The 55115-nt window shown below is 59.6% G+C and carries 52 protein-coding genes and 4 tRNA genes; 39 read left to right on the forward strand and 17 right to left on the reverse strand.

Annotated elements, in window-relative coordinates:
* Positions 1-239 precede the first annotated feature (239 nt).
* From ACNFCI_RS14200 to ACNFCI_RS14210, 3 genes are read left to right on the forward strand one after another with little or no spacing between them, the layout of a single operon-like run.
* On the forward strand, positions 240-899 hold the full coding sequence (locus tag ACNFCI_RS14200) for a paraquat-inducible protein A (RefSeq protein WP_368829389.1): 660 nt from the start codon (positions 240-242) through the stop codon (positions 897-899).
* Positions 886-1509 carry a paraquat-inducible protein A gene (locus ACNFCI_RS14205; RefSeq protein ID WP_324818724.1) on the forward strand — a complete coding sequence of 208 codons (624 nt, stop codon included), beginning with the start codon at positions 886-888 and terminating at the stop codon, positions 1507-1509. The genes ACNFCI_RS14200 and ACNFCI_RS14205 overlap by 14 nt, the downstream gene beginning before the upstream one ends.
* Positions 1502-3802: a PqiB family protein gene (locus ACNFCI_RS14210; protein WP_084857006.1), complete on the forward strand. Its 2301-nt coding sequence runs from the start codon at positions 1502-1504 to the stop codon at positions 3800-3802. The genes ACNFCI_RS14205 and ACNFCI_RS14210 overlap by 8 nt, the downstream gene beginning before the upstream one ends.
* 129 nt (positions 3803-3931) lie before the next feature.
* Here the strand turns inward: ACNFCI_RS14210 and rpsT are convergent, their stop codons facing one another.
* A complete protein-coding gene (rpsT, locus tag ACNFCI_RS14215; protein ID WP_023382471.1) occupies positions 3932-4210 on the reverse strand; it encodes a 30S ribosomal protein S20 in 279 nt (92 codons plus the stop codon).
* 251 nt (positions 4211-4461) lie between these two features.
* Between rpsT and murJ the strand changes: the two genes are divergently transcribed.
* The 6 genes from murJ to ispH all read left to right on the forward strand — a co-directional run bounded on the left by murJ (position 4462) and on the right by ispH (position 11797).
* Positions 4462-6000 carry a murein biosynthesis integral membrane protein MurJ gene (gene murJ / locus ACNFCI_RS14220; protein ID WP_324818729.1) on the forward strand — a complete coding sequence of 513 codons (1539 nt, stop codon included), beginning with the start codon at positions 4462-4464 and terminating at the stop codon, positions 5998-6000.
* 118 nt (positions 6001-6118) lie between these two features.
* Positions 6119-7069, forward strand: coding sequence for a bifunctional riboflavin kinase/FAD synthetase (gene ribF, locus ACNFCI_RS14225; RefSeq protein ID WP_368829388.1), 951 nt, complete (start codon positions 6119-6121; stop codon positions 7067-7069).
* A complete protein-coding gene (gene ileS, locus ACNFCI_RS14230) occupies positions 7066-9897 on the forward strand; it encodes an isoleucine--tRNA ligase (RefSeq protein WP_084857011.1) in 2832 nt (943 codons plus the stop codon). Before ribF ends, ileS begins: the two co-directional genes overlap by 4 nt.
* A complete protein-coding gene (gene lspA / locus ACNFCI_RS14235) occupies positions 9890-10405 on the forward strand; it encodes a signal peptidase II (protein WP_084857012.1) in 516 nt (171 codons plus the stop codon). The genes ileS and lspA overlap by 8 nt, the downstream gene beginning before the upstream one ends.
* Positions 10398-10835 (forward strand): FKBP-type peptidyl-prolyl cis-trans isomerase, encoded by a 438-nt coding sequence (gene fkpB / locus ACNFCI_RS14240; protein ID WP_084857014.1) that lies wholly within the window; start codon positions 10398-10400, stop codon positions 10833-10835. Before lspA ends, fkpB begins: the two co-directional genes overlap by 8 nt.
* A 14-nt stretch (positions 10836-10849) precedes the next feature.
* A complete protein-coding gene (gene ispH, locus ACNFCI_RS14245; RefSeq protein WP_084857016.1) occupies positions 10850-11797 on the forward strand; it encodes a 4-hydroxy-3-methylbut-2-enyl diphosphate reductase in 948 nt (315 codons plus the stop codon).
* Here the strand turns inward: ispH and ACNFCI_RS14250 are convergent, their stop codons facing one another.
* Positions 11798-12289, reverse strand: a complete 492-nt coding sequence (locus ACNFCI_RS14250) for a GspH/FimT family pseudopilin (protein ID WP_368829387.1) — start codon at positions 12287-12289, stop codon at positions 11798-11800.
* 107 nt (positions 12290-12396) lie between these two features.
* Between ACNFCI_RS14250 and ACNFCI_RS14255 the strand changes: the two genes are divergently transcribed.
* The 5 genes from ACNFCI_RS14255 to thiO are packed head-to-tail and all read left to right on the forward strand — an operon-like array spanning position 12397 to position 15421.
* Positions 12397-12744, forward strand: coding sequence for a type IV pilus modification PilV family protein (locus tag ACNFCI_RS14255; RefSeq protein WP_416768023.1), 348 nt, complete (start codon positions 12397-12399; stop codon positions 12742-12744).
* The gene (locus ACNFCI_RS14260; protein ID WP_368829386.1) at positions 12741-13406 is read left to right on the forward strand and encodes a PilW family protein; all 666 of its coding nucleotides are present in this window, start codon (positions 12741-12743) and stop codon (positions 13404-13406) included. Before ACNFCI_RS14255 ends, ACNFCI_RS14260 begins: the two co-directional genes overlap by 4 nt.
* Positions 13403-13885 (forward strand): hypothetical protein, encoded by a 483-nt coding sequence (locus ACNFCI_RS14265; RefSeq protein WP_084857019.1) that lies wholly within the window; start codon positions 13403-13405, stop codon positions 13883-13885. Before ACNFCI_RS14260 ends, ACNFCI_RS14265 begins: the two co-directional genes overlap by 4 nt.
* A gap of 1 nt (position 13886) precedes the next feature.
* Entirely contained in the window at positions 13887-14285 is a 399-nt protein-coding gene (locus tag ACNFCI_RS14270) for a type IV pilin protein (RefSeq protein ID WP_416768024.1), read from the forward strand.
* Positions 14286-14320: 35 nt separating this feature from the next.
* The gene (gene thiO, locus ACNFCI_RS14275) at positions 14321-15421 is read left to right on the forward strand and encodes a glycine oxidase ThiO (protein ID WP_416768025.1); all 1101 of its coding nucleotides are present in this window, start codon (positions 14321-14323) and stop codon (positions 15419-15421) included.
* A gap of 62 nt (positions 15422-15483) precedes the next feature.
* On the opposite strand, the gene ACNFCI_RS14280 is transcribed toward thiO, so the two are convergent.
* Entirely contained in the window at positions 15484-15714 is a 231-nt protein-coding gene (locus tag ACNFCI_RS14280; protein ID WP_084857024.1) for a PP0621 family protein, read from the reverse strand.
* A 94-nt stretch (positions 15715-15808) separates the two neighbouring features.
* On the reverse strand, positions 15809-16828 hold the full coding sequence (locus ACNFCI_RS14285) for an outer membrane protein assembly factor BamD (protein WP_084857026.1): 1020 nt from the start codon (positions 16826-16828) through the stop codon (positions 15809-15811).
* A gap of 148 nt (positions 16829-16976) precedes the next feature.
* On the opposite strand from ACNFCI_RS14285, the gene rluD reads away from it, so the two are divergent.
* The 6 genes from rluD (at position 16977) to ACNFCI_RS14315 (ending at position 22101) form a co-directional block, all read left to right on the forward strand.
* Positions 16977-17939 carry a 23S rRNA pseudouridine(1911/1915/1917) synthase RluD gene (rluD, locus tag ACNFCI_RS14290; RefSeq protein ID WP_196144454.1) on the forward strand — a complete coding sequence of 321 codons (963 nt, stop codon included), beginning with the start codon at positions 16977-16979 and terminating at the stop codon, positions 17937-17939.
* Positions 17936-18673, forward strand: coding sequence for a peptidoglycan editing factor PgeF (pgeF, locus tag ACNFCI_RS14295; RefSeq protein ID WP_416768026.1), 738 nt, complete (start codon positions 17936-17938; stop codon positions 18671-18673). Before rluD ends, pgeF begins: the two co-directional genes overlap by 4 nt.
* 256 nt (positions 18674-18929) lie before the next feature.
* Complete coding sequence (gene clpB / locus ACNFCI_RS14300) at positions 18930-21494, forward strand: ATP-dependent chaperone ClpB (RefSeq protein WP_084857031.1); 2565 nt, start codon at positions 18930-18932, stop codon at positions 21492-21494.
* A 368-nt stretch (positions 21495-21862) separates the two neighbouring features.
* Positions 21863-21938 (forward strand) — tRNA-Asn (locus ACNFCI_RS14305).
* A gap of 4 nt (positions 21939-21942) precedes the next feature.
* Positions 21943-22019: transfer RNA gene (locus ACNFCI_RS14310), tRNA-Pro, on the forward strand.
* Between the two features lie 6 nt (positions 22020-22025).
* Positions 22026-22101 (forward strand) — tRNA-Lys (locus ACNFCI_RS14315).
* 178 nt (positions 22102-22279) lie between these two features.
* On the opposite strand, the gene ACNFCI_RS14320 is transcribed toward ACNFCI_RS14315, so the two are convergent.
* The 3 genes from ACNFCI_RS14320 to ACNFCI_RS14330 all read right to left on the reverse strand — a co-directional run bounded on the left by ACNFCI_RS14320 (position 22280) and on the right by ACNFCI_RS14330 (position 24595).
* Positions 22280-23575 carry an NAD(P)/FAD-dependent oxidoreductase gene (locus tag ACNFCI_RS14320; RefSeq protein ID WP_084857033.1) on the reverse strand — a complete coding sequence of 432 codons (1296 nt, stop codon included), beginning with the start codon at positions 23573-23575 and terminating at the stop codon, positions 22280-22282.
* A gap of 84 nt (positions 23576-23659) precedes the next feature.
* A complete protein-coding gene (locus ACNFCI_RS14325; RefSeq protein WP_084857035.1) occupies positions 23660-23833 on the reverse strand; it encodes a DUF3094 family protein in 174 nt (57 codons plus the stop codon).
* Positions 23834-23965: 132 nt separating this feature from the next.
* Complete coding sequence (locus ACNFCI_RS14330) at positions 23966-24595, reverse strand: DUF1780 domain-containing protein (protein WP_084857037.1); 630 nt, start codon at positions 24593-24595, stop codon at positions 23966-23968.
* A 141-nt stretch (positions 24596-24736) separates the two neighbouring features.
* Between ACNFCI_RS14330 and ACNFCI_RS14335 the strand changes: the two genes are divergently transcribed.
* The 5 genes from ACNFCI_RS14335 (at position 24737) to ACNFCI_RS14355 (ending at position 28879) form a co-directional block, all read left to right on the forward strand.
* Positions 24737-25417: an energy-coupling factor ABC transporter permease gene (locus ACNFCI_RS14335; protein WP_368829381.1), complete on the forward strand. Its 681-nt coding sequence runs from the start codon at positions 24737-24739 to the stop codon at positions 25415-25417.
* Between the two features lie 404 nt (positions 25418-25821).
* Complete coding sequence (locus ACNFCI_RS14340; protein ID WP_224457928.1) at positions 25822-26310, forward strand: Hcp family type VI secretion system effector; 489 nt, start codon at positions 25822-25824, stop codon at positions 26308-26310.
* A gap of 9 nt (positions 26311-26319) precedes the next feature.
* Positions 26320-27294 carry a hypothetical protein gene (locus ACNFCI_RS14345; RefSeq protein ID WP_368829380.1) on the forward strand — a complete coding sequence of 325 codons (975 nt, stop codon included), beginning with the start codon at positions 26320-26322 and terminating at the stop codon, positions 27292-27294.
* Positions 27295-27782: 488 nt separating this feature from the next.
* The gene (locus ACNFCI_RS14350; RefSeq protein WP_368829379.1) at positions 27783-28148 is read left to right on the forward strand and encodes a hypothetical protein; all 366 of its coding nucleotides are present in this window, start codon (positions 27783-27785) and stop codon (positions 28146-28148) included.
* A 374-nt stretch (positions 28149-28522) separates the two neighbouring features.
* Positions 28523-28879: a hypothetical protein gene (locus ACNFCI_RS14355; protein ID WP_368829378.1), complete on the forward strand. Its 357-nt coding sequence runs from the start codon at positions 28523-28525 to the stop codon at positions 28877-28879.
* A 224-nt stretch (positions 28880-29103) separates the two neighbouring features.
* Here ACNFCI_RS14355 and yacG read toward each other — a convergent pair whose 3' ends face one another.
* From yacG to ACNFCI_RS14375, 4 genes are read right to left on the reverse strand one after another with little or no spacing between them, the layout of a single operon-like run.
* Positions 29104-29304 (reverse strand): DNA gyrase inhibitor YacG, encoded by a 201-nt coding sequence (yacG, locus tag ACNFCI_RS14360; protein WP_084857049.1) that lies wholly within the window; start codon positions 29302-29304, stop codon positions 29104-29106.
* Positions 29301-29924 (reverse strand): dephospho-CoA kinase, encoded by a 624-nt coding sequence (gene coaE, locus ACNFCI_RS14365; RefSeq protein WP_368829377.1) that lies wholly within the window; start codon positions 29922-29924, stop codon positions 29301-29303. Before coaE ends, yacG begins: the two co-directional genes overlap by 4 nt.
* Complete coding sequence (locus ACNFCI_RS14370) at positions 29924-30790, reverse strand: A24 family peptidase (RefSeq protein WP_368829376.1); 867 nt, start codon at positions 30788-30790, stop codon at positions 29924-29926. Before ACNFCI_RS14370 ends, coaE begins: the two co-directional genes overlap by 1 nt.
* 1 nt (position 30791) lies before the next feature.
* Complete coding sequence (locus tag ACNFCI_RS14375; RefSeq protein ID WP_368829375.1) at positions 30792-32000, reverse strand: type II secretion system F family protein; 1209 nt, start codon at positions 31998-32000, stop codon at positions 30792-30794.
* A gap of 220 nt (positions 32001-32220) precedes the next feature.
* Here ACNFCI_RS14375 and ACNFCI_RS14380 point away from each other — a divergent pair, with 220 nt between their 5' ends.
* From ACNFCI_RS14380 to trfA, 6 genes are all read left to right on the forward strand, one after another.
* Positions 32221-32631 carry a pilin gene (locus ACNFCI_RS14380; RefSeq protein WP_084857057.1) on the forward strand — a complete coding sequence of 137 codons (411 nt, stop codon included), beginning with the start codon at positions 32221-32223 and terminating at the stop codon, positions 32629-32631.
* Between the two features lie 82 nt (positions 32632-32713).
* Positions 32714-32789, forward strand: a tRNA-Thr gene (locus tag ACNFCI_RS14385).
* 165 nt (positions 32790-32954) lie between these two features.
* Positions 32955-34172: a tyrosine-type recombinase/integrase gene (locus tag ACNFCI_RS14390; protein ID WP_200929067.1), complete on the forward strand. Its 1218-nt coding sequence runs from the start codon at positions 32955-32957 to the stop codon at positions 34170-34172.
* Positions 34169-34915 carry a hypothetical protein gene (locus ACNFCI_RS14395; protein ID WP_216891712.1) on the forward strand — a complete coding sequence of 249 codons (747 nt, stop codon included), beginning with the start codon at positions 34169-34171 and terminating at the stop codon, positions 34913-34915. The genes ACNFCI_RS14390 and ACNFCI_RS14395 overlap by 4 nt, the downstream gene beginning before the upstream one ends.
* Positions 34916-35032: 117 nt before the next feature.
* A complete protein-coding gene (locus tag ACNFCI_RS14400; RefSeq protein ID WP_081502512.1) occupies positions 35033-35236 on the forward strand; it encodes a helix-turn-helix transcriptional regulator in 204 nt (67 codons plus the stop codon).
* Between the two features lie 2 nt (positions 35237-35238).
* Positions 35239-36144, forward strand: coding sequence for a plasmid replication initiator TrfA (gene trfA, locus ACNFCI_RS14405; protein WP_200929069.1), 906 nt, complete (start codon positions 35239-35241; stop codon positions 36142-36144).
* 410 nt (positions 36145-36554) lie between these two features.
* On the opposite strand, the gene ACNFCI_RS14410 is transcribed toward trfA, so the two are convergent.
* From ACNFCI_RS14410 to ACNFCI_RS14420, 3 genes are read right to left on the reverse strand one after another with little or no spacing between them, the layout of a single operon-like run.
* Positions 36555-37019, reverse strand: coding sequence for a hypothetical protein (locus tag ACNFCI_RS14410; protein ID WP_200929070.1), 465 nt, complete (start codon positions 37017-37019; stop codon positions 36555-36557).
* Positions 37016-37942, reverse strand: a complete 927-nt coding sequence (locus ACNFCI_RS14415) for a site-specific integrase (RefSeq protein ID WP_261242053.1) — start codon at positions 37940-37942, stop codon at positions 37016-37018. Before ACNFCI_RS14415 ends, ACNFCI_RS14410 begins: the two co-directional genes overlap by 4 nt.
* On the reverse strand, positions 37935-38177 hold the full coding sequence (locus tag ACNFCI_RS14420; protein WP_008091975.1) for a hypothetical protein: 243 nt from the start codon (positions 38175-38177) through the stop codon (positions 37935-37937). The genes ACNFCI_RS14415 and ACNFCI_RS14420 overlap by 8 nt, the downstream gene beginning before the upstream one ends.
* A gap of 951 nt (positions 38178-39128) precedes the next feature.
* On the opposite strand from ACNFCI_RS14420, the gene ACNFCI_RS14425 reads away from it, so the two are divergent.
* From ACNFCI_RS14425 to ACNFCI_RS14435, 3 genes are all read left to right on the forward strand, one after another.
* The gene (locus ACNFCI_RS14425; RefSeq protein WP_216891714.1) at positions 39129-40985 is read left to right on the forward strand and encodes a hypothetical protein; all 1857 of its coding nucleotides are present in this window, start codon (positions 39129-39131) and stop codon (positions 40983-40985) included.
* A gap of 934 nt (positions 40986-41919) precedes the next feature.
* The gene (locus ACNFCI_RS14430; RefSeq protein ID WP_200929071.1) at positions 41920-42438 is read left to right on the forward strand and encodes a hypothetical protein; all 519 of its coding nucleotides are present in this window, start codon (positions 41920-41922) and stop codon (positions 42436-42438) included.
* Positions 42439-42669: 231 nt separating this feature from the next.
* Positions 42670-43662, forward strand: a complete 993-nt coding sequence (locus ACNFCI_RS14435) for an HNH endonuclease (protein ID WP_200929072.1) — start codon at positions 42670-42672, stop codon at positions 43660-43662.
* Positions 43663-43826: 164 nt separating this feature from the next.
* Here the strand turns inward: ACNFCI_RS14435 and ACNFCI_RS14440 are convergent, their stop codons facing one another.
* On the reverse strand, positions 43827-44465 hold the full coding sequence (locus ACNFCI_RS14440) for a hypothetical protein (RefSeq protein WP_200929073.1): 639 nt from the start codon (positions 44463-44465) through the stop codon (positions 43827-43829).
* Positions 44466-44933: 468 nt separating this feature from the next.
* On the opposite strand from ACNFCI_RS14440, the gene ACNFCI_RS14445 reads away from it, so the two are divergent.
* The 4 genes from ACNFCI_RS14445 (at position 44934) to ACNFCI_RS14460 (ending at position 49565) form a co-directional block, all read left to right on the forward strand.
* Positions 44934-46052 (forward strand): hypothetical protein, encoded by a 1119-nt coding sequence (locus ACNFCI_RS14445; protein WP_416768027.1) that lies wholly within the window; start codon positions 44934-44936, stop codon positions 46050-46052.
* A gap of 1447 nt (positions 46053-47499) precedes the next feature.
* Positions 47500-47727: a hypothetical protein gene (locus ACNFCI_RS14450; protein ID WP_368829374.1), complete on the forward strand. Its 228-nt coding sequence runs from the start codon at positions 47500-47502 to the stop codon at positions 47725-47727.
* Positions 47728-48031: 304 nt separating this feature from the next.
* Complete coding sequence (locus ACNFCI_RS14455; protein ID WP_324818847.1) at positions 48032-49099, forward strand: helix-turn-helix domain-containing protein; 1068 nt, start codon at positions 48032-48034, stop codon at positions 49097-49099.
* Positions 49080-49565, forward strand: coding sequence for a PIN domain-containing protein (locus ACNFCI_RS14460; RefSeq protein ID WP_368829373.1), 486 nt, complete (start codon positions 49080-49082; stop codon positions 49563-49565). Before ACNFCI_RS14455 ends, ACNFCI_RS14460 begins: the two co-directional genes overlap by 20 nt.
* Before the next feature lie 63 nt (positions 49566-49628).
* On the opposite strand, the gene ACNFCI_RS14465 is transcribed toward ACNFCI_RS14460, so the two are convergent.
* Positions 49629-51185, reverse strand: a complete 1557-nt coding sequence (locus ACNFCI_RS14465; RefSeq protein ID WP_368829372.1) for a methylenetetrahydrofolate reductase C-terminal domain-containing protein — start codon at positions 51183-51185, stop codon at positions 49629-49631.
* A 262-nt stretch (positions 51186-51447) separates the two neighbouring features.
* On the opposite strand from ACNFCI_RS14465, the gene metE reads away from it, so the two are divergent.
* Positions 51448-53754, forward strand: a complete 2307-nt coding sequence (metE, locus tag ACNFCI_RS14470; protein ID WP_368829371.1) for a 5-methyltetrahydropteroyltriglutamate--homocysteine S-methyltransferase — start codon at positions 51448-51450, stop codon at positions 53752-53754.
* A gap of 70 nt (positions 53755-53824) precedes the next feature.
* On the opposite strand, the gene ACNFCI_RS14475 is transcribed toward metE, so the two are convergent.
* A complete protein-coding gene (locus ACNFCI_RS14475; protein ID WP_368829393.1) occupies positions 53825-55003 on the reverse strand; it encodes an acetyl-CoA C-acetyltransferase in 1179 nt (392 codons plus the stop codon).
* Positions 55004-55115: the final 112 nt, after the last annotated feature.

Raw genomic sequence — 55115 nt, forward strand, 5'->3', positions numbered from 1 at the left:
ACGATGCATCGCCGATGGTAGTGTGGGGCTTCCCCATGTGAGAGTAGGTCATCGTCAAGATTCATTTCGCAAAACCCCTATCTGCGCGAGCAGGTAGGGGTTTTGTCTTTCCGGTCACCGGAGCTGTGGGAGCGGTATAAGGGCTGCGCCTACATAAGGTGGGTTACCGTTATGGCTATCTCCCACAATTCGAGTCAGAACACTAGAATAGAGCCCATTCCTCCATTCAGACGTCTGATATGCCCAACCCCCCCGACTCCGAAGCGCTGGCTCAGTTGCCGCTGGAAAAGCTCGTTGCCTGCCATGAGTGCGACCTGCTGATGCGCAAGCCAACGTTGCAGAATGACGAAAAGGCGCATTGCCCCCGGTGCGGTTACGAGCTCTATGCTCACCGCCATAACGTGGTCAACCGCAGCCTGGCCCTGGTGATCACTGCACTGTTGCTTTATGTGCCCGCCAACTTCCTGCCCATCATGCAGCTGCACCTGCTTGGCCAGACCTCCGACGACACTGTCTGGAGCGGTGTGCTGGGCCTGTACAACTCGCAAATGCGTGGTGTTTCCGTGGTGGTGTTCCTGTGCAGCATGGCGATTCCGTTGCTCAAGCTGCTCTGCCAGTTGCTGGTATTGCTGAGCATCCGCCTGGATATCGGGCGCAGCCATGGCCTGCTCTTCTATCGTGTCTATCACCACCTGCGTGATTGGGGCATGCTCGAGGTGTATTTCATGGGGGTTCTGGTTGCGATCGTCAAACTGGTCGACCTGGCTGAACTAACCATAGGGCTTGGCCTGTTCTGTTTCATCAGCCTGTTGCTGGTTCAGGTGTGGCTGGAAGTCGTGATGTCGCCACACCAGATCTGGAGTGCACTGTCGGGGGAGGATGAGCATGCGAGCGCTTGATGCAGGCATCCTGGTCTGCAATGAATGCCATGAACTCAACCGCCAGGAACCTGGTAGTGATTCGCAGACCTGCACCCGCTGCGGGGCGATCGTGCATGCGCGTCGGCCTAACAGCATCGTGCGTACGTGGGCGTTGCTCATTACGGCGACCATTCTCTACATCCCTGCCAACGTCTTGCCGATCATGACGGTGAGTGCGTTGGGGCAGGGCAGCCCGGACACAATCATGTCCGGCGTCATCACCCTGCTCAAGCACGGCATGCTGCCCATTGCTGCCGTAGTGTTCATCGCCAGTATCCTGGTGCCGACGTTCAAGTTGGTCGGTATCGGGCTGCTGCTTTATTCGGTGCAGCGGCACCAGCCCCTGTCGGCCCGGCAGAGGATATTGATGTACCGCTTCATCGAATTCATCGGGCGCTGGTCCATGCTGGATATTTTCGTCATTGCCATCCTGGTGGCAGTGGTGAATTTCGGCCGCATCGCCAGCGTCGAAGCCAACCTGGGCGCCGTCGCTTTCGCCTCTGTGGTGATCTTGACGATGCTCGCTGCTTTAACTTTCGATCCCCGACTGATCTGGGATAACACGGAGTCGGATGACGACCATGAGTGACATGCCTACGGCTAAAACCCGACCAGCCTCGAACTGGTCGGCCATCTGGATCCTGCCGCTGATCGCATTGATGATCGGCGGTTGGCTGGCCTGGCAGGCCTATCGTGATTCGGGGGTGGATATCCAGGTGCGTTTCCTGTCCGGTGAAGGCATCGTCGCCAACAAGACCGAAGTCATCTACAAAGGCATGTCGGTCGGCAAGGTGAAGACCTTGGTGCTCGATGCGGAGGGCAGTAACACCGGTGTCATCGCCACCATCGAAATGAACAAGGCCGCCGAGCCGCACCTGACCACTGGTACGCGCTTCTGGCTGGTCAAGCCCAGCGTCAGCCTGGCGGGCATCTCCGGTCTGGAAACCCTGGTATCCGGCAACTACATCGCCGTCAGCCCTGGTGAGGGTGAGAAGACCAAGCGCTTCACGGCCTTGTCGGAGGCGCCACCGCTGTCTGACACCGAGCCGGGCCTGCACCTGACCCTCAAGGCGGATCGCCTGGGGTCGCTCAACCGCGACAGTCCTGTCTTCTACAAGCAGATCAAAGTCGGCCGGGTGAAGAGCTACCGCCTCTCCGAAGACCAGGATACCGTTGAGATCAAAATCTTCATCGAACCTGCCTACGCCAACCTGGTGCGCAAGCACACGCGTTTCTGGAATGCCAGCGGCATCAGCATCGATGCCGACCTGTCGGGCGTGAAGCTGCGCAGCGAGTCCCTGGCCAGCATCGTGGCCGGTGGCATCGCCTTCGCGACCCCCGAGCACCGCCAGGACAGCCCGCCGACCGATCCGACCCTGCCGTTCCGCCTGTACGAAGACTTCGACGCGGCCCAGGCCGGCATTCGGATCAAGGTCAAGCTGGCGGACTACGAGGGGCTGCAGGCCGGTCGTACGCCGGTCATGTACAAAGGTATTCAGGTCGGCTCGCTCAAGACCATGAAGATCGCCGATGATCTGAGCAGCGCCACGGCCGAGTTGACCCTGGACCCGCTGGCCGAAGACTACCTCGTCGAAGGCACGCAGTTCTGGGTGGTCAAACCGTCCATTTCGCTGGCGGGTATCACTGGCCTGGAAGCCCTGGTCAAAGGTAACTACATTGCCATCCGCCCGGGCGAGAAGGGCGCCAAGCCCCTGCGTGAGTTCGAGGCGCGTGCCAAGGCACCGCCGCTGGACCTCAAGGCGCCGGGCCTGCACATGGTGTTGTTCGCCGAAAACCTCGGCTCGCTCGAAGTCGGCAGCCCGGTGATGTATCGCCAGGTCAAGGTCGGTAGCGTGCAGAGCTACCAGTTCGCCCGCAACAGCAAGCGGATCCTGATCGGCGTGCATATCGAGAAGGAATACGCCAATCTGGTCAACGGCTCGTCACGGTTCTGGAACGCCAGCGGCATCACCCTCTCTGGTGACCTGTCAGGGATCAAGGTCAAGAGTGAGTCGTTGCAGACGCTTATGGCCGGTGGTATTGCCTTCGACACGCCGAAGCCGGATGTGCCCCTCAAGCGCCACATTCCACGTTTCCGCCTTCACGAGAACCAGGAAGCCGCCGACCGTGCCGGTACCCTGATCACCATTCGCGTCGATCGCGCCGATGGCCTCAAGCCGGGTACGGCGATTCGCTTCCGCGGCCTGGATGTGGGCAGCGTCGAGAGTGTCGACCTGACCGCTGACCTGCAGGCCGTGCTGCTGCGGGCGCGCATCACCCAGGCGCAGGCGCGCATCGCCCGTGCCGGCACCCAGTTCTGGGTGGTCAAGCCTGCCTTCGGCCTGGTACGTACCGAAAACCTCGACACCCTGGTGGGAGGGCAATATCTGGAAGTCTTGCCAGCCATCAAGGACAAGGGGCCCCAGCATGACTTCATCGCCTTGCCCGAAGCCCCCGAGGTGGCCGGCCCGGTGGTCGGGCTGCCGCTGACCCTCAGTGCGCCCCGGCGTGGTTCGATCAAGCCAGGCGTACCGGTGACCTATCGCGAGGTCACAGTCGGCAAGGTCACTGGCTTCGAGTTGGGGCAAACGGCAGACCGTGTGCTGATCCACATCCTCATTGAGCCTCGTTATGCGGCCCTGGTGCGCGGCGGCAGCCGTTTCTGGAACAGCAGTGGCTTCGGCTTCGACTGGGGCCTGTTCAAGGGTGCCACGGTGCGTACCGAGTCGCTGGAGACGTTGATCGATGGCGGTATCGCCTTCGCCACGCCGGAAGGCGAGCAGATGGGCAACCCGGCCCGGCCGCAGCAGACCTTCGCCTTGTTCGACAAGCCCGAGGATGAGTGGCTGAAATGGGCGCCGAAGATCCAGGTCGGCAAGTAAGCGTAGAGGGCCGCTATGCGGCCCTTTTTACTGGACGGCTTTTCCTGTGTAGGAGCGGGCGTGAATGCGCCCCAAATCGCAGGCAATAAAAAACCGACCCTAGGGTCGGTTTTTCGACAAGCGCGTCGCTTAGGCAGCTGCAGCTTCTTTCAGTGCCTTGATGTGGCCATTCAGACGGCCTTTGTGGCGAGCAGCCTTGTTCTTGTGGATGATGCCCTTGTCGGCCATACGGTCGATTACAGGCACAGCCAGGATGTAGGCGGCTTGCGCTTTTTCGGCGTCTTTTGCGTCGATGGCCTTGACTACATTCTTGATGTAGGTGCGGACCATGGAACGCAGGCTGGCGTTGTGGCTGCGACGCTTCTCAGCCTGTTTTGCACGTTTCTTGGCGGAAGGTGTGTTGGCCACCGTCGAGCTCCTCGAAAGACTTTAGGTAAATAGCAAACAAAATAGGCCGCGAATCATGCCGATCAGTCGAACGGTTGTCAAGGCCACCTTGAGGGATCCGCCGAGCGGTGCGCAAGCGAGAAGGAAGGATTTCTTTCTGCGCAGCGACCTGTAAACTCGGGAGTTTTGGCTTCCCCGTCAAAAGGCGCGGAAGTATCGCATATTCGGGCGCTTTCTGGCAGCGCCCTCCGTCTCAGGCGCGAATTTTTTCCATGAACCTGCTCAAATCCCTGGCCGCCGTCAGCTCCATCACCATGATTTCCCGGGTGCTCGGGTTCATACGCGATACCATCCTGGCCCGTGTATTCGGCGCCGGCATCGCCACCGATGCCTTCTTCATCGCCTTCAAGCTGCCCAACCTGCTGCGGCGCATCTTCGCCGAAGGGGCCTTCTCCCAGGCGTTCGTACCGATCCTGGCTGAGTACAAGACCCAGCAGGGCGAGGAGGCCACCCGAACCTTCATCGCCTACATCAGCGGCCTGCTGACCCTGGTCCTGGCCGTGGTCACGGCCTTGGGCATCCTCGCCGCGCCCTGGATCGTCTGGGTGACGGCCCCCGGTTTCGTCGACAGTGCCGAGCGCTACGAGCTGACCACGGCCCTGCTGCGGGTGACCTTTCCTTATATATTGCTGATTTCGTTGTCTTCGCTGGTAGGCGCGATCCTCAATACCTGGAACCGCTTTTCCGTCCCCGCGTTCACACCGACCCTGCTGAACGTGGCGATGATCGCCTTTGCCGTGCTGCTCACACCTTACTTCGACCCGCCGATCATGGCCCTGGCCTGGGGCGTGCTGGCCGGGGGCCTGGCGCAGCTGCTGTACCAACTGCCGGCGCTGAAGAAGATAGGCATGCTCGTGCTGCCGCGCGTGAGCCTGCGCGACACCGGCGTCTGGCGGGTGCTCAAACAGATGCTGCCGGCGATCCTCGGTGTGTCCGTCAGCCAGATCTCGCTGATCATCAACACCATCTTCGCGTCGTTCCTGGTAGCAGGTTCGGTCTCGTGGATGTACTACGCCGACCGTCTCATGGAGCTGCCCTCGGGCGTGCTGGGCGTGGCCCTGGGCACCATCCTGCTGCCAACCCTGGCCAAGACTTACGCCAACCGTGATCGCCACGAGTATTCGCGGATCCTCGACTGGGGCCTGCGCCTGTGCTTCCTGCTCGTATTGCCTTGCACCCTGGCCCTGGCGATCCTCGCCGAACCGCTGACCGTGGCGTTGTTCCAGTACGGCAAGTTCACTGCGTTCGATGCGGCCATGACCCAGCGAGCGCTGATCGCCTATTCCGTCGGCCTGCTGGCGATCATCCTGGTCAAGGTACTGGCACCGGGCTTCTATGCGCAGCAGAATATCCGCACGCCCGTGAAGATCGCGATCTTCACCCTGGTCTGCACGCAGTTGCTCAACCTGGCGCTCATCGGGCCGCTGCAGCATGCCGGGCTTGCCTTGGCCATCAGCCTCGGCGCCTGCCTCAATGCCGGCCTGTTGTACTGGAAGCTGCGCAGCCAGCAGCTGTTCCAGCCGCAGCCGGGCTGGACGATGTTCCTGCTCAAGCTGCTGCTGGCGGTTGCCTTGATGTCCGGCGTGCTGTTGGCCGGCATGCATTACCTGCCGGCCTGGGAGCAGGGGGGCATGCCTGAGCGGTTCTTGCGCCTGGGGGCGTTGATCCTGGCGGGTGTGGTGACCTACTTCGGTTGCCTGTACCTGTGCGGTTTCCGGCCCCGGCATTTCGCTCGCAAGGCCTTGCATTGAGGCCGATGGCGGGTCAGGCGTCGGTTTTTCGTATTCAACGCCGCCCTGTGGCGCTGCTGCCTGTCACCGGCGCCCGGGTGTGGTTATAATCGGCCACTTTATGAGCAAGAAGCGCGTTATGCAGCTGGTTCGAGGTCTTCACAACCTGCGCCCCGAGCACCGGGGCTGTGTCGCCACTATTGGCAACTTCGACGGGGTTCACCGTGGCCACCAGGCAATCCTGGCGCGCCTGCGTGAGCGTGGGCAGGCACTTGGCCTGCCGACTTGCGTGGTGATCTTCGAGCCGCAGCCGCGCGAATACTTCGCCCCCGACACTGCACCGGCACGCCTGGCGCGCCTGCGCGACAAGGTCGAGCTGCTGGCCGCCGAAGGCATCGACCGGGTCCTGTGCCTGGCCTTCAACCAGCGCCTGAGCACGCTCAGTGCCGACGAGTTCGTCAAGGCGATCCTGGTCGATGGCCTGGGCGTGCGCCACCTCGAGGTAGGGGATGACTTCCGTTTCGGCTGTGACCGCGCGGGCGACTTTGCCTTCCTGGTCGAGGCCGGCAAGCACTACGGTTTCTCCGTCGAGGCCGCCAACACTGTGATTCAGGACGGCCTGCGCGTCAGCAGCACCGAAGTGCGCAAGGCGCTGGCCGATGGCGACTTCGAGCTGGCCGAGCACCTGCTGGGCCGCCCATACCGTATTACCGGGCGTGTGCTGCACGGGCAGAAGCTGGCCCGCCAGCTCGGCACGCCGACTGCCAACATCCAGCTCAAGCGCCGCCGCGTGCCGCTGTCCGGGGTCTACCTGGCCAGCATCGAGATCGACGGCAAGGCCTGGCCGGGTGTCGGCAACATCGGGGTGCGCCCCACCGTCGCTGGCGACGGCCGGCCGCACCTCGAGATTCATCTACTGGACTATGCCGGCGATCTCTATGGCCGGCGCCTGACGGTGGAATTCCACCACAAGCTGCGCGAGGAGCAGCGTTTCGCCTCCCTGGAGGCGCTGAAGTCGGCGATCGACGCGGACATCGCCGCCGCACGTGCCCACTGGCACGCTCAACCGCTAACGAAGAGCCTGAAATGACCGACTACAAAGCCACGCTAAACCTTCCGGACACCGCCTTCCCGATGAAGGCCGGCCTGCCTCAGCGCGAACCGCAGATCCTGCAGCGCTGGGACAGCATTGGCCTGTACCAGAAGCTGCGCGAAATTGGCAAGGATCGTCCGAAGTTCGTCCTGCACGACGGCCCGCCCTACGCCAACGGCAAGATCCACATCGGTCATGCGCTGAACAAGATCCTCAAGGACATGATCGTCCGCTCCAAGACCCTGTCGGGCTTCGACGCGCCCTATGTACCGGGCTGGGACTGCCACGGCCTGCCGATCGAGCACAAGGTCGAGGTCACCCACGGCAAGCACCTGACTGCCGACCGCACCCGCGAGCTGTGCCGCGAATATGCCGCCGAGCAGATCGAAGGGCAGAAGACCGAGTTCATCCGCCTGGGCGTGTTGGGTGATTGGAACAATCCCTACAAGACCATGGACTTCGCCAACGAGGCCGGTGAAATCCGCGCCCTGGCCGAAATGGTCAAGCAAGGCTTCGTGTTCAAGGGCCTCAAGCCCGTGAACTGGTGCTTCGATTGCGGTTCGGCCCTGGCCGAGGCCGAGGTCGAGTACGCCGACAAGAAGTCCCAGACCATCGACGTGGCTTTCCCGGTCGCCGACGAGGCCAAGCTGGCCGCGGCCTTCGGCCTGGCCTCGCTGGCCAAGCCCGCCGCCATCGTGATCTGGACCACCACCCCTTGGACCATCCCGGCCAACCAGGCGCTGAACATCCACCCGGAGTTCAGCTATGCACTGGTCGACACCGGCGAGCGCCTGCTGGTACTGGCTGAAGAGCTGGTCGAGTCGTGCCTCAAGCGCTACAACCTGGAAGGCTCGGTGCTGGCCACCGCCCCGGGCTCCGCGCTGGAGCTGATCAACTTCCGCCACCCGTTCTACGACCGCCTGTCGCCCATCTACCTGGCCGACTACGTCGAGCTGGGCGCCGGTACCGGCGTTGTCCATTCCTCGCCCGCCTATGGTGAAGACGACTTCGTCACCTGCAAGCGCTACGGCATGGTCAACGACGACATCCTCACCCCGGTGCAGAGCAACGGCGTGTATGTCGATTCGCTGCCGTTCTTCGGCGGCCAGTTCATCTGGAAGGCCAACCCGGCCATCGTCGACAAGCTCAGCGAAGTCGGTGCGCTGATGCACACCGAGACCATCAGCCACAGCTACATGCACTGCTGGCGCCACAAGACCCCGCTGATCTACCGCGCCACAGCCCAGTGGTTCGTCGGCATGGACAAGCAGCCCAACACCGGCGAGCCGCTGCGCGAGCGTGCCCTCAAGGCCATCGAACAGACCAAGTTCGTCCCGTCCTGGGGCCAGGCGCGCCTGCACGCGATGATCGCCAACCGCCCCGACTGGTGCATCTCGCGCCAGCGTAACTGGGGTGTGCCGATTCCGTTCTTCCTCGACAAGCAGACCGGCGAGCTGCACCCGCGCACCGTCGAGCTGATGGAAGAAGTCGCCAAGCGTGTCGAGAAGGAAGGCATCGAGGCCTGGTTCAAGCTCGACGCCGCCGAACTGCTCGGTGAAGAAGCCGGCCAGTACGACAAGATCAGCGACACTCTGGACGTGTGGTTCGACTCCGGCACCACCCACTGGCACGTGCTGCGTGGCTCCCACGACATCGGCCACGCCACTGGCCCGCGCGCCGACCTGTACCTGGAAGGTTCTGACCAGCATCGCGGCTGGTTCCACTCCTCCCTGTTGACCGGTTGTGCCATCGACAATCACGCGCCGTACCGCGAGCTGCTGACCCACGGCTTCACCGTGGACGAGAGCGGCCGCAAGATGTCCAAGTCGCTGGGCAATACCATCGAGCCGCAGAAGGTCAACGATACCCTGGGTGCCGACATCCTGCGTCTGTGGGTTTCGGCCACCGACTATTCCGGCGAAATGGCCGTTTCCGAGCAGATCCTGCAGCGCAGCGCCGACGCCTACCGTCGTATCCGCAATACCGCGCGCTTCCTGCTGTCGAACCTGTCCGGCTTCGACCCGGCCCGCGACCTGCTGCCGGCCGACGATATGCTGGCCCTGGACCGCTGGGCCGTCGATCGCACCCTGCTGCTGCAGCGCGAGCTGGAGGAGCACTACAGCGAGTACCGTTTCTGGAACGTCTACTCCAAAGTGCACAACTTCTGTGTCCAGGAGCTGGGTGGCTTCTACCTCGACATCATCAAGGACCGCCAGTACACCACCGGCGCCAACAGCGTCGCCCGTCGTTCCTGCCAGACCGCGCTGTACCACATCAGTGAAGCGCTGGTGCGCTGGATCGCGCCGATCCTGGCGTTCACCGCCGACGAAATCTGGCAGTACCTGCCGGGCGAGCGTAACGAGTCGGTCATGCTCAACACCTGGTACCAGGGCCTGTCCGAGCTGCCTGAGGGCTTCGAGCTGGATCGCGCCTACTGGGACCGCGTCATGGCCGTCAAGGCCGCGGTCAACAAGGAACTGGAGAACCAGCGCGCCGCCAAGGCCATCGGTGGCAACCTGCAGGCCGAAGTCACCCTGTTCGCCGAAGAGGGCCTGAGCGCCGACCTGGCCAAGCTGGGTGACGAGCTGCGCTTCGTGCTGATCACCTCGGCGGCCAGTGTGGTGCCGTTCGTCCAGGCGCCGGCCGATGCCGTGACAACCGAAGTCGAAGGCCTCAAGCTGAAGGTCGTCAAATCCGGCCATGCCAAGTGCGGCCGTTGCTGGCACTTCCGTGCCGACGTCGGCAGCCATCCGGAGCACCCGGAAATCTGCAGCCGCTGCGTAGACAACCTCAGCGGTACCGGTGAGGTGCGCCACTATGCCTAACCTTGCAGCGGGGCGCTTCGGGCGCCTTGCCTGGCTCTGGCTGAGCCTGGTGGTACTGGTCCTGGACCAGGCCACCAAGGTCTACTTCGAAGGGGCCTTGAGCCTGTACCAGCAGATCGTGGTTATCCCCGACTACTTCAGCTGGACCCTGGCCTACAACACCGGCGCTGCGTTCAGCTTCCTCGCCGACAGCTCCGGCTGGCAGCGCTGGCTGTTCGCCCTGATCGCTCTGGTGGTCAGCGCCGTGCTGGTGGTCTGGCTCAAGCGCCTGGGGCGCGGTGAGACCTGGTTGGCCGTTGCCCTGGCGCTGGTGCTTGGCGGTGCGCTGGGCAACTTGTACGACCGTATCGTGCTGGGCCACGTGGTCGACTTCATCCTGGTGCACTGGCAGAACCGTTGGTATTTCCCGGCCTTCAACCTGGCCGACAGCGCAATCACCGTCGGTGCGGTGATGCTGGCGCTGGATATGTTCAAGAGCAAGAAGTCCGGAGAACCTGTCCATGACTGAGACCCGTATCGGCCAGAACACCGAAGTTACCCTGCACTTCGCGTTGCATCTGGAAAACGGCGACACCGTCGACAGCACCTTCGACAAGTCGCCGGCCACCTTCAAGGTCGGCGACGGCAACCTGTTGCCAGGTTTCGAGAATGCGCTGTTCGGCTTCAAGGCTGGTGACAAGCGCACCCTGACCATCGCCCCGGAGAACGCCTTCGGCCAGCCGAACCCGCAGAACGTGCAGGTCATGCCACGTTCGCAATTCACCGACATGGAATTGTCCGAAGGCCTGCTGGTGATCTTCAATGACGCCGCCAACGCCGAGTTGCCCGGTGTGGTCAAGGCATTCGACGACGCCCAGGTGACCATCGACTTCAATCACCCACTGGCCGGCAAGACCCTGACCTTCGAGGTGGAAATCCTCAAGGTCAAGGCCCTGTGAGCCTGGAGCCGAGCATGCAAATCAAACTCGCCAACCCTCGCGGCTTTTGCGCCGGGGTGGACCGGGCGATCGAGATCGTCAACCGCGCCCTGGAAGTCTTCGGCCCGCCGATCTATGTGCGCCACGAAGTGGTGCACAACAAGTTCGTGGTCGAGGACCTGCGCAATCGTGGCGCCATCTTCGTCGAAGAGCTCGACCAGGTGCCGGACGACGTCATCGTCATCTTCAGCGCCCATGGCGTTTCCCAGGCCGTGCGCCAGGAAGCTGCAGGCCGTGGTCTGAAAGTATTCGACGCCACCTGCCCGCTGGTGACCAAGGTGCACATCGAAGTGGCCAAGTACAGCCGCGACGGCAAGGAGTGCATCCTCATCGGCCATGCCGGGCACCCGGAAGTCGAAGGCACCATGGGCCAGTACGACGCCAGCAATGGCGGCGCCATTTACCTGGTGGAAGACGAGGAAGACGTCGCCAAGCTTGAGGTCCGCGACCCGCAGAACCTGGCCTTCGTCACCCAGACCACGCTGTCGATGGACGATACCAGCCGCGTCATCGATGCCCTGCGCGAGCGCTTCCCGAACATCGGCGGCCCGCGCAAGGATGACATCTGCTACGCCACCCAGAACCGCCAGGATGCGGTCAAGCAACTGGCCGGTGAGTGCGACGTGGTTCTGGTGGTCGGCAGCCCCAACAGCTCCAACTCCAACCGCCTGCGTGAGCTGGCCGAGCGCATGGGCACCCCGGCCTACCTGATCGACGGCGCCGAGGACATGCAGCAAGGCTGGTTCGACGGCGTCGCTCGCATCGGCATCACCGCTGGCGCTTCGGCCCCCGAGGTGCTGGTGCGTGGTGTCATCGAACAGCTGCGCGCCTGGGGCGCCACCGGTGCCGAAGAGCTCGATGGCCGCGAAGAGAACATCACGTTCTCCATGCCCAAGGAACTGCGGGTTCGCTCGCTGATCTGATCAGGCACCTGCGCACCGTGACGGCTCGTTCGACATGGTGCGCAGGTCGACCCTGCCGCTGGGGGCCAGCACTATCCAGTAACGACTTGCCTGCGCCGTGCGGCGGCAAATCTCCAGTGTTCCGCCCAGGAACCCACCGTTGCCTCGCAGCGGTACGCCCAATCCACTGAACTTCACTTCCTTGCCCAGGTTGCTGGCGATACTCAACTTGCGCGCCAGGCGTTGCTCGCGCAGCGATTGGTTGTTATGCGCCAAGCGTGTTCGCCATCCCTTGCCCCAATCACCCTCCAAGGGTTCAACCAACACCGTTTGTTGCTGCAGCAAAGCGTGGCTGCGTGCGCTGCGCAGGGCCTGTGCCAGGTCCCGGGCTGCAGAGGCGCGGTGTAGGTCGTCACTGAGCTGGTTGTAGGCCGGTAGCCCTACGTTTGCCAGAAGGCTGGCCAATGCCAGCGCGCACATCATTTGTATCAGTGTTACGCCACGTTGCTTCACCGTGCATTCCTCCCTGGAAGTGCTTCGCTGTAGCTTCAAGGCCGGTGGGCGGAGCGTCCAGTCGGCCAGGTCGAAGTGAAGAGGCAGGAAATTTCCCGGAGGGATGAATGGACGCGAAGGAGCGCGGCATGACGCTGCTGGAAGTGGTGTTGACGATCGTGGTACTGGCGCTTGGCTTGTTTGCCGCGGCGGCCCAGCAAATGCGTGGTTTGCAGGCGCTTGATGACGCGCGGCGCGAGACCCAGGCAGTGTTCCTGGCGCAAGGGTTGTTGGAGCGGAGTAGGGCCGCGGGCACCTTGGCGCCTGGCGAGAGGGCCGCCTGGCAAGGTCGGCTCGACCAGCTCCTGGGGGCTTCGGCGCAAGGGCGCGTAACGGAGGCCGGCCACGCCTTGGTGGTTGAGGTCCATCAAGCAGGCCAGTTATTAACCAGCCTGCAGGCCAGGGCATGGCCATGAACCGCTGCCAGGCCGGCTTCGGTTTGCTCGAAGCCCTGCTGGCGCTGGCGATCGGGTTGATGTTGCTGGGGGCGGCGAGTCAGCTGTTCGTCTCGGCCTACCACGCCTGGCAAGTGCAGTCTGTCGCCGTACGCTTGCAGGACGATGCCCGCCTAGCACTGCAACGGATGGCCCAGGACATCCGTATGGCCGGCATGTTCGGCTGCCTGCGCCAGGATGCCATCGTTTTTGAAAGCCAGGCCGCTGCCGAGGCGTTCGCCCAGCCATTGCAGATCACCCTGTCCGGGAATGGACGCCTCGAGAGCCTGGGGTTGGTCGGTGAGCAGTTGCCTGGTACCGGGCGGCAGCCTGACTGGGTGTTGCTTACGGACTGCCTGAGCTGGGCAGAGGTCAGGCATCGACCCCTACCGGGCAGCGGGGCGGCACTGGTGGTTCCTATCCAGCGCGTCACCTACCAATTGCATGGCGATACCTTGAGGCTTGGGCGCGCGGGCCAGGCACAAGCCTTGATCGACCGGGTGCGTGACCTGCGCGTGGTCCTGGTGCCAACCCACCAAGGTGGCCGGGTCGATCTGCAGCTCACGCTGTTCGATCCGCAACACCAGGTCGAGCTGCGGCACGAGGTGAGCGTTGCCCTGCGTAACGGGGAGCCCGACGTATGAAGCGTCAACGTGGCATCGCTCTTTTGACGGGGCTGGTGCTCAGCCTGTTGGCCGGGTTGCTGGCCGCCTCGGCCCTGCGCGACGCCTTGGTGCAGGCCTATATGGCCGGGCAGTTACGGGCCAGTGCCCAGGCCCTGGAGCAGGCCGAAGCTGTGTTGCTGGAGGGCAGGGCGCGGTTGTTGCTGGCACCACCAGGGCCGTGCCAGCGCTGTCGGCCACCTGCCGATGCCCATGACGTGCAGGGCGGGGAACCTGGCTGGCAATCCGCTGAGCAAGGGTTCTTCCTGTTGCAGAACCTGGGCGAAAGCACCCTGGTCGCGCACCTGCCCGACGGCGCCCGGGCGCGCCTGTATCGGGTGACCGCCGTCAGCCGCCAGCAGCAGGCGCGGCACGTGCTGGAGGCGGTCTATGCCCTGCAGCCGGGGCCGAACGCCCCACTTCGGCGCATCCTGTGGCGCCAACGCTTGAGGGAGCCATGACATGCAGCGAGGCCTGAGCCTGATCGAATTGTTGATTGTCGTGGCCGTCAGCGGCATTCTGGCAGCCATTGCCTACCCCAGTTACAGCGACCAGCTCAGGCGTGCCGCGCGAAGTGAAGTGGTTGGCCTGCTGCAGGACGCAGCCCTGCGCCTGGAGCGCCACCGTGCGCGCACGGGCCAATACGCAGGTTCCGACCCTCAGTTACCGCCATTGCCTGCCGGCACCCGCTACTACAGCGTACAGGTGCAACGCGATGACGACAGCTTCCGCCTGCTCGCCAGGCGCCAGCCCGATGGGCTGATGGCCGACGACCACTGCGGCGACTATCAGCTTGACCATGCCGGCGCGCGTGACAACCCAGGCGCAGGTGCGACGGCCGAAGGTTGCTGGGGTTATTGAAGGCCCGGTTCATATTTCAGGTAGTGGAACGACAGATGAGCAAGCAAGTAGTGATTGTCGGCGGCGGCGTGATCGGCCTGTTGACTGCGTTCAACCTCGCGCCGAAGCTCGACCGGGTGGTGGTCTGCGACCAGGGCGAAGTAGGGCGCGAGTCGTCCTGGGCCGGCGGAGGTATCGTCTCGCCGCTCTACCCTTGGCGCTACAGCCCGGCGGTGACCGCGCTGGCGCACTGGTCCCAGGACTTCTACCCGCAGTTGGGCGAGCGGCTGTTCGCCACGACCGGGATCGATCCTGAAGTACACACCACGGGCCTGTACTGGCTGGACCTGGACGACGAAGCCCAAGCCCTGGCATGGGCTGAGCGCGAGCAGCGGCCGCTGAGCGCCGTGGACATCTCGGCGGCCTACGATGCCGTGCCGGTTCTCGGCCCCGGCTTCAAGCGCGCCATCTACATGGCAGGCGTGGCCAATGTGCGCAATCCGCGGCTGGTCAAATCGCTCAAGGCTGCCTTGCAGGCCCTGCCCAACGTGACCCTGCGCGAGCACTGCGCGGTCACCGGGTTCCGGCAGGAGCAGGGGCGTGTAACCGGTGTGCAGACTGCCCAAGGTGTGCTGGAAGCCGATGACGTGGTGCTCAGCGCTGGCGCCTGGAGCGGCGACCTGCTCAAGACCCTGGGGCTGGCGTTGCCGGTCGAGCCGGTCAAGGGGCAGATGATCCTGTTCAAATGCGCCGAAGACTTCCTGCCGAGCATGGTATTGGCCAAGGGGCGCTACGCCATTCCGCGTCGCGACGGGCATATCCTGGTCGGCAGCACCCTGGAGCATGCCGGCTACGACAAGACGCCCACCGGCGAGGCACTGGAGAGCCTCAAGGCATCCGCGGTGGAGCTTCTGCCCGCCTTGGCCGATGCCACGGTGGTGGCGCACTGGGCAGGCCTTCGCCCAGGGTCGCCCGAGGGCATCCCCTATATCGGGCGCGTGCCGGGGCACGATGGGCTGTGGTTGAACTGCGGGCATTACCGCAACGGGCTGGTGCTGGCGCCGGCATCATGCCAGCTGTTCACTGACCTGCTGAGCGGCCGCGAGCCGATCATCGACCCGGCGCCTTATGCGCCAGGTCCGCGTCTGGTCGCGTGATGTAAGAGCGGGTAAACCCGCGCCCACACAATAACCTCTGGGAGCGGGCCACCCCCGAAACATCAACGCTGCGAGCCGGGCCCTTGCTCCAGGTGCGCCTGGCTGCAATACCAGTCGTTGCCCAGCCGCAGGGCGCGGTCATTGGGCAGGTGCACGCCGCAGTGGGCGCAGCGCACCATCTTCAGCGGGTCGTCGAGCTTGGGCTCGGCAGGAGTGTGTTGGCTGGCCTTGAACTTGCGCCACAGCCAGAACGCAGCGGCGATCAGGGCGATCCAGAAAAGTAGACGAACCATGGTGTCCAGCTTGTCGAGAATGAAGAGCGACAGTCTAGGGCGGCGCCAATAAAAAAGGGAGGCCTCGGGCCTCCCTTTCTCATGCAGCGGTCGATCAGTCGAACAGACCGAAGGTCATGTAGCTGAACCACGAACGGTCCTTCTCGGCTTCCTTCGGGCCTTCAGGGCGGATCGCATCACCGTCTTCGTCCTTGGGCAGCAGTTCTTCAGGCATTTCTGCACGAGCATCCTGGAACTGCTTGACCACGTCCTGGTTGGCGCGGGTCTCGCCCGGCGGCAGCGGGGTGTCGGTTTCGATCAGGCCCAGGGTCGCCTTGGACAGCCACGAGCGGTTGTCGGCTTCGTCCTGCTTGGGCTCGAACTGGCCATCGACCAGGCTTGGGTGGTCTGGGTAGTTGAGCTTGAGCGTTTCCAGGCTGGTGGCTGCCAGTTCGTCCAGGTGCAGGCGCTGGTAGGCCTCGACCATCACGGCCAGGCCGTCGCCAACCGATGGGGTTTCCTGGAAGTTCTCGACCACGTAGCGGCCACGGTTGGCCGCGGCCACGTAGGCCTGGCGGCTCAGGTAGTAGTCGGCCACGTGGATCTCGTAGGCCGCCAGCAGGTTGCGCAGGTAGATCATGCGCTGCTTGGCGTCCGGCGCGTAGCGGCTGTTGGGGAAGCGGCTGGTGAGCTGGGCGAACTCGTTGTAGGAGTCGCGGGCGGCGCCCGGGTCACGCTTGGTCATGTCCAGCGGCAGGAAGCGCGCCACCAGGCCACGGTCCTGGTCGAACGAGGTCAGGCCCTTGAGGTAGTAGGCGTAGTCGACGTTCGGGTGCTGCGGGTGCAGGCGGATGAAGCGCTCGGCGGCGGACTTGGCGGCTTCCGGCTCGGCGTTCTTGTAGTTGGCGTAGATCAGCTCCAACTGGGCCTGGTCGGCGTAGCGGCCGAACGGGTAGCGCGACTCCAGGGCCTTGAGCTTGCTCACGGCGCTGGTATAGCTGTGGTTGTCCAGGTCGGCCTGCGCCTGCTGGTACAGCTCGGCCTCGCTGAGGTTCTCGTCGACGACTTCCTTGTTGGAGGAACAGGCAGCGGTGAGCCCGAGGATGGCGATCAGCAGCAGGTGTTTCACTTGCATGGCGGCTTGCGTCCCTTTGACGGCCGCTGTCTTGGGCGGTGCCGTCCTGTTATGATGAGCGCCCCCGGCCGAACCCGGGGCAAAAGAAGTCGTATTTAACCACAAGCGTGCAGCCGAAACCAAAGGCTGTGCGCCCGCCGAATCGAGCATGTCCGAGATCATTCAACTTAGCGCAGAGGTCCCGTCCGAACTGGGCGGTCAACGCCTCGACCAGGTCGCCGCCCAACTCTTCTCCGAGTACTCGCGCTCGCGCCTGGCCTCGTGGATCAAGGACGGTCGCCTGACGGTCGACGGCGCGGTGCTGCGCCCGCGCGACACCGTCCACAGTGGCTCCATCCTGGCCCTGGAGGCCGAGCAGGAGGCCCAGGGCGAATGGGTGGCCCAGGACATCGAGCTGGACATCGTCTACGAAGACGACCAGATCCTGGTGATCAACAAGCCCGCCGGGCTGGTTGTGCACCCGGCGGCGGGCCATGCCGACGGCACCTTGCTCAATGCCCTGCTGCACCACGTGCCGGACATCGTCAACGTACCGCGCGCCGGTATCGTGCACCGCCTGGACAAAGACACCACCGGCCTGATGGTGGTCGCCAAGACCCTGCAGGCCCAGACCAATCTGGTCGACCAACTGCAAAAACGTTCGGTCAGCCGCATCTATGAATGCATCGTGGTTGGCGTGGTCACCGCCGGTGGCAAGATCGACGCGCCCATCGGTCGCCATGGTGGCATGCGCCAGCGCATGGCGGTGACCGACGGCGGCAAGCCTGCGGTCAGCCATTACCGTGTCCTCAAGCGCTTCCGCTCGCACACCCATGTGCGGGTCAAGCTGGAAACCGGCCGTACCCACCAGATTCGCGTGCACATGGCGCATGTGGGCTTCCCGCTGGTCGGCGACCAGACGTACGGCGGCCGTTTCCGCATCCCGCCGGCAGCCAGCGTGGCCATGGTCGAGGCGGTCAAGAACTTCCCGCGCCAGGCCCTGCATGCGCGCTTCCTGGCACTGGACCACCCGACCACCGGCGAGCGCATGGAATGGGCCTCGCCGCTGCCGGATGATTTCGTCTGGCTGCTGTCGCTGCTCAACCAGGACCGCGAGAGCTTCATCGGATGAGCGGCCTGACGCAGTCGCTGCTGTTCCCCGACTGGCCGGCCCCGGCCTCGGTTCGCGCCTGCGTCACCACTCGCCAGGGCGGCGTCAGCCTGCCGCCCTACGACACCTTCAACCTCGGTGACCACGTCGGCGACGACCCGGCCGCGGTCGCCGAGAACCGTCGCCGCCTGAGCGACGCATTCGGCATTCGCCCGGCCTGGCTCAAGCAGGTCCATGGCGTGGTCGTGGCCGACGCCGACCCGGCATGTGTGGCCGAGGCCGACGCCAGCTTCACCGACCAGCCCAACATCGCCTGCACCGTGATGACCGCCGACTGTCTGCCCGCGCTGTTCTGCGACCGCGCCGGCACCCGCGTGGCAGCGGCCCATGCCGGCTGGCGCGGGCTGGCGGGCGGTGTGCTCGAGGCCACCCTCGACCGCCTTGGCGTGCCTGCCGAGGATGTGCTGGTATGGCTTGGCCCGGCCATTGGCCCCCAGGCCTTCGAAGTCGGCATGGAAGTGCGCGATGCCTTCACCGCCGAACATCCTGAAGCGGCCCAAGCCTTCGTGCCGGGGCAGCGCCCGGGCAAGCTGATGGCCGATATCTACCAGCTCGCCCGCATTCGCCTGGCGGCCCGTGGCGTCACCGCCGTGTATGGCGGCGGCCTGTGCACGGTCAACGACCCGCGCTTCTTCTCCTATCGCCGCACGCCGCAAGGCGGGCGCTTCGCCTCCCTGGTATGGCTGCAAGCCTGAGCCACACTTCCTTGTAGGAACGGTGGGAGCAACTGCCCTGCAAAGTTTCTGAGCACTGGCCCGATCCTTGTGGGAGCCGGCTTGCCGGCGATTGGGCTGCAAAGCAGCCCAGTCACAACTCAACCTGCTGACCCGTGTCAACCCCGCTACGCTTGAATCTTTCAGAATCACCCTTATCTATTGGTCATCTCAGGCAGGTTTCTTCATTACAGGTGCTATCCATCGCTCCGCCTGCCCTTATAGGAAGGTATCCCCCATGCGAATAGACCGTTTGACCAGTAAGCTGCAACTGGCGTTATCCGATTCCCAATCCCTGGCCGTGGGCATGGACCACCCGGCCATCGAGCCCGTGCACCTGATGCAGGCGCTTATCGACCAGCAGGGCGGCTCCATCAAACCCCTGCTGATGCAGGTCGGCTTCGATGTCAATGGCCTGCGCCAGGCCTTGGCGAAGGAGATGGACCATCTGCCGAAGATCCAGAACCCTACCGGCGATGTGAACATGTCCCAGGACCTGGCGCGCCTGCTCAACCAGGCTGACCGCCTGGCCCAGCAGAAGGGCGACCAGTTCATTTCCAGCGAGCTGGTGCTGCTGGCTGCCATGGACGAGAACAGCAAGCTTGGCAAGCTGCTGCTCAGCCAGGGCGTGAGCAAGAAAGCCCTGGAGAACGCCATCAACAACCTGCGCGGCGGCGCGGCGGTCAACGACCCCAACGCCGAGGAGTCGCGCCAGGCCCTGGACAAGTACACCGTCGACCTGACCAAGCGTGCCGAGGAAGGCAAGCTCGACCCGGTCATCGGCCGTGACGACGAGATCCGTCGTACCGTGCAGGTGCTGCAGCGCCGTACCAAGAACAACCCCGTGCTGATCGGCGAGCCTGGCGTCGGCAAGACCGCCATCGCCGAAGGCTTGGCCCAGCGCATCATCAACGGTGAAGTACCCGACGGCCTCAAGGGCAAGCGCCTGCTGGCGCTGGACATGGGCGCACTGATCGCCGGCGCCAAATACCGCGGCGAGTTCGAGGAGCGCCTGAAGGCCCTGCTCAACGAGCTGTCCAAGCAGGAAGGGCAGATCATCCTGTTCATCGACGAACTGCACACCATGGTCGGCGCTGGTAAAGGCGAGGGCGCCATGGACGCCGGCAATATGCTCAAGCCGGCCCTGGCCCGTGGTGAGCTGCACTGCGTCGGTGCCACCACGCTGAACGAGTACCGCCAGTTCATCGAGAAGGACGCCGCCCTCGAGCGCCGGTTCCAGAAGGTGCTGGTCGACGAGCCGAGCGAGGAAGACACCATTGCCATCCTGCGCGGCCTGAAAGAGCGCTATGAGGTACACCACAAGGTGGCCATCACCGACGGTGCGATCATCGCAGCGGCCAAGCTCAGCCACCGCTACATCACCGACCGCCAACTGCCGGATAAGGCCATCGACCTGATCGACGAAGCGGCCAGCCGCATTCGTATGGAGATCGACTCCAAGCCGGAAGTGCTCGACCGTCTCGACCGTCGCCTGATCCAGCTGAAGGTGGAATCCCAGGCCCTGAAGAAGGAAGAGGACGAAGCGGCCAAGAAGCGCCTGGAGAAACTCACTGAGGAAATCCAGCGCCTTGAGCGCGAATATTCCGACCTCGAGGAAATCTGGGCGTCGGAAAAAGCCGAGGTGCAGGGGTCGGCACAGATCCAGCAAAAGATCGAGCAGGCGCGTCAGGAACTCGAGGCCGCCCGCCGCAAGGGCGACCTGAGCCGCATGGCCGAGCTGCAGTACGGGGTGATCCCGGACCTGGAGCGCAGCCTGCAGATGGTCGATCAGCATGGCAAGAGCGAGAACCAGCTGCTGCGCAACAAGGTGACCGAGGAAGAGATCGCCGAAGTGGTGTCCAAGTGGACCGGCATCCCAGTGGCCAAGATGCTCGAAGGCGAGCGTGAGAAGCTGCTGAAGATGGAAGAGCTGCTGCACCAGCGCGTCATCGGCCAGAACGAAGCCGTTACCGCCGTGGCCAACGCCGTGCGCCGCTCCCGGGCTGGCCTGGCCGACCCGAACCGGCCGAGTGGCTCGTTCCTGTTCCTTGGCCCTACCGGCGTGGGCAAGACCGAGCTGTGCAAGGCGTTGGCCGAATTCCTGTTCGACACCGAAGAGGCCATGGTGCGTATCGACATGTCCGAATTCATGGAGAAACACTCCGTGGCTCGGTTGATCGGTGCCCCGCCCGGGTACGTGGGCTACGAGGAGGGCGGCTACCTGACCGAGGCTGTGCGGCGCAAACCCTACTCGGTGGTGCTGCTCGACGAAGTGGAGAAGGCGCACCCGGATGTATTCAACGTGTTGCTGCAGGTGCTCGAGGATGGCCGCCTGACCGACAGCCATGGCCGTACGGTGGACTTCCGCAACACGGTGATCGTGATGACCTCCAACCTGGGCTCGGCGCAGATCCAGGAACTAGCCGGTGATCGCGAGGCCCAGCGGGCGGCGGTGATGGATGCAGTGAGCTCGCACTTCCGTCCGGAGTTCATCAACCGGATCGACGAAGTGGTGGTGTTCGAGCCCTTGGGCCGCGACCAGATCGCCGGCATCACCGAGATCCAGCTCGGCCGCCTGCGCAGCCGCCTGGCCGAGCGCGAGCTGTCGCTGAGCCTGAGCCCGGAGGCCTTGGACAAGCTGATCGCCGTCGGCTACGACCCGGTGTATGGCGCACGTCCGCTCAAGCGTGCGATCCAGCGTTGGATCGAAAACCCGCTGGCGCAGTTGATCCTCAGCGGGCAGTTCCTGCCAGGCGCGGCGATCACCGCCAAGGTCGAAGGCGACGAAATCGTCTTCGCTTGAGCCCGGCAGTAAAGAAAGAGCCCCGCATTGGCGGGGCTCTTTCGTATCGGCTTCCTGGTGTTGGGCCTGCCGACGCAGTTGCGGGACAACGCAACCCCCTGATTTTTCTGGACCCGATCTAACTTGCTGAAAATTTTGAAAAAAATACTTGCACAGAAAATCGAGTGCCCCTAATATACGCCCCGCTGTCAGGCACTACACAGATCACCGGCGGTACAAGGGATCTGAAAACAATTTGCAAATCAGTAACTTGAAAGCAAATTGGGGGTTGACAAGCAAAACGAAGAATGTAGAATAGCCGGCCTCAGCAGCGACAACGCTGAAGAGTTCGAAGCTAACACAGACTTCGAAGTTGTACGAAGTTCAGTTCCGCGATAGCTCAGTCGGTAGAGCAAATGACTGTTAATCATTGGGTCCCTGGTTCGAGTCCAGGTCGCGGAGCCAATTTCGGGGTGTAGCGCAGTCCGGTAGCGCGCCTGCTTTGGGAGCAGGATGTCAGGAGTTCGAATCCCCTCACCCCGACCATTTTCCGGGTCGTTAGCTCAGTTGGTAGAGCAGTTGGCTTTTAACCAATTGGTCGTAGGTTCGAATCCTACACGACCCACCATGTAAAAAGGGCATCTCGAATGAGATGCCCTTTTTCTTTGCCTCGAATTTGATACGCCTGCGATTTTGGGCCTGCCTTGCAGGCCTTCGCGGCACAAGGCCGCTCCTACAGGAAAACGCGATCCTGTGTAGGAGCGGCCTTGCGCCGCGAAAGGGGCGCCAAGCGCCCCCAGCGATCGTCAGTGCAACTTCAACCGCGGCTCGGTACCCCGTCCAATCTTGCTCCCGAGCATCATCATCGCCGTGCGGAAGAACCCGTACAGCGCCATCTGGTGCATCCGGTACAGAGATACATAGAACATCCGCGCTAGCCAGCCCTCCAGCTTCACGCTGCCCATCAGGTTACCCATCAGGTTGCCCACCGCCGAGAAGCGCGACAGCGACACCAGCGAGCCATAGTCCTTGTATTCGTAGCTTGGCAGCGGCTTGTTCTCCAGGCGCGCCTTGAGGCTCTTGGCCAGCATCGAAGCCTGCTGGTGTGCCGCCTGTGCCCGTGGCGGCACATTGCGGTCGCTGCCCGGTTGCGGGCAGGCGGCGCAGTCGCCGAAGGCGAAGATGTCATCGTCGCGGGTGGTCTGCAGGGTAGGGCGCACCACCAACTGGTTGATACGGTTGGTCTCCAGCCCGTCGATGTCCTTGAGGAAGCCCGGCGCGCGGATACCGGCCGCCCACACCTTCAAGCTGGCCTGGATCACTTCGCCGGAAGCCGTCTTCAACCCATCCTCGGTCACCTCACTGACCGCCGCATTGGTCATCACCGTCACCCCGAGCTTTTCCAGGGTTTTGTGCACCGGCACGCTGATGCGCTCGGGCAAGGCAGGCAGCACGCGCGGGCCGGCCTCGATCAGGGTGATGTGCATGTCCTTGGGCTGGATGCGGTCCAGGCCATAGGCCGCCAGTTCATGGGCCGCATGGTGCAGCTCGGCCGCCAGTTCCACGCCTGTTGCGCCGGCGCCGACGATGGCCACGCTGATCTTCTCGCTGGCCACATCACCGGCATGGGCGCGCAGGTAATGGTTGAGCAGCTGCTGATGGAAGCGCTCGGCCTGCTTGCGGGTGTCCAGGAACAGGCAGTGTTGCGCCGCACCCAGGGTGCCGAAGTCGTTGGTGTTGCTGCCGACGGCGATCACCAGCGTGTCGTAGCCCAAGGTGCGCGCAGGCAACAGCTCGCGGCCCTCTTCATCGAGGGTCGCGGCCAGTTGGATCTGCTTGGTTTCCCGGTCCAGCCCGCTCATGCGTCCCAGCTGGAAATTGAAGTGGTTCCACTTGGCCTGGGCCACGTAGTTCAGTTCGTCTTCCGAGGAGTTCAGCGAGCCTGCGGCCACTTCGTGCAGCAAAGGTTTCCAGATGTGCGTCAGGTTGGCGTCGACCAGGGTGATCTCGGCCTGCTTGCGCTTGCCCAGGCTTTTACCCAGGCGGGTCGCCAGTTCCAGGCCGCCGGCGCCGCCGCCGACAATCACGATGCGATGAGTCATTGGGATATCTCACAAGTTTTACGGAATTCGTGGCCATGTCGGCCGGCCGCGGCTTGCAGGAGGGGAGGGCGAGCGCGAGGCAGCTCATAGCACCAGTCCACTCAGCAGGCGGCTCAACAGGCCCAGACCGATGGTCACCGCGACCACCAGCACAAGGAGCAGCAACGGCCGGAAGGGCCTGCGCTCGACTCGATGCTGGGGGGCACGCAGATACTCATCGACGCGACGCTGATCTTCAGGATTCAGGCGGCTGGTCATGGTGGGCCTCGTCAGATAGACGTTTGTGACTGCGTGCACGCCACAGCGTTCACGCAAGCGCTTGAAACAAATGATAATGCGTTCTATCGCTGGCGCCGAGTGTACGCCATCGCAAAGACTCTCGGCACTGGATCAAAGACTGATGCCCACGTCGAAGACAATGCTGCGCCCCAGGTTGCCGCGTAGGAAATCCGGCGCGTCGGGGTGGGCGAACAGCACTCGGGCAAATGTCGGCCCCACCAGCGACAGTGACCGCCAACCCTGGCGCAGGTACTCGGTGGGCGGCGGGAAATGGCTGTTGAGGTCCAGTACTTCGCGCTTGAGGCTGGCGAAGGCGATGATGTCCAGCTCGCCCAGGTCCAGCCCGCGTTCCTGGTAGTTGTGCGCCTTCTTGCGCAGGGTCGGCGCCAGGCGCCCGAGCAGTTCCTGGGCACTGATCCGCCGTGGCCTGGCCTCGCGGCGCACCAGCTGGCTCAGGGAAAACGCGCTGCGTCGGCGCTGCAACTCCTCGCGCCACTCGTCATTGAGCCGGCGCCCTTCATCGAGCACGAAGAACACCTCGAACGCCGCATCGCGAAACAATACGTCTGGCGGCTCCTGGCCGGCCGGGGTGAAATCCTCGCTGCGGTAGGGAATATTCAGCCCTTGCAGCAGGCGTTGACACACCCAACGCTCGCGTTCCCATTTGCGGGCATTGGACAGAAACGCATTCGCTTGTTCGGCCTGTATGGTGAGCAGGCGCAGGTAGTCTGAGTCATCCATGGGAACAAGCTTAGTCGCTATCGATGACGGTAAGATGCTGTTTGTGCGCAAGAATCGCCCTTCGCCCAACCCGGCCCGGCCGGCGCTGGCAACGATAGGGTGTAGACTCGGCCTATTCGGCACGGCAGAAGGAGCGAACCGGTGATCAGCGCGCAGGTCCTGTCCACCACCAGCCTCACCTTGGGTTGGCTCGGCTACGTGCCCCTGCTCATCTGGGCCCTGGGCCGCACACGCTGGGTGGAGCTGTTCAGCGACAGCCGCCGCCAGCACCTGCTGTTCGGCACCGTGTTCGGCCTGTTCATCCTGTGGTTGGTGCGACGCGACTTCGACACGGGCGTGTCCTACCACTTCATCGGCATGACCGCCGTGACCCTTCTGCTCGACTGGCCATTGGCGATTGTCGGTGGTGCCCTGGCCCAACTCGGCCTGCTCGCCCTCGGGCGCCTGGAGCTGGCCGCGCTGGGCGTCAACGGCCTGTTGATCATCGGCCTGCCAGTGCTGGTGACGGAGGTGTGCGCCATCCTGGTCGAACGCGCCCAGCCGCGTAACCTGTTCGTCTATATCTTCTCGGGGTTCTTCGCTGCGGCATTGTCGGCGCTGCTCTGCCTGCTCGCTGCGCTGGGCCTGCTATGGCTCGATGGGCGTTTCGCCATGCCAGAATGGCTGTCGGACTTCATCGGTTACCTATGGCTGATCATTTTCCCCGAGGCCTTCATCAACGGCACGGTGATCAGCGCGCTGGTGGTGTTCTGCCCAGAATGGCTGGAAACGTTCAACCGCACCCGATACCTGCAGGCACCTTGGAACGACGAAGATCGCTGAGGCCGTGTCGCAGCCAATAAGGCGCGGCTGCTGCGCAGCCCTGTGTGCGGGCTTGTCCCGCGATCGAGGGCGAAGCCCTTGCTATGCCGCCGCGGAGGGCTGGGCCGGTCTAATCGCAGGGCCAGTCGGGCCGCCGCACCCACCGAGCCAGGCTAACTTCAAAACTCCGAACCCCTCCCTGTAGGAGCGGGCTTGCCCCGCGATGGGCCGCGCTCCTTTGGCATTCCCAGAAACAATTTCCTAACTATATAAATCAGTTTTTCCTTATTGTTCGTAGTCCATTTCCGATTTGCCATTTTACCGCCTTCTCTCCATTGCAGCGTCGTTCTCCAGCGCCTAGCCTCGCTCTGCACGACCCATTGCGAGGTCTGTTTCTTTTAATAATGACCAAGGAGAAGGTACGTATGTCGTTCGACGCATTCATTCAAATCGATGGGATTCCAGGCGAAGCGCTGGATGAGAAGTATAGTAAATGGATTGAAATCACTGGTTATCAATTCGGCGTTGCCCAGAGTACTTCTGCGACTGCAAGCTCGGCAGGTGGTGCAACATCGGGGCGTACCAGCTTGACCAATTTTACGTTCACCAAGTACCTAGATAGTGCCAGTTGCAAATTGATGGAGGCTAGCTGTTCCGGCCTGCACCTGAAAGAAGTCAAGCTGGCACTTTGCCGAGCAGGCGGCGAAAAGCTCAAATATTACGAGGTCATTCTCGAAGAGGTAATCATTGCTGATTATGCGCAGCAGGTGAATGCCGGTGTGCCGACAGAAATTGTACAACTCAATTACGGGCGTATCAAAACAACCTATGTTCAGCAGAAACGCGAAGATGGCACGGGTGGCGGCAATGTAACGGGCGGTTGGGATCGAATTGGTAACAAGAAGTACGCGTGAGGTATTCATATGTCTGAAGCCCGGTCGTTCATTAACCCCAAAACCCAGACTTATGAAACGCTAAAGAGTAACTTGTCGCTTTCAGGTTATTCGGCGGCTAAGTTTGATATTCTGAATGCGCATATCTTTAACAGTGTTGTCTCGGAAGGTGAGTTGGTCATTGTGGGAGACTTTTCCACGCCGTCCTGCACCAGTCATGAGGCTTTTTTGATGGCTGAAGCCAGTAACATTCATACTGCGTTGGTGCTAAATGATGTTGGCTCGGATGGGTTCTTTCTCGAAAATTTCGATTTCCTAAAAAGTTTGCTTGGCTATGCATCATTGGGAGTGGGGGTGGTTAGTGATGCTTGGAGTAAACATATGAAAGAAATAAAAGATACACTTGTGCATATAGAGAATGCCTATCAGGAGTATTTGCATGATAAGGCTCCCGAGGCTCGCAATAGATTCTATATGAAACGTGCCGATTTGTTCTCTACGCTTAGAAAACAATTAAAGAATATAGCTGCATACGGTTCTGGATTGCGACGTGATGCCTCGGTGAAAAGGTTATTAAATATTTCCACCAAGCGATATCTCCATGCGGGAGAAATAAAGGGGTACGCTGAGAAGGTCGATGGAGTTGCAAAGGCAACAAAGTTTCTTAAAAAAGGTTTTTATGTCGGAATGTCTTTTGATGTGATGTCCACAGCTTTATCGATTAATAAAGCCTGCACGCTTGGTCGTGAGGGTGAATGCAGTAAGGCTACTTATGTGGAAGGCGGGGCGTTAATAGGTGGCATGAGCGGGGCGTCGATCGGTGGGATGATGGGCAGCACAGCTGGCAAAGCGGCTTGCTTAGCCATTGGAGTTTCGTCCCTTGGCACAGGGGCATTGGCTTGTAGCATTATTGGTGCAGCGGGAGGAGCAGTTCTCGCGGGTGAGATTGGAAATGACTTTGGTGGAAAAATTGGTCTGCGGTTATATGATGATTTTTTGAATTGATAGGGTGGCGTCAACTTGATTGGGATAGTTGTATTTATAACTATGGTCTTGACTGCTTGTTCTTTGGCTTATCTGTCAGGTAGATACTTGGACTACGTGGAATCACTATTATCAAATAGTGCTTTTGTCATGAGTAATCGAACTGGACCAGGTAGTGCGGGGGTGCTAGGCAGAATGTCACGTCTTTACTCAATCGCATTGATGTTGGCGTTTCCAAGATTTTTTATATGGCGAGGGCTGCTTGACTTAAATGATTTTGAGCGTTTCCCTTTACCTGCGCGATTGTGGTTGGTGTTTGTTTTCTATTTTTGCTTTTTTATAGTTGGGGCGCTAGCTTTCTGTGATTTGAAGGGGGCTTGTTAGATGCGTTTGGCATGAGGTCGTTACTTTAGGAGTGTGCGGGGCAGATGGTGAGGCATGGCTGAAGAGATGTTGGGGCGTAGCCAGGGTAGTTCTGAAAAGTACCAACATGAGTGTATGGGTGATTGATGAGTATTAACCCGGCATTGTTGATGATGATTTTGTTTTTTTTGGCGTTTAGTGGTTTTTTGGTATTTTGTTATGTGGCCGCCCGTTATGCGGATTGTATGGAGTCATATCTGCCTACTAGTCATTACATGAGGGGGAATAAAAAACGTTTTTCGGAGATGGGGCTTGTCGGCAAAGTCCTCCGGGCTGGTGCAATATCTGTGGTTTTAACCGCCCCAAAGTTGTTTGTGCGTAAAGGGGTAGTGAATATGAAAGAGATCGATGCTTTTCCTTGGAGAATGAAATGGTGTCTAATTTTCCTGTGGAATGGGTGGGTGGCGCTATATTTTATATTGGTGTTTGTGGCTTTTATTGCCGAGGTTTAGATGATGCACTGGCGTTACTGTGCAAAATTAATGTTTGCGACGGCTTGTCGGGATAAACTCTAAGATCTTGAAAACTTCAAATCCGAGTCCTTGGGTAGCGGTCGTACAAATCTTTCGGAAGCCATTGCTGCCTTCCAGGTAGCCGCGATCGCTGTGAGCTTGAATTGCTCGGTGTATTTACCCATAGATTCCCCCAAGGGTTGGGTTGGTGCCCAAATTTCTTGGAGCAGCCCACTTGTATGGGAGCGGGCTTGCCCCGCGATGGGGCGCGAAGCGGCCCCGTTTGCAGGTGCTGCTGGAGGAATGATCGGAGGGATATCAGGTGGTAGTCAAGGAGAGTGTTTTGGCGAATACCTATATAAGACTGTAGAAGAATGAGTATTCATCTTGGACTGCTAGCTTTTATTGTATATGCACTCATGATTAGCGGTTTTTTAGTATTTTGTTATGTCTCGTCACGTTGTGTCGACTATTTAGAGTCGCTATTGCCGACCAGTGGCTTTATGCTGGCAAATAAGAAAAATTTTTTGGAGATGGGGCTGATTGGTAAGGTGCATAGGGTCGGGGTGATTGCTCTGGTTTTGGCTTTCCCAAAATTTTTCGCTCGTAGGGGGTTAATCAATATCAAGGAGGTTGAGGCGTTTCCTGTACGTACGAGATGGTTATTAGTCACACTATGGGGATTTTGGAATGTTATGTTTCTTTTGTTTGGTGGGCTGAGTTTTTTGTAAATAAATGCTGTGGAGCATTTTAACGTGTGGAAGCTCGCGGTTAGTGCTTAGCTGCGCTTGTGGATAACGGCGATAATTTAAATTTTTTATAAAATACTCGGCGGGCTACGACTACTGGCCGCTAAGATCGCGGAAACTTCAAAAACCGAGCTTTCGGGAAGCGCTCGTACAGCCGGTGATGGGCCGCGTAGCGGCCCCAATTACACAAGTGACTGGAGGGTGCCTCAATGCCGAGGCTCAAGATCCCCAGAATAAAGCTCATCCTCCGACTCATCCGCCCCCGGAATCTTATGTTCCTCAGCCGCCCAGGCCCCCAGGTCGATCAGTTTGCAACGGTCAGAACAAAACGGCCGAAACGGGCTCTTCTCGCTCCATTCCACAGGTGCACCGCATGTCGGGCAGTCCACAGTCATCGGCTGGCTCATGGCTGGCCTCCTCGTAACGTCAGGTAAAAGTGGTGCAGACGGTCGATCTGCTCATGCAACCAGCCAAGGTCACGGTCATTGACCACCACGTCATCGGCATGGCGCAACCGTTCCTCGCGGGCCGCCTGGGCCTTGAGGATCGCCTGCACCTGCTCGGGGCTGGTGTTGTCCCGCGCCAGGGTGCGCTGGATCTGTAGCGCCTGCGGTGCATCGATCACCAGCACCCGCTGGGTCTTCTCGATCTGGCCAGACTCCACCAACAGCGGCGAGACATAGATCGCATAGGGCGACTCGGCCTTGGCCAGGTAGCTGAAGATCTCCTGCCCGATCAACGGGTGCAGCAGTTCTTCCAGCCAGCGGCGTTGGGTGGGGTCGGCAAAGATCAGCTGGCGCAGGGCCGCGCGGTCAAGCTGCCCGTCGCCCTGCAGCACGCCAGGCCCGAAGCGCTCGACGATGCTCGCCAATGCCGGCCGGCCAGGCTCCACGACCCAACGCGCCGCCTGGTCGGCATCGACCAGGTGCACACCCAGCTCCACAAAACGCGCTGCCGCGGCGCTCTTGCCGCTGCCGATGCCGCCGGTGAGCCCGAGAATCCAAGGGGTAAATGCCGCAGTGGTCATCAGTTTCCAAGCAGTTGCATGTAAGAGACGTATATTTCATCACCCCAGAGCATCGCGATCCAGCCCGCAATGGCCAGGTACGGCCCAAAAGGCATGGTCGAGCCCATCGATGCCTTGCGCAGGCGCAACAGGCACACGCCGATCACCGCCCCCACCACCGATGACAACAGCAGCGTCAGCGGCAACGCGTGCCAGCCGCCCCAGGCGCCGATCAGTGCCAGCAGTTTGAAATCGCCGTAGCCCAGCCCTTCCTTGCCGGTGACCAGCTTGAACAGCCAGTACACCACCCAGAGGCTCAGGTAACCGATGATCGCCCCCCACACGGCTTCAGGCAGCGGCACGAACACGCCGAAGGTGTTGCAGGCCAGCCCCAGCCAAAGCACCGGCTTGACCAGCGCATCGGGCAGCAGCTGGTGATCGCTGTCGATCAGGCTCAGGCTCAGCAGGCTCCAGGTCAGCGCCAGACCAAGCAGTGTCTGCAGCGTCGGCCCGAATTGCCAAGCCACAACCACCGAAAGCACAGCGCACCCCAGCTCCACCAGCGGGTAGCGGATGCCGATGGAGGCCTTGCACGCCGAGCACCGCCCACGCAGGGCCAGGTAACTGAGCACCGGGATATTCTCCCAGGCGCGAATACGATGCTCGCAATGGGAACAACGCGATGCCGGCAGGCACAGGTCGAAGCGCTCGTGCTCCTGCACGGGCAGGCCAAGCACCTCCTGCGCCTCCCGCTGCCATTGGCGTTCGAGCATGATCGGCAGCCGATACGCCACCACATTGATGAAGCTCCCGACCAGCAGGCCCAGCAGGCCTGCAAAAGTCAAAAACAGTGCCGGCTGGCCGGCGAGAAAAGTCCAGAGATTCATGTCAGACCAAGTTACCCAACTGGAAGATCGGCAAGTACATGGCGACCACCAGGCCACCCACCACCACGCCGAGCACCAGCACGATGGCGGGCTCCAGCAGGCTGGTCAACTGGTCGAGAGCCTGGCTGACCTGTTCTTCGTAGTGCGTGGCGGCTTTTTTCAGCATCTGGTCGAGCGTGCCGCTGGATTCGCCGATCGCCGCCAGTTGCACCAGCAAGGGCGGAAACAGCGGGTCCCCCCCCATCGCCTGGTGCAACCCCTGGCCGTTGCCCATGGCCTGGCGCAGGCGCAAGACCGCCCGCTCATGCACCTGCCCACCACACACCGTCGCCACCGTACCCAGCGCATCGAGCAATGGCACCCCAGCCCCATAGGCCGTGGCCAGGCCCCGTGCAAAGCGTGCCAACGCCGCCTGCCCGAGCAGCTTGCCGAGCACCGGCACCCGCAACGCCTGGCGTGTTATCCACTGGCGAGCCGGCGCATGACGCCGGTGAAGCTCGCGCACGCCCACCATCAACAACACAACCACCGCCACCAACCAAGGCGCATAACGACCAAGCCCTGTGGACAAGTCGATCACCCACTGCGTGAACGCCGGCAGCGCCGAATCGAAGCTGGCGAACAACCCCTGGAACCGCGGCACCACCTCCAGCAGCAACAGCGCCGACACCCCCAGCCCGGTCAGCAACAGCAGCAACGGATAGAGCATCGCCTTGCGTACCCGGCGCTGTAGCGCCTGGCGCTGCTCCAGCATGCCCGCCAGTTGCTCGAGCTGCTCATCCAGCGTGCCGGACTGCTCACCCATCCGCACCAGATTGCAGTACAGCCGGTCGAACCACAGCGGGTGGCGTTGCAGCGCCTCGGCCAGGCCCAGCCCCGCGCCAACATCCTGTTGCAATTGCGCCAGCAACCGACCCAGGTGCTCATCGCCCCCGCTGCGCCCCATCACCTCGAATGCCTGCAGCAGCGGCACGCCCGCCTTGAGCAAAGTCGCCAGCTGCCGACTGAACCCCGCCGCATCCGCCTTGCCACGCCCTGCTGGCCAGCGCCATTGCACGCGGCTCGCAGGCCGCACCCGCCCCACGCGGATACCCTGGCGCTGCAGGTCGGCCCGCACGTATGCCAGGCTGCGCCCCTCGGTGCGGCCGTTGATTCTGTTGCCGTTGATAGTGGTGCCTTCCCAGGCGTACACGCGTGTCGAATGGCTCATGCAAAAGTCCTTTGTTGCAATGCCGACAAGCCCCGTAACAGCTTGCCGTGCCCATGGCCGGGCGGGTTTCCCTGTTGGTCTCTAGAGTAGTCCAGCGAGCCCGGCATCCAGGCGGGCAGGGGTGACAAAAGGTGTCGGTTCGGCTCTACTGCGCGCCTGTCTGTCCTAGGTGTCCGAGATTGGATCCAAGGCATAGCCGTATCAACAAGGAAAAGCGTTCATGAAAGGGCAACGGGGCATCACCCTGATCGAGCTGATGATCGTCGTGGCGATCATCGGCATCGTGGCGACCATCGCCATTCCCATGTACACCAACCAGCAAGCCCGCGCCAAAGCCAGCGCCGGCCTTGCGGAAATCTCCGCACTCAAGACCGCCATGGAACTGCGCCTGAACGAAGGCAAGGACGTCGCCGACGTCACCGTCCTCGGCGGCCAGCCCACCACCGCCCACTGCGCCATCACCGCCCGTGGTACCGCAGCCGACGGCACCGCGGCAATCACCTGTACCCTCGCCGATGCACCGGCCAACGTACTCGGCAAGACCCTGACCTTGACCCGCACCACCACCGGCTGGCGCTGCACCACCACGGTGGAAGAAGACCTCGCGCCGAACGGCTGCAAGGGCGCCTGAGGCTGGCGCCAGGGGAGGAGGAATAAGCGAGGGGAAACAGGGGTTTGCGTAACGCCCGCGGCAGTGGTAGCGTTGCGCTCACGCCGGTGTAGCTCAGTCGGTAGAGCAGCGCACTCGTAACGCGAAGGTCGCAGGTTCGATTCCTGTCTCCGGCACCAGTCAATAGGTTCATGCAGTGCCAAGCAGTCGCATGAAACCCCTCAGAAGCCCGCCTAGTGCGGGCTTTTGGTTTCATGCAGTGCCATCCCGTCCCATCCCAGCCCTTGCTATCTGAGTACCCCTGCGAGTACCTTTGCGCTGTTCAATAATCTATGGGTACTCGCATGCCTTTGACAGCGCTGCAAGTGAAGAACGCTGCACCCCGTGAAAAGGACTTTGGCCTCGCTGACGGAGGTGGCTTATTCCTCTGGGTTCGAGCCGCCGGCGGCAAGTCTTGGCGCTTCCGATTCAGGCTGGACGGTAAGCAGTCACACATTTCTTTGGGCACTATCGACAACGTGACGTTGGCGCAGGCTCGCCAGCTTGCGTTTGATGCACGCCAGCTGGTTTCACAGGGGCGGCATCCAGGCCTTGAGAGAAAGGTCGCTCGGGCCCAGGCGGCAATTTCTCGTGCCAATACCTTCAAAAGTCTCGCACTGGAGTGGCATCAGCATAAGTCTGCACGCTGGTCAGAAGGGTATGCGACTGACGTCATCGAGGCTTTTGAGCTGGACATCTTTCCGCAGGTTGGAAGCTTGCCTCTGTCTGAGATCAAGCCTATGCAGTGGTTACAGGTCTTCCGCCGCATAGAGTCGCGTGGGGCTTTAGAAAAGCTACGCAAGGTTCGACAGCGCTGCCAAGAGGTGTACCGCTTTGCGATTGCCACCGGCAGGGTCGAGTACAACCCCATTGCAGATATCGGAGGGGCACTTCAAACGCCTACCTCCCGGCACTACCCCTTCCTTCCTATCGCAGAAATCCCGGATCTGATTCGAGGCTTCCAGGCGTGCCCAGGGCATGACGTGGTGAAAATTGCTACCCGTTTGCTAATTCTCACGGGTGTACGGACTGCTGAGCTCAGAGGGGCGCCGTGGTCTGAGTTTGACCTCGAAAATGCCCTTTGGACGATTCCAGCTCAGCGGATGAAAATGCGCCGGGCCCATCTAGTTCCTCTGCCGAAACAAGCTGTGTCTGCACTGCGTGAGCTAGAAAGCATCACCGGTGGCTACACGCTCGCATTTCCTGGTCGGAATGACCCCGCTAAGCCGATGAGCGAGGCCGCCATCAATCAGCTGCTGAAACGCTCGGGTTACGACGGCAGAGCCACAGGGCATGGATTCCGTCACACAATGTCCACCACCCTGCATGAGCAGGGGTACCGCAGCGAGTGGGTGGAAACCCAACTGGCGCATGTGGACAAGAACAGTATTCGAGGAACCTATAATCACGCTCAGTACCTTGAAGGGCGTCGTGAAATGCTTCAGTGGTATGCCAACCATTTAGATGCTTTGTCGTGTGGGGCTGCCGAGATTTCTATTAAAGGAAGAGAGTGTGCACAGTGAGTGATGATTTTATGCGCCTGTCTGATCTGGTGCCGAGATACGCTCGATTCTACAAAATTAGCCCGCAAGAAGCTGCATACGCGCTGTATGAACTGATTGAGAGATTATATGTTGAGTACGGTGTAAATCGATTTCTTCCCAATTCGGTTAATGATGTTTTTTGGGTTGGTTGTTTTGGAAGTCATGACCGATCCCCCGGAACTCATGTGATCTATTTTCAGGAGTTGAGCAAGTATTTCTACGAGATTTTTTGCTCGCAGAGCAAGGGTGATAAAAATAAACTGAGCTGTTATTGTGAGGAGGCACAGCGGTCGATAGATGTTCCTGATAGCGTAGTTTGTTTTTCAGGGTCCGTCTTAGTAGAGTGGATTTTGAATGCAGGGTTTGAAAGTCCAGATTTTCTGTTAAATACTAATTTAGCTGAGAAAGCTAAGGGTAGGAGCGATGGCGGGCTCAACGAGCAGGAGTTGGGTACTGTCATCAAGATTGTAAATGGTCTGGTTGATATAATAAAGGCAGTTGATAAGGCTCATCGCGAGTCGCCGACTAATTATGATGATAAGGTTAGCTCAAGTAATATCAAACGTTATGCCTGTACGCTCAGTAACCCGCCGCGTAAGAATTCTGATGTGTGCTCTACCTTGATAGCTCTCGCGGAGGAGGCTGGAGTTGACATGCCTTCATATCATGGAACCATGCGAAAATATATGGGTATACAGTCCAAGTCCGATACAAAGGCGTGACTTATCCTTAGCGAAAATCTTGAGGAACCCTATGAGAATTTGAGGTTCCTCATGACTCCTCTACTGCGGTGCCATTGAATGCCTAGCCATCCAATCCGGCCTCAGGAGGCCCTGTAGATGGCTAACCAATCTGTTTCACCTTTGTTGCTTCGCCTGCCGGGAGTCTGTGCCCTAGTAGGGCTAAGCAAGTCTCAGATCTACCGTTTGATTCGAGCCGGCGAGTTTCCTCCTGGAATCTCTCTCGGAGCGAATTCTGTAGCATGGCCTGCCGAGCAGGTACAGGCTTGGGTAGCGGATAAAATCAGTTCCTCTGTTCGTTGACGATGGCTACAAATCCGCCACTTCCACCACGCGTAAATATCAAGATAGAGGAGCTTAGAAAGAGCTCTATTGCTAGGCGTAAAGAAAAAGATAAGCACGTTGAGGTCGAGGTTGAAGCCAAGCGAGAATCACTACCAAACTGGTCCGACTCAGTTAGGCGTGTACCTAATGTGGCTCTTAGATCGGCGTTGTTTGGGGCCATGAGGAAGGGGGCGCGTCCTTATGTTGAACAAATGGAGGTCAATGCGCTAGGTAGTGTCAGTATCCTCTATACAGGTGCTCTCCTTGATCAAGGTGATTTGGACGTTTGGACAGCAGTTCTACATTTGGCGCGAATGCAAGATTTGGGAGTCGAGTGCAGAATTACTGCCTACCGCCTTTTAAAAGTTTTGGGGAAAACCGATTCGGGTAAAAATCGACGTGTTTTGGACCTGAGCATCAGTCGCTTGAAAGCTACGGCTTTGCAGGTGAAGGTTGGTCGGTACGCATATGAAGGCAGCTTGATTCATGAGGTTTATCGCGATCATCATGAGCGAAGTGAACGAATTTATGTCGTACGATTAAATCCGAAGCTCGGAGTGTTCTTTCGTGAAGATCAATTCACCGATGTAGATTTGTCAATAAGGTATGCGCTGCGCGGTAAGCCGCTTGCACAGTGGCTACATGGATTCTATTCCAGTCACGCACGGCCATATGATCTTAAAGTCGAAACTTTGCATAGGTTGTGCAGAAGTCGTGCAAGCTCCTTGATTGATTTTAAAAAGGACTTGCTGAAGTCTCTTGAGGCAGTAAAGCAAGCAAGTGCCAATGTTGGTAGACCGTTTAGCTATCTTGTTGAAGCTCATTTGGTCCAAGTTAAGACGACTCCTAGCGCCTCTCAAAAGCGGCACCTAGATAAGAAACGTTGATACCGTCCCAGTCCCGCTGGTACCGTTTCAGCACTCCTGCTCGTAACGTACCAGCCTTCTACTTATAAAGTTCCAGCGCCCCTGGCGATGCTGTTCCAGCGCTCCTGTCATACTGTTCCAGCACTCCTGCCGATGCCGTTCCGGCGCTCCTGTCGATACCGTTCCAGCACCCCTGCCGATACCGTTCCAGCACTCCTGCCGATGCCGTTCCAGCGCCCCTGAATACCGTTCTAGCACCCTTAGAATACCGTTCTGACACCCCCGCCATTACCGTTCCAGCACCCCTTGGACGACTTGAAAAATCGCGCTCCAGCCCAGTAGGAATAGGGTGTCGGCCGTACCACGGGAGGCTGCTAATCACTTACTAATCAAATCTAATCGCTGCTTTGCAGTTGGGTGCTAATAACTGACTATGTGAAGAGATTACGATCCCTCTGGAGGGCTTGTTTCACGACTGCGGCCGTCGCATCGTCGCCAGTAGCCCATGTCTCCATCAGCACGTTTAGGTAAGCGATGCGGTCGTGCATCAACTTGACCTGTCTCTGATCGTCAGAGGCGGCCTTAATCGCGGCGTCTCGCTCTTGGTCTGCGATACCGAGAATCTGCATAAGGCTAGCTACCTCACGTCGATGATGCGTTGCAGTTGCAGCTAAGCGCTCAAGGTGCAGCTGTTCGAGAGCTTCAATTTCTTCGCCTTGTTCTCTGTGCAGAGCTAGCTGTCGCTGAGTGCTGGCATCCAGCAATGTTTCAGTTTGCGATATAGCTTCTTTGCTCTCGATAAGTAGTAGGAGGAGCACGACAATTAGAATGAGCGAAGCACCTAAAACGAAGAGAAGGCAGCTGTGAATCAGGGTTGGATCGACGGTGGTGCTCAACGTAGGTAGACCTCGGTAATCTCAGGGCGGAAGTGGCCCAGTTCCTGTGAGACCACCTCCAAGGCTTGTTTCCGTGGGAGATGACGTTGTAGTGAAGCCATTCGCTCTTGAGCGTACGTGTGCCGTAAACCATGTGCGCCATTTGACCAGCCGAGAGCCTCCTTCGAGGCAGTGCTGACGCTTTTGCTCCAAGGCTGGCCGCCGCCTATTGCATAGAATTGCTGGTAGTTGATGCCGCGATCCGTTACGACCCGTGGTGCCGCCAGCCGGGTCCTCTCTAATCGTTGAGCCAGCGGAATCGGGATACGCACCTCACGAACCAGTCCACCTTTACCGTGAACGGTGTAGCTGATCGTGGTTTCCCGAATTCCCGCAAATTTCATCCCGTGCGTTGGACGTTCATCCGCTACACGGCGATGAGTTCTTTGGAGGCTCAGCAATTCATGTGCACGGAGACCCGCTGCGTATGCAATCTCTGTCGCAAGCGAGTTGTGAGGCGCTTGCCGAGAGGCGATCAGCGTCATCTGCTCGCGGTTATATGTTCGTGTTTGGTTGGCCAAACGGCGACCCAAAGTCGGATGCTCCTTCGTGCTCGTGCGAGCGGTCGCGCTGCTCTTGATTACTTCTAGAGTCTGGCCTAGCGGCAGTTTTAGGGTGACGTGCTGCATCATGGCCTGGAGAGCCTGACGCTCCATATCCAGGGTTTTCTGGCCCACGGTCGTCGCTCTTTGCTGCAGGTAGCTAATAGCGCGATCAGGAGTCATTTCACGAAGGCTGCCTAAGCGATGCTCCTGTAGGTAAGCGGTGATGCGTACCAACCGCTGCTCGTAGTTACGGACAGTGCCCACGGATCGAATGTGGGTGCCCTGGAGCTTTTTCATCACGGATGCAGCTTGCTTTGTAGGCTTGGCAAACTTAGCCACTCAGGCGATTCCGATGTAGCCATCGGTGCACTGTAGAGCGCTGAATCTTGATACCCTTTTCCGCTATCCAGCGTTGCAGTTCAGTGCCATTGCAGCCTGCGGAATCAAGCTGCAACAGCTCGTACTTATAGTTATCCAGCAATGAGCGACGTTGGGCATAGGTTCGGGGTTTTCTCCGAATCCTAGATTCGGCCTTGAGGCGTGCAGTAATGCTCTGCGCATCGAATTCGCTCATGGGATTCTCTCTATCAGGTGTAAGAACTCCTGACCGTTGCCGGTTCAGCGACACACCATCCGCAGATGGTTCGTTGTGTGCCTGTTCGCCCCCCTTAGCATGAGATGCAGGCGGGGACTGTTCACGCCTACTCGGATTCTCCGAGTGTGTTCCTGAGTGTCCGCTCAGGTTCGGCTGCCATTGGGTCTGGCTGACCATGTTGGGTTGTCTTCTCTCCTCAAGTGATTGGTCGTTGATGGTCCCGATATGTAGTCGGCGTTGGGCCGGACACACACGCGATGACGCAGGTGTGGCCGATGGGCTAATGCCCGCGATGACGCAGGCCGAGCCCCCTGCCACTGTCCCAACCCATGAATCACATGGGTAACGAGACTGCCGGGCAGTGCGGTTTGGTTCGTGATCAGCTTACGAAAATGGGGGAGGGCAAACAACGCAACTGCGCTGCGTTGTATTTGTTGCGCGAAATCAAACCGTTCGATGGTGCCCGCTATGTGGCGCGACGTTTAGGAGCGTTACATAGCGGGCACGGGGCGCGAGCAGAACCAGTAGCAGTAACTACATAGGGTTCGGTAGAACCGCAGCCAGTGGATTCATAGGATCGATACGTATCCTTTATCACTGGAGTGATGTGACGATGAAAATCGCGATTTTCTTGGACTGGGTTCAGATGCGTATGCCATTCCTTACCAGGTGGGCAGGTCGGCTGGGATTGCTCCTAGGGCCCATTCTTTGCGTTCTACATCTGATCGCCGCATCAATTTTTCCACCATATGGGAAACTCGTACTCGCCCAATATGATGCGGTCCAGCTCACCGGAAGCCTCCTAGCCGCTCCGACTGCGCAGTATTTCATTCTGTTGGGCGCGGTCTTCGGTGTCCTCTGGGTGTTCCTTTGGGCTGTCCGGTGTGGCTTGGCTCTGCGTAGTTGGATCATCTGTCGGCGGGCGGCCTGATGAGCATTGGCACGGCTGAGGATTTCGCCGGATTCAATTGGGTATTCGGGCTGTGGGAAAACGTTGCGTTGACGATCCTGACTGCCACCGAGCCGCTATTTGTCGCATTCAACGAAACTAGCAACGCGCTTATCGTTGCGGTTGGATTTGGATGGATGCTGCTCGTTGCATTGCGCGTGGGGCAAGGAGCTGCGCGTACGGTGTTGTCAGGATTTATGATTTTTCTGGTTGTGGCGTACGGAATGAGACCCGTGACCGTGACTCTTCCAAGCGGAGCAACGGTCCGGCTGGTCGAAGCTCAGGCGGTGCCGCTCAGTTTCGTGATGACGATTCACAAAATCTACAGAGAGGCTTTTGATCAGGTCCTGAGTGATCAAACAGTGGCCGGGACAATCGTCCCTGCGCAGTCCGCGATTGACAACATGGTAGGTCGATCAGCCGAAGTGTTTGCCGGTAGTGATTTGGCCCGGCTGATTAGAGATTACAACGCCAGTTGTGCCCCGGCGCCGGCTGAGCTTGCCGGTCCCGAGCACGCGGCCAAAGTGGAAGCTTTGCAGGCTATCGGGCTGCTCGGCGGTGGTGGCTTGGGGATACCGGATGAAGAAGTCGGCGTGATAGCACAAGCACGCACGGCTATTGGCGGCGCGTGGACGTATGTTTTCGGTTCAGCCGAAGAAAATGGTGGTTGGGGAGCTTATCTGTTAGGCGGCGGGGCTGCCCGGACTAGTCTGGGTCAGGTGCTTGACCAGAGAGCTATCCAGTCGCGTCGTGAGGCCGGTATTCGTGCTCTTGAAGCTGCCGGGCCGTTCATGGGGGACCGCTATGCGCTGCCAACGCAAGCGCATTGGGCCGCCAAACTTGCAGGGGAATCTCAAGCTACGCCGTCTTACTTGTCGATCAGCACAGTGCCAGGGCAGAAGTCGGCTATCGTCGGCGACGATCAAGGAATAATGTTTCGACCCACCAGCTGCATCGAGGCATACAAAATTGCCCAGATGGGCGCTGAGCAGGCGTATCAGGCGTTGCGCGACTCGGGTGCGGTTATAGCAAGTGGGCAGCGAGTAAGCGCTGAGGTGGGGGCTGTAAGTACAGCGACAGCTTGGCAGCGATTCATGGCTGGTTCATTGCAGAAAACGGCGGGCCTCTCTCGTGGGGATAGTGAGGTTGCTGGAAGCTTCTTAGCCGCGGCTCAGATGTGGAAGAACTTCAGCGGGTGGCTTGATCTGCAAACGCTGTTACCTGGTTATGTGATCATGTCAGCCTGGTTGTTTTGGATTGTGTTACTCCTCGCGCCGTTCTTTTTGATGCTCGCACCTCTCAGGGGCGGTAGGATGTTGACCAATTGGCTGTCGCTGCTGATGCTGCCGGTCATCTCCGTTATGACCGCACAGATGATCACTGTTGCGGTGTCCCAGACTGTGGCTGCTGTTGCGGTTGCCCAAGCGGGGGCTGCTAGTGGGTGGTCAGGCGTCGGGGCGGACTATGACGGTCTTCGTGGGTTGATGTCAGCTATTGCAGCTGTATCACTGGGCATTTCCACCTGGATCACTTCGAGTATGCTAGGTGTATCGTTGGGAGGTTTGGCTGGTAGCCTGTCCGGCGCTGTGGCAACTGCCAGCGATGTAGGACGCCTAGGTATGAAAGCGGTTGGTTTTGCCATGATGGGCTCCCGAATTGCTAGCATAGCGGGAGCGGCCTCGACTGGGCGTAGGCGTGGCTCTAAAACTCAGTCGGGCAACGAAACCCCTCCATCCATGCCACCGTCAGCCAATCCGGTTGGGCCTAGCTCGATTCCCACATTTCGGCCCGGTAGCCCTGGTTTTAGATCGCTAAACCCACCGAAAGCTAGACGCTAGAGTTCGGGCAAGAGGGGCGGCGCTGACCGCCCTGGTACAGATGATGACGTCGCTATTTGCGGGGCTCATCTGTACAAGCCCTCCATTTCCGAAAGAAGCCAACAGATGCATTTGCGGCGCCCTAAAAACTCAATTGGGGGCACCGCTTTTGCGTTGCCGAAGCAGTTGGCCGCACAAGCTCGCAACTGCCGTTCCAGTGGCTCACCTTTAAGGCTCCTCTGAGATGACTCTCTGGTTCTTCGCCCTGCCATTGGCATGGCGTCGCCAGACCCAATCAAGCCTGCGCCACACCAGTGGCTATCCAGCGAAAATCTCCGAAAAACCACTGAGAATTATCGGCGCACCCTCTCGTGCTTTGGGGGACTGTTGATACACCCCGGCTTACCTTTGAGATCCGCCAAGAACTCCTCGATTCCCACTTGGGGTAGTGAGCATTTTTTTCCGGGGCCCAATGACACCATGCCAAGTGGTGTTTTGCTTCCCCCTCTACTGGGAGTGGAGATAAGCATGAAGACTCTTTTGATCACGGTTATATGCGCTGGGGGAGGGTATTGGCTGGGAACGAATCGCTTAGTACCTCCTTGGCTGGTAATCGGGTTGGCAATTTTGGGCGTGGGGTTATGGGCCATTGCCGAGTGGATTGAGCTCCGGGAAGGGATTGACGAGGGCAAACCATGATGTATGCCGATATGAAGGATCTTGCTGTGCTATCTGCAATGTTTCCTTCCTGGAGTTGGAGATTGGCGGTGAGACGACGGGTATTTGTGGCGTCGGAAGGACCGGTCATCCGACTCTACTGGATGCCAGCCCTTTTGAGCCTTGATGAGTTTCGTGCCCAGCTTTTTGTGAGGGAACTCAACGCCTTAGGCGCGTCTGGTGGCTCAAGACAGGGGGAGTGGTGATAATGGCAAATTGTTATCAAGGAGTGTGCTGTGTGAAAAAATGGAAACTGGTGATGCTGGCCGTGGCATCCGCCTCCCTTGTCGGGTGCTGGCAGAGCGATTACGCCTTTGAGGGGAAATACTTCGCTGCGGAGGGAGAGGAGTGCGCGACCCCTACTAGCGCCTCGGATCGCGAGCAATATCTTCTGGATATCACAAAGCAGGTCCACGACGGTAAAGCCTTGTACTCGGCCAGATTCCCAATCGCTGCGAAGCTGGGAGCTCCTCTCACCAGCGAACAGAGCGTGGCTGCAACAGACGATAATGAGCTGACTTTCCGGTTCACTAAACCTGAGGTCTCCGGAGTGTTTTCAGGAAGCCCTGCAGTGGAAATCGAGCTCACCGTAGTGCCTAATGAGAGCAGGAAAGATCATCTCTGGATGAGAAAAGCGACGTTCACCAGCGTGCGAGACGGGAAGGTCATCGAACGAGATTTTTTAACGACTCTGAGAGCTGCAAGCAAGGTCGGGGAGTCCGGTGCTTGTTTGAAAAAGGACAGCGGCGCTCGCTAATCGGCTGAGTATCGCCCTGTCAGAGGTGAAAGGGAGCGCCCAGGCGCTTCCTTCTTGTATCAAACCAAGTGAGTTGCATTACACTCAAGGTTGGGGGCTCTGAGGTTTTTCGCAACAAGACGCGGAGATCATTCCTGTTGACTAGCCATTTGCATCGGATGTAACCAACGTAGTTATGATTCGTCACAATCGTTCGTGACTTTGAATGTTTTTAGATAGGGAAGCAGTCGAGTGGTAAGGATTTTTCTCGCATCTGTAGTTTTATTTATGATTCTTGATGCAATCTTCCCGGGAGTTTTTCTATCTGTAAATGGTAAAATAGGCCTCTTTTCTGTAGTCCTCTTGCTGGGTGTCTGGGAGATATATTCCTACTGGTATTTTAATAACGAAAAATTTCTTAAGTTGAAGTTTGGTATTGAAGAGCACACCATAGATTGCAATAATCTAAATGAGCACATTGAAGAGCTAAAGAAAACACGGCTTTATATTAACTCTTATGACTATGGTCTTGGTGATCGTTACGATACCAGTCGATATCGTTTCAAGCGGAACGAATGGAAAAAAACCGAAAGAGATGGAAATGTTCACAATTGCTCGGCCTCCGTTTGCAAAGCTGCTAATGACCAACCATTTAAGTATCTCTGTAAGTACTTTGACATAAATGTTAGCGAAGAAACTTTATCTCACCTTGAGAATGCGCTTAACAACTATCTCGCCGCGTACCAGGGGAAAATCCTGCTTGAGCAAGAGAGGGATCGGCTTATGCAGACCCTCACTGACCCGCTGCCTTCCTTATTTTACAAGCTCAGCAAGAGTCGTTTAGCGAAAGAACTCGGCTTTGAACCTGTGCGTTTATTTGATATCGATTTTCAGACTTATAGGTTTCAATATGTTTCCTCGGGTGGGAATAGCTCCTACGAGGTGTCCATTATTCTTGATATGGAAAATCTAGAGAAATTTATAAAATACATTGGTGACAAGCTTCGGTTAAAAAATAGCGCTAAAGGCCAGCGAGCGTTGATGACTCCGCAGCTTCGTGAAAAAATAAAACAAAGGGACAATAATACATGTCAGCGATGCTGGGTTTCGGTTAAGGAGGAGCCAAATTTATTAATAGAGGTTGATCATATAACTCCCATCTCCAAGGGAGGAACCACGACCGAGGATAACCTCCAAGCTTTATGCTGGCGTTGTAACCGTACAAAGGGGGCAAAGCTTTCCTAGCGTTATGATCCGGTTTGTGAGTTAGATTTAAAATCTTGTTCTTTGAGGTGAATAGAGATTAGATGCGATTACTAATGATCAGCGTTAACTGCTCCACCGGATCAAGTTATCTAGTGGGTAATGATGACCAGTAGAGATAGTGCTCATGGTGTCGATCATTATTACTATTTCTTGGGGTAGCCTGGTATGCCAGGCTTACCAAGCGCCACCAAGTGATCGTGCACGTCTTGCATCGCGATCTCGTGAATGTTGAATTTCCCAATGTCGTGCCAGTTAGTCTGCTCTATGTCTATGTTCTTCCACCATTGTATCAAATGAGCAAAAAGCAACTTAAGTATCATGCGATAAAGTGAGTAAAATTCAGCTAGTGACTGACCGCTTTTCGCCCTCTTGATCAATGCGTGGGCTGAATTGTTTCTTGCCTGCCTGAAATGCTTGGGGAAACAACCGTAGATGCCGTAAAACTTCGTCTCGGTCATCTTATAGAAATAAGAATTAGGATTTTTACGCTCAATTTTCCACGCTTTCTCTATCGCTACCATTATGTGTTTTTCGGCATCGACAGCTATTATTTGATCAAGGCTGTTCTGGTTTCGCTGAATGAGTGCGATGCAGAACTCATACAAGTGATGGATAAACGACTGAAAAGCCCCATGTGCGAGAATGATCTGCTCAACACTATTGCCACCGGTGGCTAACTGGAATTCCATATCGAAGAATTCATCATACGCTTTTCTGCATAAGATCGATTCGTGCGCCAGCACGGCGCATAGCAGTCTGTCTTTCTCTTCGCTAATGGCCATCTTACCGATCCTTTTCCAGATATTTTTTAGCATTAATCCAAAATCACTAGATACCAAACGCCTACAATCAGACTATACCGGCACGGCTCGGTAGCCACCTTCAACACAGGGAAATGGGCTGCGTCTAGCTCGATCAATTGACCCGCTGATGTTCACGCGGGCTGCTACAGCGGTCTCTTTAGACCCCGGTATTCAGCTCCCAAAACGCCCCATCCTGGCTCAAGGACAATTGTCGCGGCGAGTCGCAATCTGGCATGAAGGCGGCGCATTGGGAAGGTTCGCCATGCAAAAGCGGCACGTACATTACTGATGTAACGAGTACAGCAAAAGGCAGCCTTATCGCGAGCTTTCCACTCGTTAGTTTTAATCGTTGGACGTCGGCGAATACGGCAGGAGCCGTCACGTTTTGTACTGCCTACAGGCGGTCATGCCTGGGCACATGATAATAAAAAGAGGACGCTACTCATCATGACGATGCCAAAGTCAACCCTGGATGTCTCCAGAATGTTCATTATTGGTGGTGCATGCATTGCACTACTCATCGGCTCAGGTTTTGCGACGGGCCAGGAAATCATGCAGTACTTTGTCGCCTATGGTCATGCCGGGCTGATCAGTATCCTCCTGATGTTTGCACTCTTTACCTATGTTGCGTTCAGTTTCGTCATGGCGGGTTACGAACAAAAGTTCAGCGCGCCCAAGGAAATATTCACGTATTACTGCGGTAAAAAACTCGGCGCCTTCTTCGACTATTTCTCGGTGCTTTTCCTGTATATGTCGTTCTGGGTGATGATTGCCGGAGCGGGGGCCGCGCTCAATCAGAAACTTGGCTGGCCTAACTGGTATGGCGGCGTGTTGATGGGGGGCTTGACCTTGGTCACGCTGTTCTTCGGCTTCAATCGGTTGATCAACGTGGTGGGTTCGATCGGCCCTCTGCTTTCGGTTCTAGCGATCATGATAGGTGTGGCAGGTGTCGTCATGAACACCCAGGGGCTGGTTGAATTCCCTGCCGTATTGAAGCCATTGACCGAAAGCAAGACCGTTCTGCAGGCCGGGAGCAACTGGTTTACAGCCTGCCTTTCCTACGTAGGTTTCTGCATGATGTGGCTGGCGGTCTTCATGACCAACCTGGGCAGTACCAGCAAGAGCCGGGCAGAGGCAGGGGGTGGTGCGTTTTTGGGGATGTTGCTTTTTTCCCTGGCCGTGCTGGCCATGATGCTGGGCCTGGCTGCAAACCTCAGCGATGTTGCCACTGCGCAGATCCCATCCCTGGTGCTGGTTGAAAAAATTTCCCCTTCGCTGACCGGCCTGATCACGGTGGTGATTCTCGCCGCCATCTACACCACGGCAGCGTCGCTGCTCTGGGCCCCAGTGAAACGCTTCGCGCCAGATGAGTTCAGCATTCGTCATCGACTGCTGCTGTGTGTGCTTTGCACCGTGGGCACGCTGGTTGGTCTGAATGTGCCGTTCGATGCACTGATCAACGTGGTATACGTGGTCAATGGCTATATTGGTTTCGGTTTGCTCTTCCTGATGCTGGTCAAGGATTTCAAGACCCGCGTATTGAAGCGCTCCCTCCAAACCGTATAAGCAAAAATCGCTTATCTTCACGCTGAACCTCACAGGTGATCGACTGAGACGCTGTTGGACGTCTCAGTCGATCTTTGCTTATGTGAAACGCTTAGGGAAACTCCGATCAAGTCAGCACAGGCGGCCTGACCTGTGCTGACTTGATCGGAGTTTCCGTAGGCATGCTGGTTGATGAGGCATCAGTGCGCTTGCTCTCTCACCACCATGTCCTCACGTGCCGGTTCGATTCCGATCACTGTTTCCGCCCAGTGATCGTCAGACTCGATTGGGTTGAGTGCCTTTTTGAGTACCTATTCAATTTATACAACCCATGGATTGCCTGCTTTTACTGAGATGCATGGTACAAATTCGATTCCTGTCTCCGGCACCATACAGATTGGCCAGTGACAACTTTTGTTATCTGGCGCCAAGAAAGAAACCCGCCTAGTGCGGGTTTTTTTGCCTGTTTTTCCGCTGCAGGCCTACGTACCTTATAAGTCCTTCAGTGAAACCTTTATTCGCTGAGGACCCGGCAGACGCTTTCGCTGCCTCTAAGGTCGTGTCATGGCGGTGGTACGCGGGACACCTTCGGTGTGCCGGGCCCCTTTCGTCCCGGTCGGCCAACCCGCGTATTGCTTCCACCCTGACTTGCTTGGTCATGAAGGGTAACAAGCCTCCTAGAACAACCCGCTGGTGGCACGCGAGGGTATCTGCATTGGCGGCCTTCAGAACGGCGAAAAAAATGCGCCCAGGTGGTTCTGGCACGTGGGGCGTGACAATTTAATGGGAGTCCCTTAACGAAACGGGACTTCCCCCATGCGTAAATTTCTTTATGACCTCACTGTGGCCATCGTTAGTCGATTCATTAGCGGCTTGATGCTGTCCGTGTTGCTCTCAGTAGCAGTGGCTGCACAGCAACCAACGCTGTTGATCCTTGTTATACAAGTGCAATAGGTTGCTCTCCGTACGGGGAGAGGTGGAGCTTCAATCTGGTGATGCCTCCGAGCCACGCGATATCAAGCCTTTTCCTACGGCAGATCACGGCCTTTTCAGGCAGCCTCGACCTTGCACTAGCAGACTCGCAGGGATAAATTGCCCCCAGTCGCGGCAAATTCCGCGACCGGGTTTGGCGACCCGGATAAACTTGGCGCATCAGCGCCCCACACGACCGCAGGCGCTTTTTTTATGCTTGCGGCCTCGTGCTATGGCGGCTGTGCGTGGGAGACCCTCGGGTCTGCCGGGTTCCAAGTTCCCGGTTCGCCAACCTGCGTACAGCTGCCACCCATTGTTTGGCGACGGTGCGTGGCAGCTCCAACCTAACTTGGAGTCTCATGCATGCTTACGTTGAGCCCACTCAGGATCCTCGCATCCGCTCTCCGCCGCCTAACCTCGCCGGCGCCTGAACCCCACCGTTTCTACCCCATCCATACCCAGGGCAACCCAACGCCTGCGCGAAGTCAGGTGCCCCGTGACTGAGCACGAACGCATTGCCACCCTCCAGAGCTATGTCTGGACCCTCGAACTGCTCGGCGAATCGCTGGTGCATCACGACGAGCGATTGGAATGTGATCACCAACCGCAACTGAGTTTCCGCGCCACGGCGGGGATTCATCAGGCGATCAAGATCATTAGCCGTTTGGCGGGTGAGCAGTGCGGCACGCTGCTTGATGAGGGGCGGGCTGGGGAGGGGGAATAGAGGGTTTGTTGTAGGCGTTGGGCGCTGGGGTGGTGTTTGGTCGAGATTGGGGCCGCTGTGCGGCCCATCGCGGCACAAGTCCCCACAGGAGCGGCGCTAGCCAGATGTTGGGTGATAGCGCAGAGGCTTTGCCGTTCTCCTGCAAACATTTGCGACGCTTTAAGGCGGGGTCGAGCCTTGTACCGCGCCGTTCATAGGAATAGCTTGCCCCGAACGCTGGAAAAACCTGCTCGACCTGAATCCTCCATTGGTTTATATTTTTTAGACTTAAATGAATTTCATAAACCTTGTTGGGAGGTCAGCAATGATCGGCGAACGCCTGAAACGTGCCCGCGCTGCTGCTGGCTTGTCGATGCAGGCGCTCGGCGAGGAGGTTGGCGTCAGCGCCAACATGATCAAGAAATACGAGCACGATCAGAGCATGCCCAGTTCCGGGGTGCTGATCCGTCTGGGCAAAGCCCTGTCTGTACGTGCCGAATATTTCTTCCGCCCCACGAAGGTCGAGCTCTCCGGCATCGAATATCGCAAGCGTTCCAGCACCCCAAAGGCGACCCTCAAGCGCATCGAGGCCGATGTGCTGGACCAGGCTGAGCGCTGGCAGGAGTTGATCAATCTTTGGCCAGAGTACCCGGTGCAGGCATTCACCGTACCTGGAGGGTTGCCGCCACAGGTGGATGCGCTGGAGCAGATCGATGCATTGGCAGATCAGGTTCGTGCCGAGTGGGACTTGGGCCTGAGCCCGATTCCAGACCTCATCGATGTGTTGGAGTCTCGCGGCATTCTGGTGATCATCACGGATGTCGATGCCCAGGCAAAATTCGATGGCTTGCAGGCAACGATAGCTGGGCAGCCTGTTGTGGTGGTATCTGCCAACTGGCCGGGTGATCGGCAGCGCTTCACGTTGGCCCATGAGTTGGGCCACTTGTTATTGCATGATCGGTTGGCCGAATCACTCGATGAAGAGAAGGCCTGCAACCGCTTTGCCTCTTCGTTCCTAGTGCCTGCCAGCGCGATACGCCAGCAGCTGGGTGAAAAGCGGCACATGTTAGAGATGCGCGAGCTCTATCTGCTCAAGACCGAATATGGGTTGAGCATGCAGGGTTGTCTCTATCGTGCCGCAGACCTGGACATCATCACGCAGAAGGTGCGGGAGCGTTTGTTCATGGTCTTCGTCAAGCAAGGATGGCGCACGCAGGAGCCCGGGCAGCCTTATCGGCAGGAGTCCACGCGTTTGTTCCAGCAATTGGTCTATCGGGCGCTGGGCGAGGGTATCTTGAGTGAGTCCAAGGCCGCTGAGCTGTTGGGCATGACCGTTTTCCAGTTCCATCAGGCACGCAAGCTGGAGTTATTGGATGCAGTTGCTCATCAGTGATGCCAACATCCTGATCGACCTCGAAGAAGGAGAGCTGCTGGAGCAGCTCTTCAGGCTCCCCTACCAATTCACTGTTCCCGATATCCTGTTTTTCGAAGAGCTTGAAGTCCAGCATGGCCACTTGCTACGCAGAGGGCTGGCGCTGGGAGAATTGTCTTCCGACACCATGTTGTATGCATCGAACCTGATGGCGCGGGTGCGGGGGCCGAGTCGCAATGACTGCTTTGCCCTGGCGCTTGCCAGGCAAGAGAACTGCCCCCTCCTTTCTGGCGATGAGGCGCTGCGTCACACCGCGCGGGATGAGGCTGTGGAGGTCAGAGGAACGCTTTGGGTAGTTGAAGAGATGATTCAGAAGCAGGTCATCACGGTTGGCCAAGCGCGTGAGGCTTACGAGCGGATGAGAGCCAATGCGCGTCGGCTGCCCTGGGCGATGGCATATCAGCGGTTGGACGATCTGTTTCCGTAGCCCCGAGCCGTTTCGCCTCGAAGGCGCGTGCCAAGCCTGTCTGTGGATAAATCTCGTTGTGGATCAATTTTCCAGCTCGGTCGCTGGGCTGGCCTGCTGGGTTGGCGCTTTGCGTTCGGCTTGGGGGCCTGATCGTAGAGCAAGCCCACTCCTGCACGGGGTCGCGGTGGTCAGGGGCGCAGCGGCCGGAGCTTCGAACCAGGTTGGCCATGAGCTGCGATGGCGGGTGCCTTCTTCGATGCAGGGGATGAGGCGTTCGGTCAGCACGGCGGTTTGTTGCACGGCTTTGGCGGTGCGGTATTTCACGCTGTGCACGCATTCCCGGTCGCCGAACTCGCAGCGGTTGAGCGTGGTCCCGCCGCAGGGGCCGTTGGCCAGGCCTTTGGGGCAGCTTTCGGGGCAGATGTAGAGGGTGTCTTCCAGGCGGCAGCGGCCGCAGGTGTCGCAGCCCAGCAATGGCCTTTTCACGCTGCGCTCCAGGCGATGGAGTACGCGGGCGCCGGTGGGCGTTGCCCAGAGGGGGCGTTGCACGGCCCAGCCGAAGGCCTGGCTCAGCCAGTTGGTGCGGTTGAACAGCAATGAATGCGCGCCGTGCAGTAGGTGGTAACGCGCTGTTTCCTTGGGCGAGGCGGTGACCTGGGACTCACCCAGGCGCCAGTTGGCGCCGGGTGGGTGGAAGGTGACGGCGGGCAGGCCGGGCATTTGCCAGCAGGCGTGCCAGGCGGGCGCCCATTGTTCGAGTGACTGGAGGCGAGCCTGCCAGTCGTTGATGGCGTTTTCCAGGGCCTGCAGTTGCTCCAGATCGTGGATGCCGGAGAGGTGGATGCCGGCATAGCCCATCAGGCGCAGGCCGATGATCTGCAGGGCCAGGCGCTCGAGACTGCGGGCCTGGGCGTGGGCCTTGGAGACGGCGGCTTCGGCGGCGAGCAGGTCGTGCATGGAGGGGGTGACGACGATGCCGGCGACGTGCTCGAAGATCTTCGCGCGACCCAGGGTCAGGCCCATCACGCAGGCCATCAGGGGCTTGGGGTTGGGCTGGCGCTGCATCCACTGGAGGGCTTCAAGGTGCTTGCTGGCGTCGAAGCCTAGCTGCAGGGCGAGAAAGTCCGCGCCGGCAGCGAGTTTCTTTTCGGCCTTGAAGTACTGGGCGCCGCCTTCTTCCTCGCGGTACTTGAACGGGTGCATGCCAGCGCCCAGCAGCCAGTCGGGGCGAGCCTGGCGGACGATCTGCAGGGCGGAAACCGACTCGAGGTAGCGCACCGGGCGCTGGCCGGGGACGTGCCCGGGCAGGCGGTCGCCGGTCAGCAGCAAGAGCTGGTCGAGGCCGGCGGCGTCCATCTGCTGCAGTTGGTCGAGCAGATGATGGCGTTCGCGGTCCTTGCCGGAGAAGTGCAGCAGGGTGGGATGGGGCTGTCGGAAGCTGCTGTAGGCGTCCAACGGCGACATTTCGAAGGGGCTGCCGACGCGGTCGGCGATGGCCACGGTCATGGGCCAGCCGCACAGGTGTTTGCGCGCCATGAGGGCTTCGATGCTGGCGAAGCGCTCGCTGGAGGACTTAGGGACGAACTCCATGACGCAGACGAAGGTTTTGTCGTGCAGCGCCGTTTTCAGCTGGCTCATGGGCGGTCGGGTATCTGGTTTGGGCACCGTGGCATTGTGGGGTAGGGCGAAGGTTGGGGGATGTCCGGATGCGTAGGGAATTGCTTTGAATGAGACATGGGGTTGGCCTTGAGGGCCCTATCGCGGGGGCAAGCCTGCGCCCATAGGGTGGGTGGTCATCATGAGAAAATCTTGAGTTGTCCTTAAATTAAATGAGTTTGTCTCACGGATGCGTGCCCAGGAAAATCCCCTCATTCATTTTTACGTTTCTGAGGGACAAGACATGGCACTGGCGCACAACCTGGGCTTTCCGCGTATCGGCCGGGACCGCGAGCTGAAGAAGGCCCTGGAGGCCTTCTGGAAGGGCGAGCTGGACGAAGCCGGCCTGCGCGCGGTGGGCCGCGAGCTGCGCGCCGCGCACTGGCAGGTGCAGAAGGACGCGGGTATCGAGCTGCTGCCGGTCGGCGACTTCGCCTGGTACGACCAGGTGCTCACCCATTCGCTGACTTTCGGCGTGATCCCGGCACGGTTTCGCGCAGAAAAGGATGCCAAGCCCAGCCTGCACACCCTCTTCGCTATGGCCCGGGGCGTCAGCGATACTTGCTGCGGTGCTCATGCCCAAGAAATGACCAAGTGGTTTGATACCAACTACCACTACCTGGTCCCGGAATTCACCGCTGACCAGGCCTTCACCCTGAGCTGGGAACAGCTGTTCGAGGAAGTGGACGAGGCCAAGGCCCTGGGCCACGCAGTCAAGCCGGTGGTGATCGGCCCGCTGACCTACCTATGGCTGGGCAAGGCCAAGGGCGCCGACTTCGACAAGCTGGAGCTGGTCGAGCGCCTGGTGCCGCTGTACGACACCATCTTCAACCGCTTGGCCGCCCAAGGCGTGGAATGGGTGCAGATCGACGAACCTATCCTGGCGCTGGACCTGCCTCAGGATTGGAAGAATGCCTACGAGCGCGTCTACAACATCCTACAGCGCGCGCCGCTGAAGAAGCTGGTCGCCACCTATTTCGGCGGCCTGGAAGACAACCTGGGCTTGGCCGCCAACCTGCCGGTCGATGGCCTGCACATCGACCTGGTGCGTGCGCCGGAGCAGTTTCCGACGATTCTCGATCGCCTGCCGGCCTACAAAGTCCTGTCCCTGGGCGTGGTCAATGGCCGCAACGTGTGGCGCTGCGACCTGGAAAAGGCCCTGGACGTGTTGCGTCACGCGGCTGAGCGCCTGGGCGACCGGCTGTGGGTCGCGCCGTCCTGCTCGCTGCTGCACAGCCCGGTGGACGTGGCCCGTGAGGACCAGCTCGACGCCGAGCTGCAAGGCTGGCTGGCCTTCGCTGTGCAGAAATGCCAGGAAGTAGCTGTGTTGGCCAAGGCCATCGATGCGCCGCAGGCCCTGGAGGTGCTCGTGGCCCTGGCGCAGAGCCGCGCCGTGCAGGTCAGCCGCGCCGCCTCGCCACGTATCCACAAGCCGGCCGTGCAGGCCCGGGTGGCGGCGATCCAGCCGGCGGACAGCCAGCGCCTGTCGCCTTTTGCCCAGCGCATCGTCAAGCAGCGTGCTGGGCTGAATTTGCCCGCGTTTCCGACCACGACGATCGGCTCGTTCCCACAAACCCCGGCGATCCGCCTGGCGCGGCAGGCGTTCAAGCAAGGCACGCTGGCCGAGGCCGACTACATCGAGGCGATGCAGAACGAAATCCGCCAGGCGGTGCAGATCCAGGAGCAGCTGGGCCTGGATGTGCTGGTGCATGGTGAGGCCGAGCGCAACGACATGGTCGAGTACTTCGCCGAGCAGCTCGACGGCTATGCCTTCACGCGTTTCGGTTGGGTGCAGAGCTACGGTTCGCGCTGCGTGAAGCCGGCGGTGATCGTCGGTGACCTGAGCCGCCCGAAGGCCATGACCGTAGGCTGGAGCACCTATGCCCAGGGCCTGACCGACAAACCGATGAAGGGCATGCTGACGGGCCCGGTGACCATGCTGATGTGGTCCTTCCCGCGTGAGGATGTGAGCCGCGAGGCGCAGGCTCGGCAACTGGCGTTGGCCATTCGTGACGAAGTGCTGGACCTCGAGGCGGCGGGTATCCGCATCGTGCAGATCGACGAAGCCGCGTTCCGCGAAGGCCTGCCCTTGCGTCGCAGCGGCTGGCCGCACTACCTGGACTGGGCCACCGAGGCCTTCCGCCTGTGCGCCTCGGGTGTGCGCGATGAAACCCAGGTACACACCCATATGTGCTACAGCGAGTTCAACGATGTGATCGAGTCGATCGCGGCGATGGACGCTGATGTGATCACCCTCGAGACTTCGCGTTCGGACATGGAGCTGTTGGCGGCCTTCGAACGCTACAACTACCCCAACGAGATCGGCCCTGGGGTGTATGACATCCACTCGCCACGGGTGCCAGGCAAGGAGGCGATGGTCCAGCTGTTGCGCAAAGCGGCCCAGCGTATTCCGGCCGAGCGGCTGTGGGTCAACCCGGATTGCGGGTTGAAGACCCGCGGGTGGCCGGAGACCGAGGCGGCGTTGGTGAACATGGTGGCGGCGGCCCGGGAGTTGCGTGGTGCTGGCTTGGTTGGGGGGGCGAAGGTGTAAGGCGTCGGGGCCGGTGTTGCCTGTTCTGGCCCAATCGCGGGACAAGCCGGATCGCGATTGGGCCTTGAGATCAGCGCTCGATCGCCAGCGCTACGCCCTGCCCACCGCCAATGCACAGGGTCGCCAGCCCTTTCTTGGCATCGCGTTTGATCATCTCGTGCAGCAGGGTCACCAGCACGCGGCAGCCGGAGGCGCCGATAGGGTGGCCGAGGGCGATGGCGCCGCCGTTGACGTTGACGCGCGCAGCATCCCACTCTAGCGCCTTGCCCACTGCCAGGGCCTGGGCGGCGAAGGCCTCGTTGGCTTCGATCAGCTCCACATCCGCCAGTTGCCAGCCGGCCTTGTCCAGGCAGCGCTGGGTAGCGGACACCGGGCCGATGCCCATGATCGCCGGGTCCACGCCCGCGCTGGCATAGGACGCGATCTTCGCCAATACCGGCAGGCCCAGGGCCTTGGCCTTGGAGGCGCTCATCAGCAGCACGGCGGCGGCGCCGTCGTTCAGGCTCGAGGCGTTGCCGGCGGTGACGCTGCCGTCTTTCTTGAAGGCCGCACGCAGCTTGCCCAGGGCCTCGGCGGTGGTGCCGGGGCGTGGCTGTTCGTCGGTGTCGAACACCAGCGGCTCGCCTTTTTTCTGCGGCATCACGATCGGGGTGATCTCATCCTTGAAGCGGCCGGCCTCGATGGCGGCCACGGCCTTGCGCTGGGATTCGGCGGCGAAGGCATCCTGCTGTTCGCGGGTGAGGGCGTATTTTTCCACCAGGTTCTCGGCGGTGATGCCCATGTGGTAGTCGTTGAAGGCGTCCCACAGGCCGTCGCTGATCATGGTGTCGACCATCTGGCCATGGCCCATGCGCTGGCCGGTGCGGGCCGAGGGCAGCACATAGGGCGCCAGGCTCATGTTCTCCTGGCCGCCGGCGATCACCACCTCGGCGTCGCCGCAGCGGATGGCCTGGGCCGCCAGGTGCAAGGCCTTCAGACCCGAGCCGCACACTTTGTTCAGGGTCAGGGCGGGCACGCTGTAGGGCAGGCCGGCCTTGATCGCGGCCTGGCGCGCCGGGTTCTGGCCGGCACCTGCGGTCAGCACCTGGCCGAGAATCACTTCGTCGACCTGGGCCGGGTCCAACTGGGTCTGCTCCAGCAGGCGCTTGATGACCGCAGCGCCCAGGTCCACGGCCGGCACAGTGGCCAGGGCCCCCTGGAAGCTGCCGATGGCGGTACGGGTTGCGGCGACGATGACCACGTCGTTCATCTTGTTGTTCTCCGTGCAAGGGATGGGCGCCAGGTCGGCGGATTGCACCAGCATCGGCGGGTTGGGTTCATTTGTTAAGTTTGTTTTTCTTTGCGATTGATCCGAAAAGCAA

The sequence above is a fragment of the Pseudomonas sp. NY15356 genome, assembly GCF_048068175.1.
GTDB classification, from domain to species: domain Bacteria; phylum Pseudomonadota; class Gammaproteobacteria; order Pseudomonadales; family Pseudomonadaceae; genus Aquipseudomonas; species Aquipseudomonas putida_K.

What these genes read in the sequence shown, in the direction of transcription:
- lspA (WP_084857012.1), top strand. Translation starts at nt 9,890, where the DNA reads ATGCCTAACCTTGCAGCGGGGCGCTTCGGGCGCCTTGCCTGGCTCTGG.
- ACNFCI_RS14340 (WP_224457928.1), top strand. Translation starts at nt 25,822, where the DNA reads ATGTCGTTCGACGCATTCATTCAAATCGATGGGATTCCAGGCGAAGCG.
- ACNFCI_RS14280 (WP_084857024.1), bottom strand. Translation starts at nt 15,714, where the DNA reads ATGGTTCGTCTACTTTTCTGGATCGCCCTGATCGCCGCTGCGTTCTGG.
- ACNFCI_RS14370 (WP_368829376.1), bottom strand. Translation starts at nt 30,790, where the DNA reads ATGAATCTCTGGACTTTTCTCGCCGGCCAGCCGGCACTGTTTTTGACT.
- ACNFCI_RS14210 (WP_084857006.1), top strand. Translation starts at nt 1,502, where the DNA reads ATGAGTGACATGCCTACGGCTAAAACCCGACCAGCCTCGAACTGGTCG.
- ACNFCI_RS14260 (WP_368829386.1), top strand. Translation starts at nt 12,741, where the DNA reads ATGAACCGCTGCCAGGCCGGCTTCGGTTTGCTCGAAGCCCTGCTGGCG.
- ACNFCI_RS14270 (WP_416768024.1), top strand. Translation starts at nt 13,887, where the DNA reads ATGCAGCGAGGCCTGAGCCTGATCGAATTGTTGATTGTCGTGGCCGTC.
- ACNFCI_RS14400 (WP_081502512.1), top strand. Translation starts at nt 35,033, where the DNA reads ATGGCTAACCAATCTGTTTCACCTTTGTTGCTTCGCCTGCCGGGAGTC.
- ACNFCI_RS14445 (WP_416768027.1), top strand. Translation starts at nt 44,934, where the DNA reads ATGACGATGCCAAAGTCAACCCTGGATGTCTCCAGAATGTTCATTATT.
- ACNFCI_RS14200 (WP_368829389.1), top strand. Translation starts at nt 240, where the DNA reads ATGCCCAACCCCCCCGACTCCGAAGCGCTGGCTCAGTTGCCGCTGGAA.
- clpB (WP_084857031.1), top strand. Translation starts at nt 18,930, where the DNA reads ATGCGAATAGACCGTTTGACCAGTAAGCTGCAACTGGCGTTATCCGAT.
- ACNFCI_RS14205 (WP_324818724.1), top strand. Translation starts at nt 886, where the DNA reads ATGCGAGCGCTTGATGCAGGCATCCTGGTCTGCAATGAATGCCATGAA.
- ACNFCI_RS14320 (WP_084857033.1), bottom strand. Translation starts at nt 23,575, where the DNA reads ATGACTCATCGCATCGTGATTGTCGGCGGCGGCGCCGGCGGCCTGGAA.
- coaE (WP_368829377.1), bottom strand. Translation starts at nt 29,924, where the DNA reads ATGACCACTGCGGCATTTACCCCTTGGATTCTCGGGCTCACCGGCGGC.
- fkpB (WP_084857014.1), top strand. Translation starts at nt 10,398, where the DNA reads ATGACTGAGACCCGTATCGGCCAGAACACCGAAGTTACCCTGCACTTC.
- ACNFCI_RS14355 (WP_368829378.1), top strand. Translation starts at nt 28,523, where the DNA reads ATGAGTATTCATCTTGGACTGCTAGCTTTTATTGTATATGCACTCATG.
- yacG (WP_084857049.1), bottom strand. Translation starts at nt 29,304, where the DNA reads ATGAGCCAGCCGATGACTGTGGACTGCCCGACATGCGGTGCACCTGTG.
- ACNFCI_RS14285 (WP_084857026.1), bottom strand. Translation starts at nt 16,828, where the DNA reads ATGCAAGTGAAACACCTGCTGCTGATCGCCATCCTCGGGCTCACCGCT.
- ACNFCI_RS14255 (WP_416768023.1), top strand. Translation starts at nt 12,397, where the DNA reads ATGGACGCGAAGGAGCGCGGCATGACGCTGCTGGAAGTGGTGTTGACG.
- ACNFCI_RS14420 (WP_008091975.1), bottom strand. Translation starts at nt 38,177, where the DNA reads ATGAGCGAATTCGATGCGCAGAGCATTACTGCACGCCTCAAGGCCGAA.
- ACNFCI_RS14455 (WP_324818847.1), top strand. Translation starts at nt 48,032, where the DNA reads ATGATCGGCGAACGCCTGAAACGTGCCCGCGCTGCTGCTGGCTTGTCG.
- ACNFCI_RS14330 (WP_084857037.1), bottom strand. Translation starts at nt 24,595, where the DNA reads ATGGATGACTCAGACTACCTGCGCCTGCTCACCATACAGGCCGAACAA.
- murJ (WP_324818729.1), top strand. Translation starts at nt 4,462, where the DNA reads ATGAACCTGCTCAAATCCCTGGCCGCCGTCAGCTCCATCACCATGATT.
- ACNFCI_RS14350 (WP_368829379.1), top strand. Translation starts at nt 27,783, where the DNA reads ATGAGTATTAACCCGGCATTGTTGATGATGATTTTGTTTTTTTTGGCG.
- ACNFCI_RS14380 (WP_084857057.1), top strand. Translation starts at nt 32,221, where the DNA reads ATGAAAGGGCAACGGGGCATCACCCTGATCGAGCTGATGATCGTCGTG.
- ACNFCI_RS14440 (WP_200929073.1), bottom strand. Translation starts at nt 44,465, where the DNA reads ATGGCCATTAGCGAAGAGAAAGACAGACTGCTATGCGCCGTGCTGGCG.
- ACNFCI_RS14325 (WP_084857035.1), bottom strand. Translation starts at nt 23,833, where the DNA reads ATGACCAGCCGCCTGAATCCTGAAGATCAGCGTCGCGTCGATGAGTAT.
- ribF (WP_368829388.1), top strand. Translation starts at nt 6,119, where the DNA reads ATGCAGCTGGTTCGAGGTCTTCACAACCTGCGCCCCGAGCACCGGGGC.
- ACNFCI_RS14425 (WP_216891714.1), top strand. Translation starts at nt 39,129, where the DNA reads ATGAGCATTGGCACGGCTGAGGATTTCGCCGGATTCAATTGGGTATTC.
- ACNFCI_RS14460 (WP_368829373.1), top strand. Translation starts at nt 49,080, where the DNA reads ATGCAGTTGCTCATCAGTGATGCCAACATCCTGATCGACCTCGAAGAA.
- ACNFCI_RS14375 (WP_368829375.1), bottom strand. Translation starts at nt 32,000, where the DNA reads ATGAGCCATTCGACACGCGTGTACGCCTGGGAAGGCACCACTATCAAC.
- pgeF (WP_416768026.1), top strand. Translation starts at nt 17,936, where the DNA reads ATGAGCGGCCTGACGCAGTCGCTGCTGTTCCCCGACTGGCCGGCCCCG.
- thiO (WP_416768025.1), top strand. Translation starts at nt 14,321, where the DNA reads ATGAGCAAGCAAGTAGTGATTGTCGGCGGCGGCGTGATCGGCCTGTTG.
- ACNFCI_RS14345 (WP_368829380.1), top strand. Translation starts at nt 26,320, where the DNA reads ATGTCTGAAGCCCGGTCGTTCATTAACCCCAAAACCCAGACTTATGAA.
- rluD (WP_196144454.1), top strand. Translation starts at nt 16,977, where the DNA reads ATGTCCGAGATCATTCAACTTAGCGCAGAGGTCCCGTCCGAACTGGGC.
- ACNFCI_RS14265 (WP_084857019.1), top strand. Translation starts at nt 13,403, where the DNA reads ATGAAGCGTCAACGTGGCATCGCTCTTTTGACGGGGCTGGTGCTCAGC.
- metE (WP_368829371.1), top strand. Translation starts at nt 51,448, where the DNA reads ATGGCACTGGCGCACAACCTGGGCTTTCCGCGTATCGGCCGGGACCGC.
- ACNFCI_RS14465 (WP_368829372.1), bottom strand. Translation starts at nt 51,185, where the DNA reads ATGAGCCAGCTGAAAACGGCGCTGCACGACAAAACCTTCGTCTGCGTC.
- ispH (WP_084857016.1), top strand. Translation starts at nt 10,850, where the DNA reads ATGCAAATCAAACTCGCCAACCCTCGCGGCTTTTGCGCCGGGGTGGAC.
- trfA (WP_200929069.1), top strand. Translation starts at nt 35,239, where the DNA reads ATGGCTACAAATCCGCCACTTCCACCACGCGTAAATATCAAGATAGAG.
- ACNFCI_RS14390 (WP_200929067.1), top strand. Translation starts at nt 32,955, where the DNA reads ATGCCTTTGACAGCGCTGCAAGTGAAGAACGCTGCACCCCGTGAAAAG.
- ileS (WP_084857011.1), top strand. Translation starts at nt 7,066, where the DNA reads ATGACCGACTACAAAGCCACGCTAAACCTTCCGGACACCGCCTTCCCG.
- ACNFCI_RS14475 (WP_368829393.1), bottom strand. Translation starts at nt 55,003, where the DNA reads ATGAACGACGTGGTCATCGTCGCCGCAACCCGTACCGCCATCGGCAGC.